Source organism: Trinickia sp. (assembly GCF_057351765.1).
The window spans coordinates 57,672-115,342 of record NZ_JBMRBK010000075.1 but is presented as its reverse complement, the minus strand read 5'-3'; the positions used below and the strand labels follow the sequence as shown (position 1 = coordinate 115,342).

Annotated in this window: 48 protein-coding genes (2 of these 48 cut by a window edge); 19 read left to right on the top strand and 29 right to left on the bottom strand. The window is 63.9% G+C overall.

Annotated elements, in window-relative coordinates; all coding sequences use genetic code 11:
• On the bottom strand, nt 1-1,353 hold the 5' portion of the coding sequence (locus ACO1XS_RS20980; protein WP_331569986.1) for an SMP-30/gluconolaconase/LRE-like region family protein. The gene continues 540 nt to the left of window position 1, outside the view; 1,353 of the gene's 1,893 nt are visible here — the first part of the coding sequence; the start codon lies at nt 1,351-1,353; its stop codon lies off the left edge, out of view.
• 551 nt (nt 1,354-1,904) lie between these two features.
• Between ACO1XS_RS20980 and ACO1XS_RS20975 the strand changes: the two genes are divergently transcribed.
• Nucleotides 1,905-3,380: a trypsin-like peptidase domain-containing protein gene (locus tag ACO1XS_RS20975; RefSeq protein ID WP_331569987.1), complete on the top strand. Its 1,476-nt coding sequence runs from the start codon at nt 1,905-1,907 to the stop codon at nt 3,378-3,380.
• 34 nt (nt 3,381-3,414) lie between these two features.
• Here the strand turns inward: ACO1XS_RS20975 and ACO1XS_RS20970 are convergent, their stop codons facing one another.
• Entirely contained in the window at nt 3,415-3,645 is a 231-nt protein-coding gene (locus ACO1XS_RS20970) for a hypothetical protein (protein WP_331569988.1), read from the bottom strand.
• Nucleotides 3,646-3,899: 254 nt separating this feature from the next.
• Here ACO1XS_RS20970 and ACO1XS_RS20965 point away from each other — a divergent pair, with 254 nt between their 5' ends.
• The 6 genes from ACO1XS_RS20965 to ACO1XS_RS20940 all read left to right on the top strand — a co-directional run bounded on the left by ACO1XS_RS20965 (nt 3,900) and on the right by ACO1XS_RS20940 (nt 11,511).
• Nucleotides 3,900-4,547, top strand: coding sequence for a response regulator transcription factor (locus tag ACO1XS_RS20965; RefSeq protein ID WP_331569990.1), 648 nt, complete (start codon nt 3,900-3,902; stop codon nt 4,545-4,547).
• Between the two features lie 34 nt (nt 4,548-4,581).
• Nucleotides 4,582-6,324 carry a sensor histidine kinase gene (locus tag ACO1XS_RS20960; protein WP_331569991.1) on the top strand — a complete coding sequence of 581 codons (1,743 nt, stop codon included), beginning with the start codon at nt 4,582-4,584 and terminating at the stop codon, nt 6,322-6,324.
• A 159-nt stretch (nt 6,325-6,483) separates the two neighbouring features.
• On the top strand, nt 6,484-8,532 hold the full coding sequence (gene fusA / locus ACO1XS_RS20955) for an elongation factor G (RefSeq protein ID WP_486391617.1): 2,049 nt from the start codon (nt 6,484-6,486) through the stop codon (nt 8,530-8,532).
• An 83-nt stretch (nt 8,533-8,615) separates the two neighbouring features.
• A complete protein-coding gene (locus tag ACO1XS_RS20950) occupies nt 8,616-9,158 on the top strand; it encodes a DUF488 domain-containing protein (protein WP_486391616.1) in 543 nt (180 codons plus the stop codon).
• 335 nt (nt 9,159-9,493) lie between these two features.
• Entirely contained in the window at nt 9,494-10,726 is a 1,233-nt protein-coding gene (locus ACO1XS_RS20945) for a tetratricopeptide repeat protein (RefSeq protein WP_486391615.1), read from the top strand.
• A 143-nt stretch (nt 10,727-10,869) separates the two neighbouring features.
• A complete protein-coding gene (locus ACO1XS_RS20940; RefSeq protein ID WP_331569999.1) occupies nt 10,870-11,511 on the top strand; it encodes a DsbA family oxidoreductase in 642 nt (213 codons plus the stop codon).
• Between the two features lie 169 nt (nt 11,512-11,680).
• Here the strand turns inward: ACO1XS_RS20940 and ACO1XS_RS20935 are convergent, their stop codons facing one another.
• Complete coding sequence (locus tag ACO1XS_RS20935) at nt 11,681-11,953, bottom strand: BufA1 family periplasmic bufferin-type metallophore (protein WP_331567733.1); 273 nt, start codon at nt 11,951-11,953, stop codon at nt 11,681-11,683.
• A gap of 164 nt (nt 11,954-12,117) precedes the next feature.
• Nucleotides 12,118-12,984 (bottom strand): LysR family transcriptional regulator, encoded by an 867-nt coding sequence (locus tag ACO1XS_RS20930; protein WP_331567756.1) that lies wholly within the window; start codon nt 12,982-12,984, stop codon nt 12,118-12,120.
• Nucleotides 12,985-13,116: 132 nt separating this feature from the next.
• Between ACO1XS_RS20930 and ACO1XS_RS20925 the strand changes: the two genes are divergently transcribed.
• Entirely contained in the window at nt 13,117-14,526 is a 1,410-nt protein-coding gene (locus tag ACO1XS_RS20925; protein WP_486391614.1) for an MFS transporter, read from the top strand.
• 93 nt (nt 14,527-14,619) lie between these two features.
• Here ACO1XS_RS20925 and ACO1XS_RS20920 read toward each other — a convergent pair whose 3' ends face one another.
• Nucleotides 14,620-15,162, bottom strand: a complete 543-nt coding sequence (locus tag ACO1XS_RS20920; RefSeq protein ID WP_486391613.1) for a GNAT family N-acetyltransferase — start codon at nt 15,160-15,162, stop codon at nt 14,620-14,622.
• Nucleotides 15,163-15,435: 273 nt separating this feature from the next.
• On the opposite strand from ACO1XS_RS20920, the gene ACO1XS_RS20915 reads away from it, so the two are divergent.
• Both ACO1XS_RS20915 and ACO1XS_RS20910 read left to right on the top strand, forming a co-directional pair.
• Nucleotides 15,436-16,662 carry an MFS transporter gene (locus ACO1XS_RS20915; protein ID WP_486391612.1) on the top strand — a complete coding sequence of 409 codons (1,227 nt, stop codon included), beginning with the start codon at nt 15,436-15,438 and terminating at the stop codon, nt 16,660-16,662.
• A 238-nt stretch (nt 16,663-16,900) separates the two neighbouring features.
• Nucleotides 16,901-17,791 carry a TetR/AcrR family transcriptional regulator gene (locus ACO1XS_RS20910; RefSeq protein ID WP_440563428.1) on the top strand — a complete coding sequence of 297 codons (891 nt, stop codon included), beginning with the start codon at nt 16,901-16,903 and terminating at the stop codon, nt 17,789-17,791.
• Between the two features lie 13 nt (nt 17,792-17,804).
• Here ACO1XS_RS20910 and ACO1XS_RS20905 read toward each other — a convergent pair whose 3' ends face one another.
• Together ACO1XS_RS20905 and ACO1XS_RS20900 are read right to left on the bottom strand one after the other, a co-directional pair.
• On the bottom strand, nt 17,805-18,200 hold the full coding sequence (locus tag ACO1XS_RS20905; RefSeq protein ID WP_486391611.1) for a hypothetical protein: 396 nt from the start codon (nt 18,198-18,200) through the stop codon (nt 17,805-17,807).
• A gap of 14 nt (nt 18,201-18,214) precedes the next feature.
• Nucleotides 18,215-19,792: an FAD-binding oxidoreductase gene (locus ACO1XS_RS20900; protein ID WP_486391634.1), complete on the bottom strand. Its 1,578-nt coding sequence runs from the start codon at nt 19,790-19,792 to the stop codon at nt 18,215-18,217.
• Between the two features lie 416 nt (nt 19,793-20,208).
• On the opposite strand from ACO1XS_RS20900, the gene hfq reads away from it, so the two are divergent.
• A complete protein-coding gene (hfq, locus tag ACO1XS_RS20895; protein WP_486391610.1) occupies nt 20,209-20,703 on the top strand; it encodes an RNA chaperone Hfq in 495 nt (164 codons plus the stop codon).
• Between the two features lie 511 nt (nt 20,704-21,214).
• On the opposite strand, the gene ACO1XS_RS20890 is transcribed toward hfq, so the two are convergent.
• From ACO1XS_RS20890 to ACO1XS_RS20820, 15 genes are all read right to left on the bottom strand, one after another.
• Entirely contained in the window at nt 21,215-21,784 is a 570-nt protein-coding gene (locus ACO1XS_RS20890) for a GNAT family N-acetyltransferase (protein WP_486391609.1), read from the bottom strand.
• A 90-nt stretch (nt 21,785-21,874) separates the two neighbouring features.
• Nucleotides 21,875-22,639 carry a DUF2968 domain-containing protein gene (locus ACO1XS_RS20885; protein ID WP_486391608.1) on the bottom strand — a complete coding sequence of 255 codons (765 nt, stop codon included), beginning with the start codon at nt 22,637-22,639 and terminating at the stop codon, nt 21,875-21,877.
• Nucleotides 22,640-22,704: 65 nt separating this feature from the next.
• A complete protein-coding gene (locus ACO1XS_RS20880) occupies nt 22,705-24,096 on the bottom strand; it encodes a sigma 54-interacting transcriptional regulator (RefSeq protein ID WP_440563410.1) in 1,392 nt (463 codons plus the stop codon).
• 20 nt (nt 24,097-24,116) lie between these two features.
• Nucleotides 24,117-25,868 (bottom strand): TadG family pilus assembly protein, encoded by a 1,752-nt coding sequence (locus tag ACO1XS_RS20875; RefSeq protein WP_331567752.1) that lies wholly within the window; start codon nt 25,866-25,868, stop codon nt 24,117-24,119.
• Nucleotides 25,869-25,871: 3 nt separating this feature from the next.
• Nucleotides 25,872-26,246 carry a DUF3613 domain-containing protein gene (locus ACO1XS_RS20870; RefSeq protein WP_331567754.1) on the bottom strand — a complete coding sequence of 125 codons (375 nt, stop codon included), beginning with the start codon at nt 26,244-26,246 and terminating at the stop codon, nt 25,872-25,874.
• A 24-nt stretch (nt 26,247-26,270) separates the two neighbouring features.
• A complete protein-coding gene (locus ACO1XS_RS20865; RefSeq protein WP_486391633.1) occupies nt 26,271-27,113 on the bottom strand; it encodes a tetratricopeptide repeat protein in 843 nt (280 codons plus the stop codon).
• Between the two features lie 69 nt (nt 27,114-27,182).
• Entirely contained in the window at nt 27,183-28,304 is a 1,122-nt protein-coding gene (locus tag ACO1XS_RS20860) for a type II secretion system F family protein (RefSeq protein ID WP_486391607.1), read from the bottom strand.
• Nucleotides 28,304-29,296 (bottom strand): type II secretion system F family protein, encoded by a 993-nt coding sequence (locus ACO1XS_RS20855; protein ID WP_486391606.1) that lies wholly within the window; start codon nt 29,294-29,296, stop codon nt 28,304-28,306. Before ACO1XS_RS20855 ends, ACO1XS_RS20860 begins: the two co-directional genes overlap by 1 nt.
• A complete protein-coding gene (locus tag ACO1XS_RS20850) occupies nt 29,289-30,623 on the bottom strand; it encodes a TadA family conjugal transfer-associated ATPase (protein WP_331565903.1) in 1,335 nt (444 codons plus the stop codon). Before ACO1XS_RS20850 ends, ACO1XS_RS20855 begins: the two co-directional genes overlap by 8 nt.
• A 3-nt stretch (nt 30,624-30,626) precedes the next feature.
• Complete coding sequence (locus ACO1XS_RS20845) at nt 30,627-31,883, bottom strand: fimbrial protein (RefSeq protein ID WP_486391605.1); 1,257 nt, start codon at nt 31,881-31,883, stop codon at nt 30,627-30,629.
• A gap of 40 nt (nt 31,884-31,923) precedes the next feature.
• Nucleotides 31,924-33,285, bottom strand: coding sequence for a type II and III secretion system protein family protein (locus ACO1XS_RS20840; protein WP_486391632.1), 1,362 nt, complete (start codon nt 33,283-33,285; stop codon nt 31,924-31,926).
• Between the two features lie 166 nt (nt 33,286-33,451).
• Nucleotides 33,452-34,363, bottom strand: a complete 912-nt coding sequence (gene cpaB, locus ACO1XS_RS20835; protein WP_486391604.1) for a Flp pilus assembly protein CpaB — start codon at nt 34,361-34,363, stop codon at nt 33,452-33,454.
• An 82-nt stretch (nt 34,364-34,445) separates the two neighbouring features.
• Nucleotides 34,446-34,898 carry a TadE/TadG family type IV pilus assembly protein gene (locus ACO1XS_RS20830; protein ID WP_331565909.1) on the bottom strand — a complete coding sequence of 151 codons (453 nt, stop codon included), beginning with the start codon at nt 34,896-34,898 and terminating at the stop codon, nt 34,446-34,448.
• Nucleotides 34,899-34,915: 17 nt separating this feature from the next.
• Nucleotides 34,916-35,410 carry a prepilin peptidase gene (locus tag ACO1XS_RS20825; protein ID WP_486391631.1) on the bottom strand — a complete coding sequence of 165 codons (495 nt, stop codon included), beginning with the start codon at nt 35,408-35,410 and terminating at the stop codon, nt 34,916-34,918.
• Nucleotides 35,411-35,529: 119 nt separating this feature from the next.
• Nucleotides 35,530-35,697: a Flp family type IVb pilin gene (locus tag ACO1XS_RS20820; RefSeq protein ID WP_331565895.1), complete on the bottom strand. Its 168-nt coding sequence runs from the start codon at nt 35,695-35,697 to the stop codon at nt 35,530-35,532.
• Between the two features lie 589 nt (nt 35,698-36,286).
• On the opposite strand from ACO1XS_RS20820, the gene ACO1XS_RS20815 reads away from it, so the two are divergent.
• From ACO1XS_RS20815 to ACO1XS_RS20800, 4 genes are all read left to right on the top strand, one after another.
• Nucleotides 36,287-37,612, top strand: a complete 1,326-nt coding sequence (locus ACO1XS_RS20815) for a collagen-like triple helix repeat-containing protein (RefSeq protein ID WP_486391630.1) — start codon at nt 36,287-36,289, stop codon at nt 37,610-37,612.
• Nucleotides 37,613-37,764: 152 nt separating this feature from the next.
• Nucleotides 37,765-38,943 carry a collagen-like triple helix repeat-containing protein gene (locus tag ACO1XS_RS20810; RefSeq protein WP_486391603.1) on the top strand — a complete coding sequence of 393 codons (1,179 nt, stop codon included), beginning with the start codon at nt 37,765-37,767 and terminating at the stop codon, nt 38,941-38,943.
• Between the two features lie 161 nt (nt 38,944-39,104).
• The gene (locus tag ACO1XS_RS20805) at nt 39,105-40,799 is read left to right on the top strand and encodes a ShlB/FhaC/HecB family hemolysin secretion/activation protein (protein WP_486391602.1); all 1,695 of its coding nucleotides are present in this window, start codon (nt 39,105-39,107) and stop codon (nt 40,797-40,799) included.
• Nucleotides 40,800-40,997: 198 nt separating this feature from the next.
• Nucleotides 40,998-41,510, top strand: coding sequence for a DUF2147 domain-containing protein (locus tag ACO1XS_RS20800; RefSeq protein WP_331565884.1), 513 nt, complete (start codon nt 40,998-41,000; stop codon nt 41,508-41,510).
• 73 nt (nt 41,511-41,583) lie between these two features.
• Here ACO1XS_RS20800 and ACO1XS_RS20795 read toward each other — a convergent pair whose 3' ends face one another.
• The 6 genes from ACO1XS_RS20795 to typA all read right to left on the bottom strand — a co-directional run bounded on the left by ACO1XS_RS20795 (nt 41,584) and on the right by typA (nt 51,259).
• Nucleotides 41,584-41,985, bottom strand: a complete 402-nt coding sequence (locus tag ACO1XS_RS20795; protein WP_331565882.1) for a transposase — start codon at nt 41,983-41,985, stop codon at nt 41,584-41,586.
• A 120-nt stretch (nt 41,986-42,105) separates the two neighbouring features.
• Complete coding sequence (zapE, locus tag ACO1XS_RS20790; RefSeq protein ID WP_486391601.1) at nt 42,106-43,203, bottom strand: cell division protein ZapE; 1,098 nt, start codon at nt 43,201-43,203, stop codon at nt 42,106-42,108.
• Between the two features lie 180 nt (nt 43,204-43,383).
• Nucleotides 43,384-44,814: a dihydrolipoyl dehydrogenase gene (lpdA, locus tag ACO1XS_RS20785; protein ID WP_486391600.1), complete on the bottom strand. Its 1,431-nt coding sequence runs from the start codon at nt 44,812-44,814 to the stop codon at nt 43,384-43,386.
• 96 nt (nt 44,815-44,910) lie between these two features.
• Nucleotides 44,911-46,173, bottom strand: a complete 1,263-nt coding sequence (gene odhB, locus ACO1XS_RS20780; protein WP_331565876.1) for a 2-oxoglutarate dehydrogenase complex dihydrolipoyllysine-residue succinyltransferase — start codon at nt 46,171-46,173, stop codon at nt 44,911-44,913.
• Between the two features lie 130 nt (nt 46,174-46,303).
• Nucleotides 46,304-49,159: a 2-oxoglutarate dehydrogenase E1 component gene (locus ACO1XS_RS20775; protein WP_331565874.1), complete on the bottom strand. Its 2,856-nt coding sequence runs from the start codon at nt 49,157-49,159 to the stop codon at nt 46,304-46,306.
• Between the two features lie 273 nt (nt 49,160-49,432).
• The gene (gene typA / locus ACO1XS_RS20770; RefSeq protein ID WP_331565872.1) at nt 49,433-51,259 is read right to left on the bottom strand and encodes a translational GTPase TypA; all 1,827 of its coding nucleotides are present in this window, start codon (nt 51,257-51,259) and stop codon (nt 49,433-49,435) included.
• A 270-nt stretch (nt 51,260-51,529) separates the two neighbouring features.
• On the opposite strand from typA, the gene ACO1XS_RS20765 reads away from it, so the two are divergent.
• From ACO1XS_RS20765 to ACO1XS_RS20750, 4 genes are all read left to right on the top strand, one after another.
• Complete coding sequence (locus tag ACO1XS_RS20765; protein WP_331565870.1) at nt 51,530-52,018, top strand: MarR family winged helix-turn-helix transcriptional regulator; 489 nt, start codon at nt 51,530-51,532, stop codon at nt 52,016-52,018.
• Between the two features lie 146 nt (nt 52,019-52,164).
• Nucleotides 52,165-53,676 carry an efflux transporter outer membrane subunit gene (locus ACO1XS_RS20760; protein ID WP_486391599.1) on the top strand — a complete coding sequence of 504 codons (1,512 nt, stop codon included), beginning with the start codon at nt 52,165-52,167 and terminating at the stop codon, nt 53,674-53,676.
• 90 nt (nt 53,677-53,766) lie between these two features.
• The gene (locus ACO1XS_RS20755; RefSeq protein ID WP_331565866.1) at nt 53,767-55,023 is read left to right on the top strand and encodes an EmrA/EmrK family multidrug efflux transporter periplasmic adaptor subunit; all 1,257 of its coding nucleotides are present in this window, start codon (nt 53,767-53,769) and stop codon (nt 55,021-55,023) included.
• A 40-nt stretch (nt 55,024-55,063) separates the two neighbouring features.
• Nucleotides 55,064-56,629: a DHA2 family efflux MFS transporter permease subunit gene (locus ACO1XS_RS20750; protein ID WP_331565864.1), complete on the top strand. Its 1,566-nt coding sequence runs from the start codon at nt 55,064-55,066 to the stop codon at nt 56,627-56,629.
• Nucleotides 56,630-56,777: 148 nt separating this feature from the next.
• On the opposite strand, the gene truB is transcribed toward ACO1XS_RS20750, so the two are convergent.
• On the bottom strand, nt 56,778-57,671 hold the 3' portion of the coding sequence (gene truB / locus ACO1XS_RS20745; protein WP_486391598.1) for a tRNA pseudouridine(55) synthase TruB. The gene runs 48 nt beyond the window's last position; only the last 894 of its 942 coding nucleotides appear in the window; its start codon lies off the right edge, out of view; it ends in the stop codon at nt 56,778-56,780.

Here is a 57,671-nt window from a genome sequence, read left to right as displayed (position 1 = left end):
TGCCCAGACGTCGCCCTTGCTGTCCAGGCAAAAGCCTCCTGTCACTTCCCGCACCGTATCGAACAAATCGCCGGGCAACGAGCCGTCCGGTATGGCGATATATCCATGCGCGGCATTGAAGTGAAAGAAATGAAACGTTCTGGGGTTTTGGCTTGCCGCGACCAGAATGAGATTCCCTCCCACGCGGGCCAGTTGTCCGAAATGCTCACCGCGCTGGGTGCTGTCGAGGCGCGGGTCCGAGGGAAACTCGAACGGATCGACGGTATTGGCGAAAAAGACGCCGCCCGACTTTCCACGATAGATGTTCGTACCGCTGTAGAAATCGGTGCCATCGTTACCGGGATCGGGTGCGGCAATCGCTTCGAAATTCAGCGAATGCAATTCCCACTGCATTCGGCCGGCCCTGTCATACGCACGGATATCGGTGCCGCCGGTCCGGGCGAGGTCCCATCCCCTACCCCACGGATTGTTGAGGACATAGAGATTGCCGCTGCCGTCGCGTCCGATCCCTACCACGCGATTGAAGCGTTTCTCGCCCGTTTGCCCTTTGATGCCGGTCGAGGTGTCGAGGTAACCGCCGCGCACGCCGAACGTGCCGGCGAGCCTGGGAAGCCCATTCGAAAACGAATATAGCTTGATGTTCAAATCAGGGCCTTCGTCGCCCACCAGCAACTGCTTCGAGGTCGAATCCCAGGAAAGTGCGGATGGCCGCGACCCCTCCGGCATACGAATAGCCGTCAATTGACGCCCGGCCGCGCTGAACTCGACGATTTCGCCCTCGTCTTGTCGGGCAACCCAGACGTTTCCGGCATCGTCCGCCGTCAGCGCGCCGGGTTTCTGAAAGGCGATATCGCGCTGCCAGATGCCATCGACGGTATAAATGCGGACCCGGCTGCCGGGAAGGTCGCTCGCGTAGACCAACGATTTCGATGCCGCAAGACCGGTGATTCGATCGGCATGAACGCCGACACTCGCATTGCTGACCTGGAATACCCGGTCGCGCAAGCCAGTCGTTCGATCGAAACGTCCGACCGCCCCGCTGCCGCCGCGCGCGCTCGACTGCAACTCGGCAAAGATCGAGGTGGCATTTCCGGCGATGGCGCCGCCTTGAACGTCGTTGTGCCGGCCGATGGAGCCGATCGTTTTACCGTTGCGATAGATTCCGATACCGCCCGCGTTCTCGTCCCACATCGATGCCGTGTAGACCGTGCCATCAGGCGCGACCCACATCGAGCGGGCCGCGTTGCCGACATGCTCGGCAAGCGAACCGTAGGAGTTCGCGAGCCAGTCCGTGGTGTATCGCGCGGGACAGGACGGCGCAACCGCCGCGACCATGACGCCGAAAAGCGCCATACGAATTATTTTGTTTGTGAGCACCGATTTTTGTCCAGAGCTTGCAGCAAATTTCGATAATAGCAACCAGAATTTGTTGAAAAATTCCTGCGAGCCGCAACGCATATTTTTTATTCAACGATGACGATCAAGCGTGTCCGCATACTCGTATCCGGGCTTCTCGATCGGAGAAGACGTGATTGCGTTCGCCGCGCCCGCGCTTCGTATCGGTATCGCGCCGGCGTCGGCTAACGTGCTATTTCTCTCGGTTTAATGTTTTGCGCCGCGACATCTCTCGCGGCGCGCAGACGATGCAACGCTTTTTCGTCCAACACACGCTTGCCACCCCACATCGGAAGTCGCGTCTCCCCGGATCAGCAATGTAGCGCAACGCTTGCGCGACCCGCCGCGGAATACGACGCGGCGATCATCTTGAGCGGTTTGGTGCGCTCTCTCACAGGCGGCGAAACGTCGAGCGAGCAACATGAATGGACGGACACGCGAGACCGGTCTTCCGCTTTCGACCGGTAGCGTTCCCATTTGCGCTCAACGCCAACCCAATGGAGCGAGCCGTGAGCATCAGAACCTCGGGAACCCCCCATCCGGCCTTACGCAGCATGGCTGCGGCGTCATTGTTCTGCGTTACCCTCTGCGTCGTGCTACCGCTGTCGACGTACGCGGCGCCACCCGCCTCCTCACCCGCCAGGACTGTCCATACGTCGCCCGACAGCGGCAGCCGCAACGGCAGCATTGAAAGCGCACCCAACTACGCGATATTCGTCGACCGGTACGGGCCCGCCGTCGTCAATATCCGTGCAGCGGGCGACGCGGACCGACCTGCGCAACTCGACGCGATCGCACCCGACGATCCGATCGGCGCCCTTCTTCAGTCCACCGCCTCGCAGCAGGATCAATCCCCGGCCGCTCGCGTCATGTGGGGGCGTGGTTCGGGGTTCATCGTCAGCCCGGATGGGCTCGTCGTGACGACGGCGCACACCGTGAACCGCGCGGACGAGGTCACGGTGACGCTGACCGACCGGCGCCAGTTCAAGGCACGCGTGCTCGGCGTCGACCCGCGAACCGATGTCGCGCTGCTTCAAATGCAAGGCGCGTCGAAACTTCCTGTCGTCCGGCTCGGCGACGCTGCGAGGGTAAACACCGGGGAGACCGTGTTGACGATCGGCGCTCTCGAGGGCGCGCAAAACACGGTCACTGCGGGGATCGTCAGCGTCGCGCCACATGCGTTGCCCGACGGCACCACGTTCCCGTTCTTTCAGACCGAGATTGCCGTGAACCCCGATAACTCGGGCGGCCCCCTGCTGAATCGAGACGGCGCGGTAATCGGCGTGGACGTGCAGCTTTACGTGGACGCACCCCGCTATCAAACGATGACGTTCGCCATCCCGATCGCGGCGGCAATCGAACTGCGTACGCATTTGCTGGGTCAGGCGAAGGCCAGCGGCGGCAGTCTCGGCATTACAACGCAGGATCTCGATCCCGGTCTGGCCACGGCGTTCGGCCTATCGCGACCGCAGGGCGTACTCGTGACGCTCGTCGCCCCGACGGCGCACGGCACCGCTGCCAACGGCCTGAGGGCCGGCGACGTCATCACGCACGTCAACGGAAAGAGCGTCGATCACGCCGCCGACCTGCGCGATGCCGTCGCGGGGCTGACGTCAGGCTCGAAGGTCACGCTCAAAATCGTCCGCAACAACAAGCCGATGACGTTGAGTGCAACGGTAGCGGCGTCCACTGACGCCGCGGCACCCAGCGGCGACGATCTCGACAGGATCGGTCTAGTCGTCCATCCGCTCAGCGAAGCCGAACGGCGCACAAGCGGGGTCGAAGCTGGTTTGCTCGTCGATGCGGCCTCGGATCTCGCGGCGGATGCCGGGATCGAGCCCGGCGATATCGTGGTGTCGGTGAACGGAAAGCCCGTTGCGTCCCGCGAAGCGTTGGCCGCACTCGTCGCCTCGAGCCCGAAGGTAGCTGCGCTGCTGATCGTTCGCGATAACACGCGTACGTTCGTATCGCTGAAATCCAGGTAGCGCGGCCCGCGCCGGGCGCGATGGCTTTGCTCCGTTATCGGCCGGAGCCAGGCCCCCGCGCGGCGGAACATCCGGTCTCCCTCAGGCGCGCCACGGTCCTCGCGCCCAAACGCGTCAACACGGGCCGGCTGCGCCCGCCGCCGGTGTGTTCGATATCGATCAACTCGCGCTCAACGAGCGATGCGACGTTCGAGTCGTCGATATCGATGCGCTCCGGCGCGTCCGTGGCGACAAATAGCAAAGCGACCTCATGCGGCGTCAGCATTGCGCTCTCCATGTCGGATCGATCGTCGAAAGTGCAGGCAGTTTGGCTCAAGCGGGCGGCTTCCGAAACCGGACTCGGGCGGAATCTCGGGTAAGACTTCCTTACTCTCATGTAGGGATATTCTTATTCGTCGGACAAGAGCTCTGGTAGCGGCAAACGCACCTTCCCTAGCTTTTTCCAGCCTTTCATTTGCGCCCTCTCATGAAAAGAACCACACTTTGAACACGCACGAGAATGCGTATGAGAGGCGCCTGATGATCAAGGTCCTACTCGCGGACGACCACACCGTCGTGCGGCAGGGGCTGCGCCATATTCTCGAGACGGCCGGGGATTTCGAGGTCGTCGGTGAGGCGGGCGATGGCGCGGCGGCGCTCGATCTGGCTAATCGCGTCGACGCCGACGTGCTGCTCCTCGATTTGTCGATGCCGGAATGCACGGGGCTGGACTTGATCGGTCATATCCGGGAGGCAGCGCCGCAATTGCGCATCCTCATCGTGACGATGCATGCCGAGCAACAATACGTCGCCCGCGCTTTCAGTGCGGGTGCCGCGGGATACATGACGAAGGAAAGCGCCGGGCTCGAACTCATCTCGGCGCTCAAAAAGATTGCAACCGGCGGCGTCTATATCAGCGTGCCGATCGCCGAACGGCTCGCGGGCAAGTTGCGCGAGCCTGGGCACGCGTCGGCTCATCAGCGGCTTTCCCGGCGTGAACTCGACATACTCCGTCGCCTCGCCCGGGGCAAGTCGGTCACTGAAATCGCCACCGAACTCGAGCGCAGCGTAAAGACGGTCAGCACATACAAGCAGCGTATCCTCGAAAAGCTGGAGCTGCCGCATGAGGCTGCGCTGATTCGCTACGCGGTTCGCCATCATCTGATCGATGCCGAGGAAGAAGAATAGGCAAACATCGGCCATCCGCCGCGCGGTGACGCAAATGAACGAGTTGCCCGACCCATCCCAGATGTTCATGTCGACATCGCCGCCCGGACATCGCGACAGGCGGCTCGCTGCGGGAGTGATGAGCGTCTCCGCTGCAGTCTTCATCGCACTGGTTCCGTTCGCCGATCGCCCGCTACCGCAGATATGGGCATTCATCCCGCTCTATCAATCGGCTTTGATCGTCAATGATTTCGTCACAGCGGCGCTTTTAGTCGGGCAGTTCGCCATTCTGCGTTCAACGGCCCTGCTCGTTCTCGCGTTCGGTTACCTGTTCACGGGTTTCATGGGCGGCGCTCACGCGCTCACCTTTCCGGGTCTCTTTACGGCAACGGGGTTGCTTGGCGCAGGAGAACAAACGACTGCATGGCTTTATATGTTCTGGCACGGCGCCTTTCCCGTGGCAATCGCGGCCTACGCCCTTTGGAAGCCTACGGCCCAGGTGCGCAGCGGCACCCGCGCAGTCTGGATCGGAGCCTGCATCGCCGCAGCGTTGCTGGCGACGAGCGCCCTCGTGGTACTGACTACGACGGGCCACGCTCTACTGCCGCACATCATGGCGGGTCACTTCATGACACCCTCGCTGCTGGTCGTCGTGTGGACGGTATGGGGGCTCAATCTCGCTGCGCTCGTCATCTTGTGGCAACGGCGGCCACACGCCATTCTCGATATCTGGTTGATGGTCGCCCTGGGCGCATGGCTTCTCGACATCGCCCTCTCGTCGATATTCAATCGAGGCCGATTCGATTTGGGCTTCTACGCCGGGCGCATCTATGGGCTGCTCGCCTCGTCGACCGTGCTCTTCGCGCTGCTCTTCGAGCATGCCAAGCTCTATGCGCACGTCGTCAACGCCCTGGCGGCCGAACGGACCGAACACCTGCTCGTACAGGAGAAAACAGCGCAGCTCAACGAGGCGAACGCGCGGCTCGAGCACCGTGTGGCTGCGCGCACGCGCGAACTGACAGCGTCGAACGCGGAATTGCGTCGCGAGATCGAAGAGCGCGAGCGCGCCGAGCGAGCCTTGAAAACGTCGCGCGAGGAAGTACGGGAGCTGTCGGCCACCTGCGCCAGCGCGCGGGAGGCCGAACGGCGCCGCATCGCACGCGAGCTCCACGACGAACTCGGACAAACGCTCGGCATGCTGAAGGTCGACCTCGATTGGCTCATGGACAACGTCCCGCAAGACGACGCTCACGTCGCCCGAAAGATTGCCTCGATGCATATGCTCTTGAGCGGGACGATCAAGTCCGCTCGGCGCATCGCCTCGGACCTCCGTCCGCTGGTGCTCGACGATCTCGGATTCGTGGCCGCCACGCACTGGCTCGTGACGAACGTCGAGCAACGATACGGCATTCATTGCAAACTGACTTTCCACCCCGCCGATCCTGCGCTCGTCGAGCCTTACGCCACTGCGGTTTTTCGAATCGTTCAGGAGGCGCTCACCAACATCGCACGCCACGCGCATGCGTCGCACGCCGACATTACTGTCGCCCTCACCGACAGCCACATCCTATTGCGGATCAGCGACGATGGGACCGGATTCGATCTGACCCGCCCGCGCAAGAGCGGATCGTACGGACTCATTGGACTGCGCGAGCGCGCCTATCTGCTGGGAGGCACCTTCGAGATCGAAGCTTCTCCCGGCAACGGCACGACCGTCGAAGTCCGCATCCCGCTGGAAACGAGCCGCAGCAACGTGCAGCCATGGGCGAGCGGCGCGCGTAGTCCCGGACCGGCTTAGGATCTTTCATATTACAAAACCGAAAGCGACCGGGCTGGCCGGGCGAGGCGTCTTCCCCCGCGCAACGCGGGGCATCGAACGCCGTCGACAGCCGATTGCTGGCGACGTTCGCCGTTTTCGCCAATAATGCGTCGATAACAATCGCAGGACGGAGGCGCCATGGAATATTCCCCCGAAGCCATTCGTACCGTCGCGGTGGTCGGTCACACCGGTTGCGGCAAGACCTCGCTCGTCGAGGCGCTCCTGCACGAGAGCGGCACGATCCACGCGCCGGGCAGCGTCGAGCGCGGTACGACGGTCTGCGATTTCGATCCGCTCGAGCGCAAATATCACCATTCGCTGAGCTCCGCGATCGCGCACGTCGATTACCGCGACACCCGCATTTATCTGGCCGATACACCGGGTTACCCCGACTTCTCGGGCCTGTCGATCAGTGCGCTGCCCGCCGTGGAGACAGCGGCCATCGTCATCAATGCGCGCGCCGGCATCGAAATGACGACGCGGCGCATGATGGCCTGGGCTCAGGCGCGCAAGCTGTGCCGAATCATCGTGGTCAATGGCATCGACGGCGAGAAGGTCGATCTGCCCGGCATCGTCGCTCAGATTCAGGATACGTTCGGCAAAGCGTGCCTGCCGATCAATCTGCCCGCCCAGGGCGCGCAAGCGGTGGTCGACTGCTTCTTCAATCCTTCGGGCGAATCGGACTTTCTGACGGTAGCCGCGGCGCACGATGCGCTCATCGATCAGGTGATCGAGCTCGACGCGAATCTGATGGAGCTCTATCTCGAACAAGGCGAAGCGATCAGCCCCGAACAACTGCATGAGCCGTTCGAGCGCGCGTTGCGTGAAGGGCATCTGGTGCCGATTTGCTTCACCTCCGCGGCCACGGGCGCCGGCATTCGCGAACTCCTCGATATCTTCGTGAAGCTGTTGCCGAGTCCGCTCGAAGGCAACCCGCCTCTTTTTTATCGCGACGTCGATGGCCGTCGCGAGGCCGTTCAAGCGCAACCGCTCGCCGACAAGCACGTGCTCGCGCACGTATTCAAGATCGTGGTGGATCCGTACATCGGCAAAATGGCCGTGTTTCGAATTCATCAAGGCACGGTTCGGCGCGACAGCCAGCTCTATATCGGCGACGCACGCCAACCGTTCAAGGTCGCCCATTTGATGACACTCCAGGGCAAAGAACACGTCGAGATCGCGCGCGCGGGACCGGGCGATATCTGCGCGACGGCCAAGGTGGACGAGATCGGCTTCGATGCCGTTCTGCACGATTCGCCCGACGACGGCAACATTCATCTCGCGCCCCTCGCGTTTCCGACACCGATTTACGGCCTCGCGATCGAGCCCGAGCGCCGCGGCAACGAACAGCGCCTGTGGGAAATCCTCCAGAAGCTGACGGCGGAAGATCCTTGCTTGCGAATCGAGCATTCGGGCAACAACGAAACGGTCGTACGCGGTCTTGGCGAGCTGCATCTGCGGCACATGCTCGAGCGGCTCGCCGATCAATACAAGGTCTCCGTGCTCACCCGGCCTCCCAGGATCGCCTATCGGGAAACGATCGTCGCGCAAGCGGAAGGACATCATCGGCACAAGAAACAGACAGGCGGCGCCGGACAATTCGGCGAAGTCATGTTGCGCGTCGAACCCTTGCCGCGCGGCAGCGGCTACGAATTCGTCGATGCGGTCAAAGGCGGCGCCATTCCGGGTCAATTCATGCCGGCCGTCGAGAAAGGGATATTGCAGGCGATGGAAAGCGGGCCACTGGCCGGCTTCCCGATGCAGGACGTGCGTGTGACGGTTTTCGACGGCAAGAGCCACCCCGTCGATTCGAAGGAAGTGGCGTTCGTCACGGCGGGACGCAAGGCGTTCATCGACGCCGCGCTGAAGGCGCAGCCTCTCGTGCTCGAGCCGATCGTCAATATCGAAGTGATGACGCCCGAGGCGGCCATCGGCGACATCATCGGCGATCTGTCCACGCGCCGCGCCCAGGTACAGGGCACGCGCGCACTCGCGGGACACGCCGTCGTGGTAACAGGAAAGGTGCCGCTATCGGAGCTGACCGATTATCAATCCCGCCTCAACGCCATAGCCGGCGGGCATGGCAGCTATAGCATCGAGTTCAGTCACTACGATGCGGTCCCGCCCAATCAGCAGGAGCGGCTCGCCGCGGAACATCGCAAGCAACATGAAGCTGCGGCGCAGTGAATGCGCCGCCCAGGGCCTGCCTCGATTGACATGGCGCAAGACTTGCGCACCGACTCAGGCCGCCCTCGTCCACACTTTCTGCAATGCGACACCCGTTTTTCACGATCGGTCATTCGACACGCTCTCTCGACGAGTTCATGGGCCTGCTCGAGGCCTCCGATATCGAACTGCTCGTCGACGTGCGCAGCTTTCCGCGCTCGCGAACGAACCCGCAGTTCAACGTGGACACGTTGCCGGATGCGCTGGCGGCGCACGGAATCGAGTACTGTCATCTGCGGGAGCTCGGCGGACGGCGAGGCAAGTCGCAGCGCACGGAGCCTTCGGCGAACGGATACTGGACACATCCCGCGTTTCGCAACTACGCCGACTACGCATGCACCGCGACGTTCGCCGAAGGCCTGGCCGCGCTGCTCGAATTGGGCGCGCGCAAGCGCTGCGCCATCATGTGTTCGGAGGCCGTCTGGTGGCGCTGTCATCGCCGCATCATTACCGACTACCTGCTATCGCGCGGCGAAGCGGTCAGACACATACTGGGGGATCGTCATGTGGACGCCGCCACCATGACGCCGAGCGCTCGACCTCAACCGGATGGCACCATCATCTATCCCGCAGGCACGCAGTCGTGAACAGGCACGGTCCGCGTACCTGAGACGAATGCCCTGCTATAAGCCACCTGGGAAAAACCGACTTCGGTCGGCGCAAGCCTATCGCCGCTTGTTACGTGAAATCGTAAAAACTGCCAAAGAAAGCGGAAATAGGCGAAAAAGATCGACACAGCGCATCGAATCGACGGCTTCGCTTCGAAGATCAACCTTTCGCGATCGATCGAACAAACCATCGTCGAGCGCTTAACGTTGCGCTCGAGGCAACGCGCTTGCAAAACACCGGCGATTCGCGTCGCCGCATTCAACGTTTCCGAGATTGCCGTCAAGTGTCGCCTGACCGGTCAGATAAAACCTCCATGGACAGACAATCATTGCCGCCCGATAGCGACGTCGCCTCGATCGCCATGAACGAGTCGCTTGGCATCGAAGCGGCTGAACTCGAGGCGCGGGCGGATTGGCACTTCACGAAGCGCGAATTCCGCGATGCGCTGGCGTGTCAGTTACAAGCCGTTGCCATCCGTCAGCGCGCCAATGACGTGACAGGCGCGGGAAACGGCGCACAAAACGCGGGCCTTCTCTATTTTCTTCTGGGCCATCACGAAGATGCGATACGCGCTTACGGGGAGGCGTTGGAATCGCGTACGAGCACGGACGACTTTCGCGGGCAAGCCGTGACATTGGCGCGGATGGCCGAGGTGTATCAGCATATCGGCCGGCACGGGCAAGCCGTTCAACTCCTCGAAAAGTCGCTGGACCTCCTCTCACGGGCCGGAACGAGCGAAGACATCGGGACCGCGCTGAACAACATCGCCGTCTCCTACCGGGAACTGGGCGAATGGGACAAGGCGATGCGATGCTATGAGCGATCGCTCGAGAATCGCAGACAGACCGGCGACATCGAGGGACTCGCGGCAACGCTTCATAACCTCGGCGTCCTGTATTCCGATCAGTCGCATGACGATCACGCCCGCAAGCTGCTCGAGGAAGCCCGCGGCCTACGGGAAACGATGGACGACATGCAAGGAGTCGGGCAAACGACGCTTCGGCTCGGCATGCTTCACGAGAAGCATGGAGATTTCCCGGCCGCTATCGCGGCCTACGAGCGTGCCCTGACATTGGCCCGGCGAGCGGACGTGCAAAGCAAGGACGACGAAGCCGCTGCACTGCTCAATCTCGCGGATGTCCATTCGAATCAAGGCAACATCGAGCGCGCGCTCGCGCTACTGGGTGACGCCGAAAGGCTCTTCAACGAAACAGGCATGACGACCGGCGTGGCCATGGCGCAATACGGGCGTGGCAGCACGCTCGCGGCAGCGGGCCGTATGTCCGAAGCGCTGGCCTGGTTCGAGGCGGCACAATCGCATTTCTTGCGGCTGAACGACCGGCCTCGCCTCATCTCCACGTTCATTGCCATGGGCACGCTTTTGTCGCGCACGGAGCGGCACAGGCAGGCTCGCGACGCGTTCTCGTCCGCGCTCGAATTGCAAAGGGAATTGGCACTGCGCGCCGACGAGGCGATCACGCTGCAATTGATCGATCGTGAATCTGCCGCTTTGGGCGACGCCGGAACCGGTCTCAATCGCCATTAGCGGGTTGATCGTTCCGGCCGGCGGTCGTCCCTATAAACGGACCGGAACGAACAGGCCGCTCGCACCCGCCTGCACGCGCCCCCGAATTGCGCTAACCTGTGCAGCGCTCGGCTGAAAGTGGCCAACTTCTTACTGGCGAAGCAATGACGCAGCCCCTTCGAATCGACTTCGTTTCCGATATCGCATGCCCCTGGTGCGCGATCGGCCTATCCTCGCTACAACAGGCACTTTCCCGGCTGGGACAAGCCGTCGACGCACAGATCGTCATCCATCCGTTCGAGCTCAATCCGCAAATGAGGCCCGAGGGCGAGGCGATCGTCGATTATCTCGGCAAGAAATACGGACGCACGCCGGAAGAGATCGCGCAAACCCAGGCCATGATTCGCGAACGCGGCGCGAGCGTCGGCTTTACGTTCGGCGCGCGCAACCGGGTCTACAACACATTCGATGCGCATCGGCTCTTGCACTGGGCCGGCATCGAAGGCAAGCAGTTGCCGCTGAAGCTCGCGCTCATGCAGGCCTATCATTCCGACGGCAAGGATCCGAGCAATCGCGACGTGCTCGTCGAAGCGGCGCAAACGGTCGGACTCGATGCCGACCAAGCGCGCGATGTTCTGGACAGCGGCCGGTATGCCGATGAAGTCCGAGCCGAAGTACGGGATTTCCAGGCACTCGGCATCCAGTCGGTTCCGTCGATCATTTTCAATCGACGTTACCTGGTCACGGGCGGACAGCCGGTAGAAGCATTCGAGCAAGCGATCAAAGAGGTTTTGGCGGAAACGTAGTTTGCTATGTCCGCCATCGCGTGACGCCCCGAGCACAACGCGATGCGTTTGCGCCGATCGGCGCAAACGCGGTTGGATACTCGAGGCAGGAGGCTGCGTCAGCCGAGCGGCAGGACTGTCGCCGCCACGGGTGAGTGCTTCGTCCCTTCGTCCCTTCGTCCCTTCGCCGTTACGACTTGGTGGGCGCGAGCGAGCCCATTCCGTGCGGCGTCTTCATCGTCGTGCAGGTACCCGTCGGCACATTCTTGTAGTGCGCGCCGTCATAGTCCATCTTTTGCGTGCCGGCGCAAGTGGTCCCCGCCCCCGCCTTGCAATCGTTATGGCCGGCAAGCGCCACGCCATAGCACTTTTCCACATTCTGGGCGGCAGCGTTCTGCGCGAATGCGCCGGTCGCCAGCGATGCGAGAACCAGGGCTGCTGCGGAAAGTTTGTTCGTATTCATCAATTCGCTCCTAGATGCCATCAAGTGGTTAGCGATCGCATGCACCGCATCATTGGCCTTGCCCGACTGTCCTGGCACGGCGCGGCTGCACTGCGCGATCTGCCAGGTAATTCGCCGCAGCTGGGCAAGCGGTTACAGCGGTCGAAAAATTTTCGACACCGGCTTCACGAAGCTGCGAATGCTTCGGCGACAACCTCGATGAGTGCTTGCATGCGGGCCGTCTTATACAAGTCCAGATGGGCGACGAGCCAGACCTCGAAGTGCTCGCGGCGATGCGGCATCACACGCACGAGTTCGGGCTCGTCGTCCGCGCGAAAGCATGGCAGCCCGGCAAGACCGAGTCCGGCGATCGTCGCCTCGAACAGCATCATCGTCGATGCAGTCTGAAACGCCACCCGCCCCCGGTTGGTAGGCTCGCCGCATAGGGCGTCCCACATCGACGGTACCACCGGCTGCTGATACATGACGAGATCGTGTCCTTCGAATGCCTCGCCCTCACGCGGTGTTCCACGCGCGGCAACATAGGCGTGCGAAGCGTAAATACCCATTTCCAACTGGGCCAGCCGCCTGACGACGAGCTCCGGCGAATCAGGCCGAACCGTCCGGATCGCGAGATCGGCCTCACGCCGGGTGAGATTGGCGATATCCACCGATGTCACGCAGACGATATCGATACCCGGATGCGCACGACGCAGCTTCGCGATGGCGGGCACGACGAATTTTTTGCCCAGCGAGTCAGTCGTCGCCACGCGAATCGTCCCGGACAACGCTTCGTCCATCCCGGCCACGCGCCGCTCCATCGCCAGCGCTGCCTGCTCCATGGCCTCCGCCGGTGCGACGAGCGCTTCGCCCGCCGAAGTCAACACGTACAGCGAGGGCGTGCGCAGGAAAAGCCGCGCGGACAGCGCCGCTTCGAGCGCCGCGATACGCCGCCCGACAGTGGCCTGATCGACGGAGAGGCGGGCGGCCGCGCCGCGCAGTGTGCCGGCTCGCGCCACCGCCAAAAAGAAACGCGCATTGTCCCAATGAATCATCGTTGCGAGGCCCTCGGGCGTGGATTCGCGCCGGTGATGCAAATCTGCATCAGAGATATGCGATATTACTGCTTTATTGCATCGCCGCGCATTCGTAAACTGAGAGGCATTCAGCCAACGGAGGAACGAATGTCCGATACGCTTCTCGCACACGCGGACGAATGCGGACTGCAGCGCCGCGACGCATGGCGCAGGCGCGTCACGCTGGCTCTGGTCGCCGGTGGCATGTTCATGGCAGTGCTCGATACGACGATCGTCAATGTCGCGCTGCCCGCCCTGCGTGCGTCGCTCGGCGCGACGGTGAGCGGCCTCGCATGGATCGTCGATGCTTACACGCTGACTTTTGCCGCGCTGATTCTCGCCGGCGGCGTCGCCAGCGATCGTTTCGGCGCGAAAACGGTGTACCTCGCCGGGCTCGCGGCATTCGTCGCGGCGTCCGCCGCGTGCGGTCTCGCCCCATCCGTCGGCGCGCTCGTCGCGGCCCGCTTTGCGCAAGGTGCCGGCGCCGCACTGTTCCTGCCCGCCTCGCTTGCCATCGTCCGCGCCACTTTCGACGATGCGCAGGAACGGGCCCGTGCCATCGCCACGTGGGCGCTCGTCGCGTCGGCCGCGGCCGCGATCGGCCCTGTCCTGGGAGGATTGCTCGTCGATAGCTTCGGATGGCGCAGCGCATTTCTCGTCAATCTGCCGACAGGCGCGGTTGCTTTCGCGGGTGCGCTGGTTTCAGTCCGACAGGCGGCGCGCAGCACCTCCGTGCGCCGCTTCGATTGGGGCGGACAGTTCTCGAGTGCGGCAGCGCTGGGTGCACTGTGTTTCGCCGCAATCGAATTGCCGACTCGCGGTCCGCGGTCGCCCGAAGTCGTTGTCGCTTCTGTGTTGTTTGCCGCCTGCGTCGCGGCACTGGTTTTCTTCGAGCGCCGCTCGCGCGAGCCGATGGTGCCGCTCGCGTGGTTTCGAAACAGGATCTTCCTGGCGATGAATGCGGCGGGCACGCTTGTCTACGTGGGCTATTTCGGACTGCTGTTCAATCTGAGCCTTTACCTGCACGGCGCGCTCGGCATGAATGCGAAGGCGACCGGTTTCGCCCTCTTGCCCATGGCGGCAAGCCTGTCGTTCGGCAACCTGCTCTCGGGCAAGCTCCATGCGCGCCTCGGCGCCGCCCGCTTGATGACGATCGGCCTGGCCGCGGCGGCGGTCTCGGCCCCTCTCATGGCCGCACTGTTCTCATGGGCGGCACCGCGCCCATTCATCTATGCCTCGATGGCCGTTTTCGGAGCGGGCACCGCTTTGTCGGTACCGCCGATGATCGCCACCGTGCTCGAGCAGGTGCCCGCGGAGCTCGCCGGCGTGGCCTCGGGGCTGCTGAACGCGTTGCGCCAGGCGGGCAGCCTCGTCGGCGTCGCGTTGGCCGGGGCGGTCACGATGCTTGCCGCGCATCTGAGCGTTTCGCTGTGCGTCGTCAGCGCGGTGGGCGGCGCGGCGTATGCCGCGGCCGCCATGCTGGCGCATGCGTTCGGTGCCGAGCGCGGCACTCAATAACCGAGAATCGGGTCCCGGAGCGCGCAGTCGTACTGGACACCGTCATGGTAAGCAGTCCTGATGTCCATTCATCGGTTCATGGAGTTCGCGCATTCACCGCGCACGCAGATCTTCCCGCTCGAGGCGAAACCGTTGGTAGCTCAGCGCTTCGCTCGCGTTGTATCCGACCCATTGCATGCCAAGCTTTTGCGCGACACGCAGCGACGCGGTGTTCGCGGACGCGATGTCCGCAATGACGCGCGGCAACCGTAGCGTTGCGAAGGCGTGATGCACGAGTGCGTGGGCGGCCTCGGTGGCGATTCCCCTACCCCACGCATCGCGCACGAGACGCCAGCCGATCTCGACCTCGGGCCCCGCTCCATGGTCTGGAATGAGCAACACCCAGCCGATGAACCGCTCGGGCGCGCTGCGCTCGCGTATCGACCAATAGCCGAGCCCGGGCGGATACGCCCTCGTCGTGCGGAATGCCACGAACTGTCGATGCGCGACCGGGTCCTGCCAAGGCCCGGCGATATGACGGGTGACCTCGGGATCGCGATCCATTGCGAGGCACGCCTCGAGGTCGGCGAGCGTACGCTGACGGATCAGCAACCGGGGGGTATCCAGGGCAGGCAGTTCGGGAGTCGAAACGGACATGGCGAAAGAGTAATGGGTTTTCTGTATCGAATTCGGCTGGTTTGCAACGAACCGCATAACCGTTGCCGGAACAAGTCTTTCTAAAAGCCGACATTTAAAACCAGATCGTAATATTTTAGACAGCCACATAGGGATTAATACCGATAAACGGGCAACCCAATCATGCAACCGCTTAGAGTGCGCGTACACTCGTCATGCCAACCCACGGGACGGCCGCGCCAGCGTGATCCGCGGTGCGGCTGACGATCTGGAGACAAAAAGGAGAACGCAAAAATGGCTTGGACGCGTGAGCAGAAAAACGTCACGATCGCAGCCTATCTAGGCTGGACGCTCGACGCCTTCGATTTCTTCCTGATGGTTTTCGTCCTCAAGGATATCGCTGCAGAGTTCAACACGAAAATCCCGGCCGTCGCGGTTGCGATCACCCTGACGCTGGCAATGCGGCCGCTCGGTGCGCTGATCTTCGGCCGGCTCGCCGACAAGTTCGGCCGCCGGCCGACCCTCATGATCAACATCGCCTGCTATTCGGTGCTCGAACTCCTCTCGGGCTTTTCGCCGAATCTCGCGACCTTGCTCGTCATGCGCTCGCTGTTCGGGATCGCCATGGGCGGCGAATGGGGCGTCGGTTCCGCGCTCACGATGGAAACCATTCCCGCCAGCGCCCGCGGCTTCGTCTCCGGGCTGCTGCAAGCCGGCTACCCGACCGGATACCTGCTCGCTTCGGTCGTGTTCTGGCTGCTGTTCGACGTCCTGCATTGGGGCTGGCGCAGCATGTTCTTCGTCGGCATCATCCCCGCGCTGCTGGTGCTCTATATCCGCAAGAACGTTCCGGAATCGCCCGCATGGCGCGCCATGGAGAAGCATCAACGTCCGGGCCTGATCGATACGCTCAAGAGAAACTGGGCGCTCTCGATTTATGCGATCGTGCTGATGACGGCATTCAACTTCTTCTCCCACGGCACGCAGGACCTCTATCCGACGTTTTTGCGCGTGCAGCACAGCTTCGATCCGGCAACCGTCTCTCGCATCCTGATCGTCCTCAATATCGGCGCGATCGTCGGTGGACTGTTCTTCGGCTCGATGTCGGAAAAGATCGGCCGTCGCCGCGCGATCTGCATCGCGGCATTGATCGCTTTGCCCGTGCTGCCGCTGTGGGCGTTCTCGGCTAGCGCCGTCGCGCTCGCGATCGGCGCGTTTCTCATGCAAATCTCGGTACAGGGCGCGTGGGGCGTGGTTCCTGCCTACCTCAACGAGATCTCGCCCGATGAAATTCGCGCCACGTTCCCTGGCTTCGTCTATCAACTTGGCAACCTGATCGCTTCCGTCAACGCCACGATGCAGGCATCGCTCGCCGCCAGCCAGAACAACAACTACTCGCTCGCCCTGGCCGCCGTTGCGGCAATATCGGCAATCGTCATCGCGGTGCTGATTCTGTTCGGGCGCGAGCAACGTGGCGTGGACATGCTGCGCTCGGCTCAACGCGTCGGCGAATCGGCATGACGGGACGCCCGTGATACCCGATGCCTGACCGCCTTCAGAGTTTGACGGACCGGAATAGCGCCGCACCGCGTGCCTTCGGCCCGTCATTTCCGCAAGGGTTGGCGGACTCTAGAGGACTCCACCCACAAACAACGCTTGCCGCCGTATCGATACGTTTTTATCGTTCCCGAAACAACGAGTTTCAATCAAGAACTTGAATCGCTTGTTCGCGGCCGGCAAACCGGCATGGGAGGCGCACATGGCAGTTCGCACATCGAACCGGATAACCGGCGACACGAAGGCACGCATTCTCGATGCGGCCGAAGACATCTTCATCGAATACGGTTTCGAGGCCATGTCGCTGCGGCAAATCACTTCGCGCGCGGACGTCAACCTGGCCGCGGTCAACTATCATTTCGGCAGCAAGGAAGCGTTGATCCACGCGATGCTGTCGCGTCGCCTCGATCGCCTCAACGAAGAACGATTGAAGATGCTCGAGCGTTTCGACGCGGCGCTCGGCGACCGGCTCACCTGCGAACATGTGCTCGGCGCGATGTTCATTCCCGCGCTGCGCCTGTCGCGCGATCCGCAAGCCGGCGGGCGGGCGTTCCTGAAGCTGCTGGGCCGCGCCTATACGGACCCTTCCACATTCATTCACAACTTCCTCAGCGGCCACTACGCATCGGTCGCCGAGCGCTTCTTCGACGCCTTCCAACGCGCGCTGCCGCATTTGCCTCGCGAGGAGCTCGGCTGGCGACTGCATTTTGCGATCGGCGCGCTGTCGGGCGTGCTGGCGGGCGGCGATACCGATAATCTCATCGCCGAGTTCTCCCAAGGGCAGACGATGAGCGATCTGCAATTGATTGCGCGCCTCGCGTCGCTGATGGTTGCCGCGCTGAAGGCACCGTTGCCCGACGCGGCCCAACTCGCAGCGTTCGCCGCCGTGCTGGGCGACGCCGCGGACGGAACCGATGCGGCCGTTGCAATCAGTGCCTGCGGCTCGCTCGATCGGCATCCCGCTACCTTCGAGGACGATCCACGTGCGACGGCCCCGAACGGCGGCGCAAGCGATGCCGAGGCAGCGCCGGCATCCGGTCCGCGGCCCATGCCCCTACCGGAGCAGCGTGGAACCCAGCGTTCGGCGCTCTGAGCCTCGATCGGCATCAACGCAGGTCGATCGCTACCTCCACCGTATGCGCATGCCACGGTCGCTCGATCACCGTGTGTCCAGCATGCCTGGCCAACCGCGTCAGCACGAATGCGTCCGACGGACGCAACAGGCCGACGATGCGGCCCTGAGTGCTGGCGAGGCGCGCGTACCATAGCGCGCCAATGTCGCCGCCGACGGGCGCCACGGATGCCGTCGGTGCGCCGGCCGATACGGCATCCGCCGCAAAGGCGATGCTTCGCCCGAGGGACGCGTCGACGAGCACGGTGGTGGCCGGCGCGACCGTCCGGCTGGCCGCCGCGCGCGGCGCACTCGCGAGCGATTCCGGGCTACCGCCGCACACACCGGCGATCAACGCCGCCGAGTCCACGATGAAGCTTCGCCGATCCATGAAGCCGAGCCTCCTTACGTATAGCCACGCCGATCGCGCCAGGCGCGCGGCCAGATGCCCGATTTGCCCGGCGCCAGAATGCCGTCGGGATCGAGCGTGTCCTTGATCGTTTCCGACAAGCGCAGCAACGCACCGTCGTTGAAATCGTATTGCGCAGCCGCCAGGTCCATGTAGGCCAGATGGGTACGGTACTGGCCATACCCCGCCGCGCGCGCATCGCTGATCAACACGCGCAGCAAGTCGCCCGCGGCATCGGTCTGGGTTGCATCGTCGCGGTCGAAGATCGTTGCGACGATGTGATGCAAATGGCGCGTGCCGGCGGTGAAGCCGCCGTAGTAATCGAACCCGTATTCGGCACAACGGGTCTTCGCGAGCCAATATTGCCGCATCGCGTCGCGCCCCGTGAACGGGCAGATCGGCGAAAAATCGACGTGCGCGCCCGCGCCGCCGCGCCAGTCCAGCATCCGAAATGCGGTCATGGTCGGGATGCCGGCCATGTTGCGGTCGCCGCCGCCCTCGGGTTGCGCGTCGCCGGCATACCGCGCGGCCTCGATGCGCACCCCTCGCAAGCGGGAAAACGCCCGCTTGACGACCGAAAACTGCGCCTCGACGACTTCGGGCTCGCCGTACAGGCCGAAACGCAGATTCCATCGCCCGATCCCGAGCCGCTTGGTCATCGCATCGATGGCGGACTCGGGCATCGGCCCCTGCCCGTCATACCACTCGCCGCGCGACGACACCCCCGCCGCAAAGCGAACAGCGCCTTCGACGACGGCGTGATTGCGAATCGTCTCGTCGAGCTTGAACGGACGCAACGTCTCGACGATGGCCTCCAGGTCCGCTTCGTCGCCGAAGCGCAGATGCGCGAGCAGATAGCTGGCCGGCCGCGGCATCAGTGCGATGCCGAGCTTGGTCACGATGCCGAAATTCGACTGCATGAACATCGCGTCGTACGAGGGGCCGAAGCCCGGCTTGTAGAGCTGCCAGGTACTGCCGATCTCGATGCCGCCCATTCCGGTGCGCACGATGTCGCCCGTCGCGAGGACGACTTCCATGCCGCACTGCATCGCGGCGTGGTCGCCGTAGGGCGTGTAGCCGAAGCCGCGCTCGAGCGTATTGCCGACGACGCTGCCCCAGCCCGCCGCGGGCGGATCGATCCATAGCTTCGCACCGCGCGCGCGCAAGTGCTCGTGCAGATCGAAGTAGGTCACGCCGGGCTCGACCAGGGCATAGCCGAGGGTCTCGTTCACTTCGAGGATGCGGTTCATGCGTCGCAGATCGACTACGATCGATCCGGACAGACGGGGCGCCGCTCCTCCATACGCATAATTGCGGCCGGTCGAGACCGGCCAGAGCGGCAGACGATAGCTGCGCGCGACGCGCAGCACTTCCCTGATCTCGTCGACCGAAGCGGGCAGTATCGCTGCGGATGCCGCGAAGCGCGGCTCCTGAGGGCCCGGAGCGAACGGATCGGCGTATTCGATCAGTTCGTTGTCCGAAACAACGACGTGAGTTTCGCCGACAATCGAACCGAAGAGGCGCAGCGCTTCGTGAAAGCGTTGTGCACTGCAATGGGGCGGCAGCACGCTCATCGAGGCCGCCGCGGCGAAAGACGCACTGACGATTTCATCGAGTCCCCTTGATTGCGGAGCAATGTCCGCTCGTTCGCTCGACGCGAAGCTGCGCTGGAGGACTTTCCGCAAGCTTCGGCATCCGATGCTGCCGCCATTGTCCCACGAGCGCGCGCTTTTCCGGGGGCCCATGCGCGGGCATCGACCATGCTCGGACATGCGCAGCACCCGTGGTATCTGAAACCCGCGCGGGGCGAAAACGAATGATGCCGCGCGCCTTTTGGAACATTTCGTTACGCGCGCGTGGGCCCGATGCGCGTGCGAAAGGACCCTCGCGGCAGCACACACGGGTTAAAATCCCCGCCAGCCACGAATTTCGCGCGTAGCCACCGCGCTTCACTAACCAACCTGGGGCAGCTCCTGCTGTCGTCCGTGCAATGCCGAATCCCGCAGAATCCCATCCGCAGAACGACTTCATGAACGCAGCGCGCAAAGAGCGCAAGCGCGTCGAAATCTATCTCGTGAACGGCATCCGTCTGACTGGATGCATCGAGTCGTTCGATCAATATCTCGTCATGCTGCGCACACCCGTCGGGCTGCAAGGCATTTACAAGCGTGCGATTTCGACGATTCAGCTCGATACCGGCACCCGCCCGGGGCCGCGCGGCCCGCGTACCGGCGGGTATGGCGGCGAGCGCCACGGTCCGCGCGAGGGCTCCGGCGCACCTCGCGAAGGCCGCGAGCCGCGCGAATCGCACGGCATGCATGGGTCATCGGAGCGCTCGGGCGACGCGCCGGTGGTCGTGACGCGCAGACGCCGCCCGTTCAGCACGGGCCCGCATGGCAACGAGCACGGCAACCACCACAGCAGCAGCAACAACAACGGCAACGACGGCAACAACAACGACGACAACAATAACAACAACGAATGAGGTGCCTCGCCGCGAGGCACCTCAGGATGTCAGCGAAGGCCCGCCATCGCGGGTCGAGCATCGCTCTGCCGCTGCGAAAGGCTCTCTAGCAATGCCTCCGCGCGGGCGCGCTGCTCGCGCGTCAGTTCGAATTGCCGGCGGATGCTCAAGATCCGCTGCCGCCAATACTGCGCCGTAAGCATACGATTCTCGGGTTCGCGGATCGCCCGCTCGAGATGATCCAGATCCGCGTCGACCAAATGAAGCGCATACGTCCGGCGCACAGGTTCCGTCTGTTGAATTGCCATTGCAGTCCTATTTCGAAAACACCGTGCCTCTAGTCTGCAAGTTCGATGCCTCCTTGCGACGAATAGCGCGCGACGGAGAGAAATAGGCGCATCGCGGCGAATGTCTTGCGGCTCTGGAGTCGAAGTCCGGCGCGATTGGCTGGCAACGATTACATCCGTTGCGGAAGAATGTGCCTGCATAAAAGCCGGGAACGCGGCCCCGCCGGAATCATCCGACGAAAATGTCACTCGCTGACCCGCGCGTAGACGCAGGTATCGCGCAACGTCCCGTCGGGATCGATTCGCTCGTGCCGCAGCACACCTTCCAGCTGCATACCGGCACGCTCGCAGACGCGCAAACTCCTGACGTTACGCTCATCGACGAACGCGGCGATCCGACGCGCGCCGAGCCGCGATTTGGCGAAATCGAGCAGGCCGCTCACCGCTTCGGTCACGAGCCCCTGACCCAGGCACGAGGCACGGCCCCACCAGCCGATATCGAACGCGGGAATCGACCAGTCGGGCGAACGCAGTCCGCAACAGCCGGCGAGTGTCGACGTGTGCCGCACAAAAATCAGAAACGGGAAGTCGCGTCTCGCGACGAAATCGGCGAAACCTTCCCGGCAGAAAAGTTCGGATCGTTCTACCGAGGGAGCTTCGAGCGCCCACGGCAATGACGCCGGGAACCGACGCAGCGCGTCCAGCGACTCGACGAGCGCTTCATAGACCAGGCGTCCGTCGCCCGGGCGGGGGCAACGGACGATCAAGCGCTCCGTTTCGAACGCATCGGGGATGTCGATGAGCAGCGGATCCATGGGCTCTGGGCTCGATGCAGTACCGCATGATAGCCGGCCTGCTGCCGGGCCCGGCCCCGCACGCTCGATTTGGGACGGCGCGCGCCCCGTTCAGCGTACGCGGTGCGGCAAGCCCGAGTCCGCCTCACGCTGCAACTCGCGCACCTGGCGCTTGAGCGCACGCAATTGATCCTGCGCGGCGCGCTTTTGCGCGTCCAGCGCCGCCGCCTCGCCGCGCGCCCGCTTTTGGCGATCGGCGGCGAGTGCTTGCTGCTGGTGCGCAACGTCGAGATCGGCCTGCAAACGCTCGGCCCGCGCTTGCGAAAGCGCGATCAAATGTTCCGTATAGGTTTTTTGCGCGGCCAGCTTGGCCCCGCGCAACTCGACATCAGCGAGCTGCGCGCTCTTTTTCGCGAACTCGGCATAGATCGCTTCCGCGCGGGCCTCATCCTGCGTCTTGACCACGCGCCAAAAGTTTTTCTGTTGAAAGAGCGCGACGTAGTAGGTCAGTTCTTTCCCATAGAGCAGCAGGCTCGCGCCGTAGCTGCCGTTGTAGCTGGTGCGAAGCTCGGTCAAGTCGCTGCCGTGCATGAGGCGCTGCAATTCGGCAACGTTGCCTTGCGCCGCTTCCTTCGAGTCTTCGGCTTGGGACACCGCCGACGCTGCTGGGGCTTGTTCGTGTACCGGCGATGCGTCGGACGTCGCCACAGCGGGCGTTGCCGCGCCCGCGGTCAACGGGATCGAGGCGCTCGTCGTCGTTGCCGGTGCCGTCGTACTGCCGCTCGATTGCGCGCCGGCGCAGCCGAACATGCCCAATCCCCCGATCATGACAAGCGCCGCAAGCGCTGTCCCCCGTACTTGTGGTAGATGCCTCATCGTCATTCCCGCGCGAATAGTTTTTATATGAGTAAGCATGATTTACTGACTCAAGCGTGTCATTATTACTCAGTTTCGCGCGCTTCGGGCTCTTCATCGAAGATTTGGTATTTGCGCATCTTTTCCCATAAGACTTTGCGGCTGATACCCAGGTGTTGAGCGGTATCCTGCCGGCGCCACGCGTTCGCGCTCAGCGCCGCGAGCACGCGGTTGCGCTCGGCCATGTCCCACTTGCTTCGATCCACGATGAGTTCGTTCGCGCTGTCGGCCGGAGCCGGCTGCGCATTGCGCGCGTGCGCGATCAACCGCTTGAGCCGGATGGCATCCCATGCGCCGATCTGGCGCACGGTCACCCCGATACGCTCGGCGAGATTGCGCAATTCGCGCACATTGCCGGGAAAGTAGGTGTCGGCCACCGCATCGGCGAGCCAGTAAGGCACCGCGGGCAGGCTCGCCATGCGCTCGGCGCCGAGCACCGAAGCAATGAAGGCGTTGAAGATCGCGATCTTGTCGACCGCGCCCCGCTCCTCGAGCGACGGGAGGCGCAACTCGATTACCGCGAGCCGGTAATACAAGTCGGCGCGAAATGCACCGTCCTTGACCAATTGCGTCAGGTTCTTGTTTGTCGCCGCAACGAGCCTGAAGTCGACGCGCGCGGGCGTCGCCGAACCGATGCGCGTGACGGCGCCGTCTTCGAGTACGCGCAGCAGTTTCACTTGCTGATAAAGCGGCAAATCGCCGATTTCGTCCAGAAACAGCGTGCCACCGTCGGCCTGCTCGAAGTAGCCCTTGTGCGCACCCACGGCACCGGTAAACGAGCCCTTCGCGTGGCCGAAAAATAGCGACTCGAAGAGACCGTCCGGAATCGCGCCGCAATTGACGGGGACGAACGGGCCGTCGGCATAGCGGGAGTGCTTTTCGTGCAGCAATTGCGCGATGCGCTCCTTGCCCACGCCAGTCTCGCCGCGGATCAGCACACTCGTGTCGCAATCGGCGAACGTATCCACTTCGCGAAGCAACGCTTGCATGGGCTCGGAATGCGCGACGAGCGCCGTCGGCTCGGACGTTCGCGCGGTATGCGCGCGCAACTGCGCGACAAGCTTGGTGACCATCCCGCGCAGCTCGGCGCACGTGAAATCGAGCGGCAACACATGCGCGTACTCGTGCGGAAACATGGCGGGATCGCGCTCGCGCGGCACGGCGCCCACCCAGATCACCGGCATGCCGTTGGTCGCCTGCCAATCGTGCAGTACACGTGCCGCGCCGTCGATGACGCTCACGCTGACGATCGCAAGCGATGAGCGGACTTCACCGCTCGAAGGCGTCATCGTCATCCCGTCCGCACGGATCACGTCGACGTCGAAGCTCGCCATGCAGCGCATGACGCGTTCGACGATATCGGCCTTGCCCTCCCAGACATAGATGTCCAGTTCCTCGATTGTATTGGCGGCTCTCATTGTTCGCTTCTTCGATGTTTTCAATAGACGAGTTTCGACACGCCGCAGGTCAATGACAAATCATGGATGGTTGCGACGCCGACCTGCACCCCGAGCAGTTGCAGCAACGGGACGAGCGCTGCGTCGACATCTTCGGCGACGAGCGTGAGCGCAGGAGCAAGGAACGCGACGAGTGCACTGACGACAGGTCCCAACGGCACACCGAACGCGCCTCCCAACAGCGTGACCGATAGCGCGCCCGGCTGCGCGAGTGTGGCGGAGAGTCCCGACAGTGCATTCGCCAACACGCTGCCCACAGCGTTCGAATTCGCGCTCTGGTAGTCGTCTGCGTTGCCGGCGATGCCGTCGAATTCGAATGTCGACGAATCCTCTGCCGGGACTACCGCGGGAAGCGCCGCGTTCGCCTTCACGACGATCAGATTCGAGACCTGGATCAACGTTGCAGCTCGCGTGCAGCTGAACGGCTGCGAGGCCGATAGATTGGGGGGGGCGTCGCCTACGCAGACATTCGCGAGGCCCGGCGTCGCACCGATCGTCGAATTGCTCGCAGCGGCACTCGTCGCGCAATGCGCGGCTTCGAGCCAGGCCTGCCCCGGCGCAACCTCGAGCGAGAGCGGCAGATTGGCGCCGACCGTGCCGACGAAAGGAAGGGTGACGGGACCCAATCCGATGTTCAGATAAAGCCGCACCTGTGCAGTTCTTGCCTGCGTACGCCATGTCTGCGTGGCTGGGTTCATCCCCGCCTCGCCGATCGCGAGCACCGGCGGCTGAAGAACTTGCACTTTCAACGTGGTCTGCAGCGTGCCGAGCGCGAGGCCGGCTGCGATATCGGTCGGCGCTTGTCCGGCTTTGGCGATCTCGGCCGCCACGACGAGCGCATCGAACGGGCTGATCGTCGCGCCCACGGCACTCTGCGTATGGGCGAGGTTCACCGAAAGCAGCCCGGGCGCTGTGTCGGTCGCGCCGAGCGGAAACTTCACGGACGTCGAAAGACTGCTTGCCGCGATCGCTTGCAACGTCGCGAGATCGGTCTGCAGGTTCGCATCGGCCACCGATGTACGCGATAACGCACTCAGCATCAGATCGGCGAGCTGAGCGGCATCGACTTGCGTCGCGAGCAATGCGTCGACCGTATCGACTCCAAGCGCCGCCATCAGATCGCCGACCTTGATGCGCGCGCCGGCCAGCGATTGATACGAAGCCAGCGAAAGATCGAGGTTCGCGCCCAGCAATCCGTTGAGCAGACCGTTGATGAGGCCGCCTTGCAATTGCGCGAGCGCCGTGCCGATCGTGAACGCGCCGAGATTCGTCGCCTGCGCCGTCGCGGTGGCACCGATCTGCCGTGACGGCCCGAGAAAGAAGTACGGGACCGTGCGCACCACGCGGACTTGCACGGCGTTCAAAGGCGAGGCGTTCGCGCTGGCGAAGTAGCTCGGCGCGGTATTGGTCGCGGTATCCCAACGGCCGCAGACGACCGTCAGCGACTGTCCCGCCGCTGTCGCCGAAAAGCCGTTGGCCGCGGCGTTCGCCCGCGCCGTGGCCGTCGGTGCCGAGCAATCGTCGTCCATCGTTTGCGCGCCGGCGAGCGCAGCAAGATCCGCGATCCGCTGCAGTGACCGCCGTGCGAAGAAGGCGTTGCCGACGTCGAGCGCGCCGAGGACCGCCACCGCGAGCGAAAGAAAAATCGCGACGACGATGGCCGCCGAACCGCGCTGCCGATCGGTGCGCGGCGGGCGGGGCCGGTCGAATGTGCGGCGGCGCGCAGCCTTCATCGCTCAGTTCGCCCCGCTGGGCGAGGCGCCGACGGCGTTCATGTAGTTCCCACGCGCTGCGTTGCCGCCCGCGCCGAGCGTCGAATCGAACGAACTCGGAATCCTGGTCTTGAAAGAGTCCAGATAGCGTGCGTAGGCCAGCCCCGCCTGTGCACCGAGCACGGGCAATGCCGGCGCGGCCTGCGCGTTGCTGCGCTGAAGCTCGAGCCAGCTTCGCGTCGCTTCGCCGATCGGCACGGACGGTCGCACCCCGGCAGCAGGCTCGCCTGGCGCTTCAGCCATCGCTGGCGCACACAGGCCAGCCACGAGGAGTACGGCCGCACCGAATGCGATCGTGGCGATCGTGCGTAGGGGGTCGATGAAGTAGCGTGTCGTCATATCGTCCTCGTCACGGCGAATGCGTCATTGCGCGAACCGCTGCAAGAGCGGCAACGGCGTACGGGCGCTGGCCGTCGCCGCCGGCGCCTCTTCGGGGCGCACCTGCGGCTGCCTCGGTTTTTCGGTGCCTTGTACCGAGCGGCGCCCCTTCCGTGCGAGCGCGACTTTCGCCGCGTCCTGACGCACCGCTTCGCGCACTTCGCTCGCAAAATGCTGCTCGTCCATCAACGCACGCGCATCGCGAGCATGGCCCTGCGAGAGCAGCAGCAACGCGACATTGGCCAGCACCGTCGGGTTATGGGCATCGAGCTCCGCCGCCTTCATGAGCGGAACACGCGCCCCTGCCACGTCGCCTTCGCGCAATCGTGCATAGCCGAGATCTGACAACGTCGCGGCGTCCGTGGGCGCGAGCGCCGACGCCGCTTCCAGGTCGTGCGCCGCCCTATCGAAGTCGCCCGCGGCGCCTGCGACGAGCCCCAGCCCGCGGTAGCCACGCGAGGCAAGCGGCGTCGCGAGCAGCGAGCGATACGCATCGGCACTGGCCTCGGGCTGTCCCGTCAGGCGCAGTGCGTCCGCGCGCAGCAGCGTCGAGTCGGGCGTCGTGCCGTATTGCTTTTCGTATGCGTCGATGTGCGCGAGGGACGCAAAATAGAGCCCCTGCGACTGCATCCGGTCGATCAGCGCGAGATACATGCCGAGCGTATCGGGCTTCGGTTCGGGCTGAGCGTTTTGCAGCATCGCGGCGCGCTCGGCCTGCGGCCCCACGCCATAGCCGGACGGCTTGAATGCGCAGGCGCTCAGGACGAGCACCAGCGCGGCGGCGAGAAAGCGGCGCGATGACGGCGGAATCAGGCTCGAACGGTTCATCGGATGATCGATCGTCGTTGTCGGGATAGTGTTCTTCAATGCGCGGCTCGCTCTCGGGTGTGCCATTCGTCAACGATGCGTCGTCGAAAGCGCGTGCGTGATCGCAACGATGCCCGGTCCCGCCGTCACGATCAGCAGCGCAGGCAACAGCGTCAGGATCATGACGCCCGTCATCTTGACGGTCAGTCGCCCGATCCGCTCCCGCAAACGGGCTCGGCGGCTCTCGCGCAGCCTTTCGCCGAATTGACGAAGCGGCTCCTGAACCGCGCCGCCGTGCCGGTCGACCTGGATCATCAGACGCGCGACAGCCCGCAAATCCTCGTTGCCGAATGCGCCCGCAAGACGCTGCAGCGATTGCTCGCGCGTGCGCCCCGCCACGAACTGCCGCTGCGCGATCTCGAGCTCGTCGGCGAGCACGGGCAGCATCGTCCGGAAATCGTTGATGATGACCTGCAAGCTCTGGTCGAGCGATAAGCCGACACCTTGCAGCAGCCTGAGCAGGTCGACGAATGCCGGCGTCTCGTCGGCAACGCTCGCCCGCCGGGCGGCCGCGCGGCGGCCAAGCACCGCCTTCGGCAGCATGAATCCCGCGACGACGGCCGCACCCAGATAGGCAGGCTGCGTACTGCCGTCGATATACGGGCTCACGAGCCACGTGTAGAGGGCAAGCCCCAGCGCCGCGCTCGCGAGCCGCGATATCAAAAAGATGCCGCGCGCATTCGCGTCGGCGAAGCCGCATTGCTCGAGCAGCGAGCGGTCCTCGCCCGCGACGATCAGTTTGCCGAGCGGCGTATCGAGCCAACGCATGCCGGCGCTGCCGATCCGGCGCAACCATACCTTGCCGCGCCGCTCGGCCTCCTGTCGCGCCGGCGAGCCCGCCTTCGTGCGCCCGTCTCGCGCGGCGGCGAATGGGGGAGACTGCGAGTTCGGCGAATGCACCGCATGTGCCGCATATGCCGCATTCGTCGCATTCGACTGCTCGGCACGCAAACGCGAAGACACAGGCGCGCCGCACGGCGGCTCTGGATCGCGCCCGGCAACGGCCGGCATCGCACGGCGCGCGAGCGCATCGTCCAGCAAACGCATGCCGCGCCGCGCAGCGAGCCGCCGCACCAGCATATGCAGCGCCAGCATCGTCAAGCCCAATGCGCCAAGCGCCAATGCAATCGAGGCAATTCGATCCGCAAGCATCACGACCTCAACCGGGCGAGACGATAGAGCAGGCAGCCACCGGCGCCCTGAAGCCCGAATGCGACATAGACGAGCGTGCGGCCGCCCGCGTCCTGCCACATCGCATTGAAATACTCCGGATTCGATGCGATCAGGAATCCGCCAATGAGGAGCGGCAGCACGGCGAGTACCCACGCCGACATGCGCGTTTCCGCCGACATCGCCGCGAGTTCGCGCTCGGCCTGCTCGAGATCTCGCATGAAGGCGGACATGCGTTCGAGCATGACGTCCGCCCGGCCGCCGTATTTGACGGACAAGCGCAGCACCGCGCCCACGAGCGCGAACTCGCGCAGGCGATAGACGCTGCCGACCTGCGCCAGCGCGCGATCGATTTCCACGCCGGCGCGCATCGTGCGCGCGACGCGCTCCAGGCACTCGCGCAACGGCTCGTCCGTCGTGGCGAGCGCAGCCTGGAAGGCTGCCGGCACGCTGTTGCCCAACGTGATGAGCCGCACGATACCGTCGAGAAACGTCGGAAGCTGCCGCACGATCGAGAGCTTGCGTCGATGCGCACGCGCGTTGACGGCGAGCGCGAGCGCCGCGACGCAGGCAACGCATGCCGCGACGGCCGCGAGCATGCCCGCGTCGAATGCCACCCAGACCGTGATGGCGCCCGCTAGACCGAACGCAGCCAGTATCGGCATGCGAGCGCCGTCGAGGCCCGCGCGCGCGGCCATGTCGTCGAGGACCCCCCGAAAAGATCCGCGTGGCTCGGACGCGGGTGTGCCGCTGGTTTTCGGGAGAGCGGCACGCCCAAGCGGCCGAGCCGATTTCGGCTCGGCGTTGCCGCCGCGCGATGGATGCGTCACGGGCTGCGCGAGACGGCTTTCGACGAAGCGCTCCGTGCTGACGTGCTCCTGCCTGCGCACCGCGCGTTGCCATAACAGCAAGCCGAGCGCGGCGCACAGGAGGGCGAAGGCGAGCGCGACGATCGAAGCAACGACGCTAGACACGGAAGCCCCCGCCCATATCGAAGCCGCCGCCGAACGTTCCCCCCGTGGCATGCCGCGCACGCGCGAGCTTCGGCGAATGCGGATGGATGCCGAGCGATACCCAGTTGTCGATCTCCTCTCCGTCGGCGCCCAGAATCGGCTCGTAGCGATACAGCTCCTGCGTTGCGATGATCGTATCCGAGAGGCCCGTCACTTCGGTGACGGACAGAATACGGCGCCGGCCGTTCGAGAGCCGGCCGATCTGGACGATGAAGTCGATCGCGTTCGCAATCTGCCGACGCAGGCTCGACTCCGTTCCCTGGAAACCCGCAAACCCGGCCAGCATCTCGAGCCGATAGAGGCACTCGCGCGGCGAGCTTGCGTGCACGGTCCCCATCGAGCCGTCGTGACCGGTGTTCATCGCTTGCAGCATCTCGAGTACTTCGCCGCCGCGCACTTCGCCGACGATGATGCGATCGGGCCTCATGCGCAGCGAGTTGCGCAGCAAATCCCGAATCGTCACCAGGCCCGCGCCGTCGAACCCGCCGGGACGACTCTCCAATCGCACCACGTGCGGGTGATTGAGCGAGAGCTCGGCGGTGTCTTCGATTGTGACGATGCGCTCCGGCTCGGGAATATGAAAGGCGAGCGCATTCAAGAGCGAGGTCTTGCCGGAGCTCGTGCCACCCGAGATCAGCACGTTGCAGCGCGCGGCAACCGCCGCCTCCAGCAGTTGGCCGATCTCGTCGTGGTACGTGCCGTTCTCGAGCAGGTCCGAAGGACGCAGCGGGTCCTTGCGGAATTTTCGGATCGAGACGACCGGACCGTCGATCGACAGCGGCTCGATGACCACGTTCACGCGGCCGCCGTCCGGCAAACGTGCGTCGACCATCGGGTTCGATTCGTCGAGGCGCCGGCCGATCGGCGCAAGAATGCGCCGCACGATGCGCAGCAGATGCGCGTTGTCGGTGAAGCGCACCGGCATTTTCGCCAGCATGCCGTGGCGCGAGACGTAGACGTCGCGGTATCCGTTGACGAGAATGTCCTCGACGGCCGGATCGCCGAGCAAGTCTTCGAGCGGCCCGAACCCGGCAAGCTCCTTGGTCAGTGCCTCGGCAATGAGCCGGACTTCAGTCTCGTTGATGGGGATATGGCGCAGCCGCACGAAGCTGTCCATCTCCAGATCGACGAACTGCTTTATCGCGCCGCGCGACCATCGCCCGAACTCCGCCCCGAGTTCTTCGATGCGCGTGAGCAAATGCTCGTGGGCGGCGTTCTTGACGTCGTGGAACTGCTGTGTATGGGCGAAGGACGTGCCGTCGTCGGCGAATTCGATCGGGTTTGCCATCGTCTATGACCGCTCGTGAAGGAAAGGGATGAAGCGCCGAACGCGTTCGAGGACCGACACCGTCGCGCGTGCATCGTGCACTGGCGATCCGTTCTCGTCCGAGCGCCCGACGACGCGCTGCACGAGCGCACTCACCGCGCGCACATAGGGGTCCCGCTCCGCCGTTTCCGCGAGCAGTTTGCCCTGATTCGCCGCCTGACCGAGCGGCACGCTGCGCGCCGGCAACGTCGCGACGAGCGGCAACTCGAGACGCAGTGCGATCTGCTCGGCCGAGAGTCCGAGATGCGGATCGAACTTGTTGACGACGAGACCTAGCGCGCCGGCCTCGAATTGCGCCGCCGTCAATTCGCGGATCAACGAGCTCGCCGAAACGATGGACGCGATCGACGGATCGCAAACGAGCCACACTTCATCGGCTGCGCTTGCAACATGCGCGATGAATTCGATGTTGCTGAAACCGCCAAGGTCGACGATCTGCTGATCGAAGAACGCCCGCAGCCGGTTCAGCAAGGCCACCGCGGAGGTGAACGAAATCGTGCGCAGCAAGCTCAGGTCGGGCGGCAATGCGGTCAGCGCGAGCCCGCTCGCGTGGCTCGCGAACGCGGTATGGACGAAAGTCTGATCGAACCGCCGCAAGTTACGCACGGCTTCGACGAAATCGAATTCGCCGCGCGCATTCAGGTAGAGCATGGCGTCGCCGGCCGGCAAGCCGAGATCCACCAGCGCCGCCTGATGTCCGGCAGCGGCGCCGCGCCGTTGCAGCGTCACCGCGAGATTCGCGGCGAGCGTCGAGACCCCGACACCGGGCCTCGCACCGATCAGCGCGGTCAGCCGTCCATGGCGTACGACGGGCTCGGCCACGTGCTCCAACACGTTGCGTGCGATACGTGCCGCCTCCTCGGCGCCCGCGCTCAGATCGATGAAATCGCGTACCCCCGCGCGCAACGCGGCCAGCGCGCTTTCGGGCTCGGCGATGGTGCCGACGGCGACGACCTGCAACTGTGGCGCGATCGAGCGCACCGCATGGACGGCCTGTGCCGCCGCGACGGTACGCCCGCCCGAGAAATCGACGAATACCAGTAACGGATCGAGTGTCGCAATGCGCTCGGCGAGCGCGGTGGTCCCGAGTTCCGCTGGCTCGACGGCGCCCACGGCCACGAGCGTATCCGCGAGCCAGCGTATGTTCGTCGCGCTCGCGGACGCGAAGACGAAAGATTCGACGACCGCCCGCTCGGCCAATGGCTCCGCCCTAGCATTCATGCCGCACCTGTTCCCCGGCCCAACACGCCATGTGCCGGGCTCATTTGGAAAAACCCGGGCCCGCGTCGCGCGACAGCGCGCCGCCGAGATAGCTGCGCCACACGGGCCCGTCGTGCTGGTCCGCTTGTTCGCCCGGCGTGGCCGGCAGCCGCGCGCCTTTGGCGAGCGGCGAGACGAGATGCGGCGTGACGACGATGACGAGCTCCTTGTCGCTTTGCTGATAGCTAAGTTCCTTGAAGAACGCGCCGATGATCGGCAAATCGCCGAGCAGCGGCACCTTGCTCACGTTCGAGCGCGTTTCGCGATCGATCAGGCCGCCGATGACGAAGCTCTCTCCGTCGCCGAGCTCGACCGTCGTATCGGCGCGCCGCGTCGTAATGGCCGGCACCGATACGCCGTTGATCGTGATCGCGTTCTGGAAATCGAGCTGGCTCGCCTCGGGCGCGACTTTGAGGGCAATGCGCTTTGCGCTCAGGACCGTCGGCGTCAAGGTCAGACCGACGCCATAGGGCTTGTATTGAATGGACGTCGTCCCGAGCGCCTGCGGTACCGGGACGGGGATTTCGCCGCCGGCCAGAAAACTGGCGCTTTGACCCGACAGCGCGACGAGCGACGGTTCCGCCAACACTCTCGCGAGGTTGTTGCCTTCCATGAGGCTCAAGTCGGCGAAGAGCCCATGGCTGGCCGAGTTCAGCACGAGATTGAAGGCCGACGCGATCGGTGCGTTGGTCTGCGCCTGAAAGCTCGATGTCGCGCCACCCGTGAACGAGCTCAGCGCGGACGGCGCGAACGAGCCGAACGCAAAGCCGTTGCTCTGCTTGAACAGGTTGATGCCCGCTGCTTTGAGCACAGCGCGGCTGAACTCGACGACGCGCACATCGACTTGCACGATGCCGGGTGTCTCGATCGTCGACATGTCGACGATACGGCCATCCTTTCCTTTGGCCGCCGTCGCGGCGGCCACGGCTTTACGGTGCGTCTCCATCGTCGGAGTCGAGCCGGAGATCACGGCATCGCCGCCGAAGGCCCGCACGCGCGGCGTCGAGCCGTCGAGCAACACGGCGCCCGCGCTCGGGCCGACTTCGATCGGATAGACGACAGGCGTTGCCCGCCCCCTCGACCAGACCATCAAGTTGGTGGCACCCGGCGCCTTGCCCACGAGCAACACGCCCCCGGCTCTACGGTTTTCATCGCCTTTCATGACCAGCACATCGGCCACTGCCGGATCCCCGATCGCGACACGGGCGAGCGGCCCCTCAGCGTCGATCTGGCGCTGCTCGCCGACTGCCAGCGAAACGGTCGCCGTGGAAGCCTCCCGCTCGGTCGATGCGCCATTCGTGGTTCTTGCCGCGCCGGCCTGGCCGACGAGACCGAGGAGGCCGATCGCCACGCCGGCCGCCATGACGATGCCGCGAACCACCGCTCCCGCCCATCCGCTCGATGCTGCCACTAGACGCCTGTTTGTCATGTCGTATCGTGTAATCCGTTGCCGCTGGCAGTACGGTTTGCTATTCCCTACAGCGTTGCCCGCCGCGAAGCAGCTTCGTCGCGGGCACCCTCACCTCGGCTCAACCGCCGGTCGAATCGACATGCCCTGCCCGCACCACCTCGACCCGCCCCGCACCGCTCATCGACCGGCGCATCGTTGGCGGCCGAACGGCCGGCGTCGCCTCGACACCGCCGTCGCTGCCCGAAAGTGCACCGAGCGAAACGCCGGCGTCCGCCACCGTCGACGGCCGGACCGCGCCCGCCGCGCTCCCCCCCACTCGCGCCAACGCAGCGCTCGACGAGCGCTGTCCGCCCTCGATGTCATGTGGATTGCGCAGCGCAAGCAGCAAGTGTCCCGCGCTATCGGCGAGGGCGAGGCGATCGACTGCCTCCGTCGGCACGGCAAGAACGACGGTGCGCGCGTGCACGTCGTGCGTGTTCGGCCCGCCGCCCGCGGGCTGCGCATCGCCAAATGCGAGCACGCGCACCCGCGAGAGCAGCAGTTTGGCCTGCGATCGCGCGATCTCGCCATGGCCGCCGATACCCGCGCCATCGCGTTTCAAAGTCAGGAAAACGTCGACGACATTGCCGGGACGCACGCGATCGCCCACCGCGCCCGCTTCGTCGACGCGGACCGCCACCGCGCGCTCGCCCGCCTCGACCCGGTCGGCAAACCCCGACGAAAGTTGGCCTTCGAAAACGGGCGTACCCGGTTCGATGTCCGCGAGCGGTACGCGCTTCGAGACGAGCAGCGGTTCGGCGAACGCGCCGCTCGGAAACGCGCTCACTTTGTCGACACGCAACGCGTCCCTGGCGATGGGCTGCCCTGCCGGCAGCCGCCTTGCCGCGACGACCACCGCAAATCCGGTCTTCGCGACAGACACGGTTTGGGCGGCGTTCGGCGCATGCCTGCCGAGCAGCCAGGCGTAGATTCCGAGCAAGAGCGCCGCGGCGATGAGGACGCCCGCCGACACCTTCGTGAGGTTCAGCATTGCGCCGCCGCGCGAGCGATGTAGCGAGCGCGGCAAAGGCCAGTAGACTCCAACTGTCCGCCCGGCGAAACGTGCGCATCGTTCATAACAGGTTCTCCGGATTGATCTGCGCTGTCGCGGCACTCGTCAGCGTGCCCGGCAATGCCAGGCCCAGCAGCGGCAACGTCGGCACGAGCGGACGGCTCGCGTAGTCGTAGGTCAGCGTCACCTCGACGCAATCGAGCGATGCGTCGTAACTGCATGCCTGAGCCTGAGCCGCGCAATTGGCGGCGCCGCGCAGCCACGCCGCCGAATTCGTTGCCACCGTGCAGGCGCTTTGACTGCGCGCGCTCAGCGCGGCAGCCGCGCTTGACGCGCTCTGATAGTTGAGCGCTGCGCGTGCGCCTTCCTCGGCTGCAAGCGTCAAGCTTTGCTTTGCCACGAAAATCATGCTGTAAGTCACGATGCCGTAGAGCATCACGAACAGCAGAGGGAATACGAGCGCGAATTCGATAGCCGCTGTGCCGTGTTGGCGCTCACGAGCACGGCTATGCATCGCCAACCATAAGGGCTTCAAGGCGCCACTCCCGGCAACGGCGCGCCGAGTAGCGCAATCACCCCCGCTCCGACAAGCAACGCGGCATAGGGCGCCGCACGGCGCGCGCCGACCGCGAAGGTTGGCGCATTCGCGGTACGCCAAGGCTGGCGCGATCGTCTCGCCATGACGATCAGCGCAAGCGCATGGACCGCAGCGGCGAGCGACGCGAGCACCCATAGCCCGATGAGTGCATGAACACCGCACCACGCGCCGAGCGCCGCGAAAACTTTCACGTCCGCCGCGCCCATGACACCCAGCAGGAAAAACGGCAGCAGCACGGCAAAGCCGAGCGCCGCTCCGCCAGCGGCCTGCAGCGGCGCGACGGGGAAAGGCCCCGCCTGCGTCACCGAACAAACCGCAGCCGCAACGAGGCCCGTCGCGACCAGTCCGTTCGAAACCCGCCGGTATCGACAATCTGAAAGCGCGACCGCGGCGGCCCAGCAGATGAACACAGTGCTTCCCGGCTGCATCGTCGAAATGAAACTCAATGTGAATTGGCCGCACCGGCCCGCACGGATTGCAGGACGCAATCCGCGATTTAACTTTCTTTTAGAAAGAGGCTTGCCTTTCGGCGCTATTTGCGCCGCGACTACGGCGTCAGACTGGTGACGATGTTGGTGAACACCGTCACGATACTCGTCTTTACATTGTTCAATGACGCAACGATTGCGAGCGCGATAAGCCCGGCGATCAATGCGTACTCGATTGCGGTGACACCCCGTTCTTGCCTCAGGAAACGCCCGATGAGCTTGCTCATGATGATCCTCGTATTTTTTTTGACGGCGGTCGTGCAGAACAATCGGATTCACGCAGCGGAAGGCCGCGCTCCAGCGCAGCACACTCGCCGAGGCGCGTTTCCCACATGCAAACATCGAATAGTGTTGAAGTTCCCCCCGCATGCTGACGCATGCGGTTCATGCTTTATCGACAAGAGCCAAAAAAGCCGGTGACAGCGCCTTGCTCGGTCCTGTTTCTCGTGTATTTCCGAGTTTTCTCGAAGCTCAGATGTCTTTTACACTGAATTCGTGCACTCGCTAAGTTAGGGGTTACGATAGTTTAGATTAAGTCCACTAGAACTGTAAATCGCAGTCAGCCGCGTTACGGTAGTCATCGTAACGGATCGTGCGTGCCGTTACGTTACACGCGGACTCGGAAGACGCAAAAATCATCGTCCGCGTGTTTACTTCGCGCGTCATCATATCTCTCGCAAAGCACCGCCAATCCTCGATTAGCGGATAAACATCCATTTCGCGCCATCGCTTTGTCTTGTTCGAAAGCCCTCACTGGCATAGCCATTGCAGAGCTACCGCCCGCAGCATTTCTAATCGACAACAAAAGCGGGTGACATCGTGCGAAATCCAAAAAGCGACGGGGCATTCAGGACCCTATTGGCTGCGAGTGTGGCGAGCGCGCTACTTTCTCTTACCGCTTGCGGGGGATCGGGGACCCTGAGTCAGGGACTCGGATCGAAAGGCGGCAGCAGCTCACTCGCCAGTTCGGACAGCGGGGCTTCGGGCGGCGGCAGCGATTCGTCGGCGGGCGGGACGACCGGGACGAGCGGCACGGGCGGGGCGACAGGATCGAGCGGTTCGGGCTCCGACTCGGGAGGCACCGCCAGCGCCAACGCGATCGGCAAAGTTGCCGCCGACGGCGGCGGCATCGTCAGCGCGATCGGCTCGACCGTCTCGTCGATCGGCTCCTCGGCCGGCTCGCAGACCATCCCGGGCGTCAGCTCGCAGACGGTACAAGACGCCGGTGCCGTGGTGCAGAACGTAGGCGGTGCGGTGTCCACCCTGGGCAACGGCATTTCTCAAGGTCTCGGCCAACTCGGCAGCACCGCAAACCCAATCGGCACGACGCTCGCCAGTGCGGGTCCTGCGCTCGGCCAAGTCGGCTCCGCGATCACGAATACGGGAAATCTCGTGACCAGCCTCGGCAGCGGGCCGCTCGCACCGCTGTCGCCGCTCACCTCGGCCGTCGGCGGCGGCGTCGCCACGCTCGGCACCTCGATCGGGAATGCGGGGTCGACGCTTGGCGGCGCGCTGTCGAGCGGCCCTGTCGAGCAGGTGACGCAACAACTCAGCACTGCGATCACACCAATCACGACATCGCTCGCTTCGACGACGCAAAGCGTCGGCACGATCACCGGTGCCGGGCAGCCGCTTGCCACTCTCTTGACGACAGCGGGGGGTGCGCTCGGCAAGGCGGGCGCGATCGTCGCATCTACGGGCGGCAATCCCGTGACCAGCGGTCTCGGCAACGTGCTCTCCCCGACTGGCGCTACGGTTGCGGGCGCCGGCGGCCTCATCACGGGAGGCAGCGGCGCAAGTTCGCTGGGCGGCTCGCCATTGGCTCCTCTCGCTGGGGCGGTCTCGGGCCTGACAGGCGCACTCGGCGGGGCGGGAGCGGCAGGCGCGAACCCGTTGGGCGGAACTCAATTGGGCAGCAGCGCCCTCGCACCGGTTACCGGCGCCGTCTCGGCTATCGCTGGCACGGCCGGCACCGGTACTGGCACGACCGGCGGCCCGCTGGCGCCTCTCACCAGCTTGCTGAGCTCGGCCACCGGCGCCTTGACGAGCGCGGCCGGCTCATCGAGCGCTGGCCAGTCGAGCCCGCTCTCGGGACTGGGCGCACTGACCGGCGCGCTCACGGGCGGGCTCTCACGAAAATGAAATCCACGATAACCCGTTGCCCCAGCCCGGCTTGCGCGTCGCGCGGCGGGGCAGCGCAAGCGGCCATCGGCGAGCGCTGCCGCGCTTGCCATTCACGAGCGTGCGAACTGCAAGACGCAATGCACGCGACAGCAGACCACGAGGAGCAGACCATGTCCGATCGACGTCGAGTTTCGATTCATTTCATTCCCGCGCCTTCGGTGCGACTGTGTGCGCCAATTGTTGCCATCGTTGCGGCCTGCGCGCTTGCCGCCTGCGGCAGCGACGGCGTCTCGGTCCCCACCGGACTCAGCGGCAACAACAGCGGCGGCAATGTCACCCCGACCGATCCGCCCTCGCCGCCCACGGCCAAGACAACCGGCACGATCACCACCGTCGGCAAGGTGGCGACCGATCTCGGCGGTGCGATCTCGTCGCTGCCGGTGCCTGGCGCCAGCTCCGGCGTCACTGGCGGCGTGGGCAGCACCGTCGGCGCACTGGGCCCTGTGATCGATAGCACAGCGGATGCGCTGAGCGACGGACTCGGCCAAATAGGCACCACGGCCAATCCCGTCGGCACGACGGTGGCCAAGCTCGGCACGCCGGTCAGCGCGACGAGCGGCGTCATCGCAGGGGTCGCGAAAACGGTCGATGCGCTCGGCACCGGCCCGCTCTCGCCGCTGGCACCCGTCACGACGCCCGTGGCCGGCGCGCTCTATACGGCAGCGAATGGTGTACAGGCGGGCGGGATGATACTGGGCAATACGCTCGCATCGTCGCCCGTTCAGCAAGTCACACAACCCGTCAGCAACGCGATCACGCCGCTCGTCATCACGCTCGGGCAGACGACGCAAGCCGTTGGCACCACGAGTGGCCTCGGTCAACCGGTATCCGGCGTACTCGCCCAGGTCGGCAACGCACTGCAGGGCGCGGGCACGACTGTCGGCTCGAGTTCGAAGGAACCGCTCGTCGGCGACAGCGGACAACTCGCATCGGTCCTCGGCACCACCATCACGAATGCGGGCGGCCTCGTCAACCCGAACGGACCGAACGGGGCGGCACCGATCCCAGGACTGATCACGAGCCTTGCGGGAAGTACCAACACATCCGTCGCAGCCGGCAGTGCTGGCAGCGGCGGAGCCGGCAGTCCGCTCGCGAGCCTCACCGGACCGTTGAGCGGGGTGACATCCGGTGCCAGCGGCGGCACGAATCCCCTCTCGGCCCTGACGGGGGCGCTGACGAGCGTCACCGGCGCGCTATCGAGCGCCCCGGCCGCCGGCGCCGGTTCGGGTGCCGCGGGCGTAGGTTCGCTGCTCGGCAACGGCCTGCCCGTTCTCGGGAAACTGCAGTAGCGTCATCGTGCGGGATCGAGGCGCGCCCCGCTTGTCGGGTGCCGCCATCGGTCCACGCACGCAAACGGCCCGAAAACGAAAACGGGCGAAGGTACCGAGTCGGCGCCGGCCTCAGAGCCGGCCCGACGGTATCCATAAAAAGGCCAGACGAGGAACAAACGATGAGGACTACTGAATTCCTGGTAGGGGTCGGGCTCGCGCTCGGCGCGGCGGGCGTGGCAACAGTGACGCATGCGCAAACACGCGCGGCCGCGAGCGGGAACCCGCTTCAGGCGCTGCCGCAAACCCATGCCCCGAGCAACGCACCCAGCGTCACGGTCCAGGTCGAACGGCCGACGCCACAGTTGCAGCAATTGCTGGCATCGCATCTCACCCCAACGAAGATCCAGGTGGAAGGCGTCAAGGCCGTCCCTTTTGCCGAGGTTGCAGGGCACTTCACGCCGCTCGTCGGCAAAGACATCACGATCGGGCAGTTGATCGAGACCGCGAACGAGATCACCCGGCTTTATCAGTCGCGCGGATATGCGCTATCGTTCGCGTTCATTCCGGCTCAGACGTTCGAAAACGGCGTAGTGCGCGTAACCGTTGTGGAAGGATACGTCGCGCAGATCGACATCAAGGGCAATCCGGGCTCGACCGAACGCAAGATTCGCCAGCTTGCCGAGCGCATCCGCAACGAACGGCCGCTGCGTCGCGCGACGTTCGAGCGCAGCGTGAATGCGCTCGGATTGCTGCCTGGCCTCACCGTGACGGCCACGGTACCGGCACCGAAAACGACAGACGGCGCGACGACCCTCGAGCTCAACGTCGCGCGCAAGCCATTGAACTTCAGCGCGGGCATCGACCTGCACCACCCGGGCGTGCAAGGCCTTTTCACGGTCACGGAAAACGGACTGGCGTCGCTCGGAGAGCAGCTCAGCGTTTCTGCTCTCGCTCCCAGGGGCCGCGACGACACCACCTATTACTCGGCCAACGGCGCGGTGCCTTTGGGCAACGATGGGCTCGTCGCGCACATCGACGCCTCGCACTACCGCGGCCATCCGACCGACAATCCGGGCTTGCCTTCGTACGTCGAACGAACGGTGGTCAACGACAAGCTCGCGCTTTCGGCCGCCTACCCGTTCCTATTGCGCGATGCGCACAAGTTGATCGGCACCGTGACCGGCTATGCGTCGCATGACGAAAACCATTACCGCAATACGATCAACGGCGCGCAAATCGGATTACGCTCCCAAGAGCGCGTGCTGCAGGCGCAACTCGATTACACGGGCGTCGAGCCGGGCCAAGTCCGCCGCGCGAGCATCAACGTGGCGCATGCTTTCAATATTCTGGGCGCTTCGAAGACAGCCGATTCGAATGTGCCGGGCGCCGTTCCGACGAATCCGGTATCGCTCACGTTCGTGCGAACGGGCGCGAGTTTTTCTCAATCCAACGAATGGCCTTTCAAAATCGGTACGACCGTTGCGGCTACGGGACAGTTCAGTCCCGACAACCTGCCGACTTCCGAGCAAATCGCATTCGGCGCTCAACGATTCGCTTCGGGTTATCAGCCGGGAGAGGCATCGGGCGATTCGGGATGGGCCGTATCGTTCGAAGTCAACCGTGCTTTTGCGGTGGGGATGCACTACTTGCAGACCGTTACCCCGTATGTGTCGTTCGATATGGCGCGGGTGTACCTACACTCGGGGCCGACATCGCCCAATAAGCTGTCTTCGGTCGCGCTTGGCTTGCGGATCACCGACGCGAAGCATTACAGCCTCGATCTCTCGATCGCCAAGGCCGTTGCCGACGCGCCGATCGAAAGCCCATCGCGCAGCCCGCGAATCAACGCCACGTTTTCGTACCAAATGTTTTGACGTCCGAAGGAAATGCCGCGGGGACGAACCAGGACGAACTGCGTGCCCGCTCCAGCCTGATTAGAGGTTCCACTATTAAACCTCAGTCATTTTTTCGTGGGTATGCTGGCCTGATTCCAACAAGCGCGGCGCGACAGGCCTATCCGCCACCGCGCGAAAGAAACGACAGCCGACTCACCCCATCAGGAGGACGACATCATGCACTTCCCGCACGACACCCGCTCGATCGCCTTATATGCCGTTAAGCGCATGGCAGCAGCCGGCTTGTTACTGGCCAGCGCCACGATAGCCTTCGCGCAAGGCACCGATTCCCCCGTCGGCGTATGGCAAACAATCGACGACCACACGCATCAACCGAAAGCGCTTGTACAGATTACGCAAAACGCCGATGGATCACTGAGCGGGAAAGTCATCAAAGGCCTGAACCCCGCGGACTCGCCCGATCGCCGATGCACCGAATGTACCGACGACCGCAAGGATCAAAAAATTCTCGGTATGACGATCATCCGCGATATGAAGCAGGACGGCGATCATTGGGATGGCGGCAACATCCTCGATCCCGAAAACGGCAAAGTCTATCGATGCAAAATGACGCTGGATGAGGGAGGCCGGAAGCTCGTCGTACGCGGCTATATCGGCGTCTCACTGCTAGGCCGGTCGCAAACGTGGAACCGGCAAGCCGATTCGGCTTCGGACCAGGCAAAGAACTGATCGAGCTCACGACAACCTGTTGCGCGAGCGGTCCTGACCATACGGCAGGCTCGCTCGCAGAAGAGCGCGTGGCTCACGCGGCGCGACGCAGTGAAGCCAGATAGGACAACGTGGGCGCATCGATCGTCGAGAAAGCCGGCGCCACCTTTGCCGGATTCAACTTCGCGCGCATACGCGCCCTGACCGACTCGCACAGCCCTTCGGCCGCATCGCCATACAGTTCGCCCAGTACGTGCCTGAACACGCCCGCGTCGTACCACGTCTTGAAGCGACGGTGGCAGGTTTGATAGGAGGGGTACCGGCGCGGCATCGAAGACCACGCTGCGCCGCTATAGATCACCCACAACACGCCATTGAGCACCGCGCGTGTATCGGTGAGGGGACGGCCACGCGCAGGCGCGCGCGCCTGCAATTCAGGAAACAGCGTGACCACACGGTGCCATTGCTCGTCGGTTATTTCGCGGTAAGGGGTCATCTGTGCCTCCTTCGTTTGAATAGAGAGCACAATAGGCCTCGTCCTGGCCGGCGAATATCAGAATAATCCGAATCTGTCCCGCGCCCTGCTCGCGCAGCCAAAGCCTTCAGCCCGCGACCGTCAAGTCAACGAGGTGTCGACGAGCCTGCGCGGCGCTTCCAGATATTCCTTCGACTGCATTTCGACGAGACGCGAGACCGTCCGGCCGAATTCATTGGCCATCGGCCCTTCGGGATAGAGCGCTTCGGGCGCCACCACCGCCGACATCAGCAGCTTCACCTTGTGATCGTAAAAAACGTCGACGAGCCAAGTGAAACGGCGTGCCTCCGATGCCATGCGAGGCGTCATTTGCGGCACGCCGGAAAGCACCACCGTATGAAATCGCGAGGCCAACTCGAGATAGTCGTTTTGCGAGCGCGGCCCGCCGCACAGCGTCGCGAAATCGAACCAGACGACGCCGTCGGCGCGCCGCAACGCTTTCAATTCGCGCTTCTCGATATGAAGCAGCGGGCTTTCATCGGGCACGGCCGCGAGCTGCGCGAATGCCGCTCTCAGCGCACGGTCGGCTTCGGCGCCCAGCGGCGTGTGATAGACGTTGACCTGTGCGAGCGTGCGTCGACGATAGTCGGTACCGCCATCCACATTCATCACATCGAGCCGCTCCTTCACGAGCTCGATGGCGGGCAACACGCGGTCACGGTGCAAGCCGTCGGGGTAGAGCGTATCGGGATCGTAGTTCGAGGTCATCACGAACTGCACGCCGTTATCGAAGAGCCCGGTGAGGAGCCGATGAAGAATCATCGCGTCGGCAATGTCGGAGACATGGAACTCGTCGAAGCAAATGAGCCGATAGCGCTTGGCGACACGGCGCGCCAGCTCGTCGAGCGGATCGGCCTGCCCTTTGAGCTCCTCGAGCTGCCGATGGACTTCGCGCATGAATTCGTGGAAATGCAGCCGCGTCTTGCGCTGCACCGGAACCACCGCGTAAAAGCTATCCATCAGGAAGCTCTTGCCGCGCCCGACGCCGCCCCACATATAGACGCCACGCGGCAGCTCGGGATGCACGAGCAGCTTGCGCAGCGCATTCGAGCGCCGGCTCTTGTAGGTGACCCACTCCGCATAGCATTGCTGCAAGCGATTCACCGCCGCGAGCTGTGCGTCGTCGGCGAGATAGCCACGCGCTTGCAGCTCGTGTTCGTAATATTCGAGAACATTCATCGTGAAGGAACCGCTCGGCCAGCGTCCGGAGCGGGCGCTGTGCGGGGAACCGGGCGCGCCCGCGCACCGGCCCGGACCGGCCGAAGAGGCGCCGGGGATTTCGCCCCGGCCGCTCCTTGGGCCGCTACTGCTTGAGAGGACTGACTACCAGAACTTACTGCCAGGAGTGACTGCCGCGACTTACTTGTTGAGCGAACGCTTGTCGACGGCCAGCGCGGCTTCGCGCATCACTTCGGAGAGCGACGGGTGCGGATGGCAGATGCGTCCGATGTCTTCGGATGCCGCCTTGAACTCCATCGCGACAACCGCTTCGGCGATGAGATCCGATGCGTTCGCTGAAATGATATGGACGCCGAGCAGCTCGTCGGTCTTCGCGTCCGCGATCATCTTGACGAAGCCCTCGGGCTTCGCCACACCCAGCGCACGCCCGTTGATCGAGAACGGAAACTGCCCCGTCTTGATCTCGCGGCCCTCGGCCTTCAACTGCTGTTCGGTCTTGCCGACCCAGGCGATTTCCGGCTCGGTATAGATGACCCACGGAATGCAGTTGTAGTCGATATGCGGCTTCTGACCGTCGATGATCTCCGCCACCAGCACGCCCTCGTCTTCCGCCTTGTGCGCGAGCATCGGCCCGCGGACGACATCGCCGATCGCATAGACGTTCGGCACCGCCGTACGGCAGTGATCGTCGACCTCGATGAACCCGCGCTCGTTCGCCTTCAGGCCGATCGACTCGAGACCGAGGTTATCGGTATTCGGCACGCGGCCCACCGATACGATCAGACGATCGGCCTCGAGCGTTTGCGCGTTGCCGTCCTTGTCGGTGTAGGCGATCGTGACGCCCTTGGCGTTCGCCTTCACCTCGCCGATGCTGATGCCGAGCTGAATATCGAGGCCCTGCTTCTTGAAAAGCTTCGCGGCTTCCTTCGCGAGCGCATCGTCGGCCGCACCGAGAAACTGCGGCAGCGCCTCGAGCACGGTGACCTGCGAACCCAGGCGGCGCCAGACCGAACCGAGCTCGAGCCCGATCACACCGGCGCCGATGACGGCGAGCTTCGCCGGAACCGCATCGAATGCGAGCGCGCCTTCGTTATCGGAAACGATCTTGTTGTCGACCGGCACGTTCGGCAGATGACGCGCCTTCGAACCCGTCGCGATGATGACGTTCTTCGCCGTAACGACCTCGGCCTCGCCTTCGCCGCTCACCTCGATTTGCACGCCTGCGTCGCTTTTGCCGGCGAACTTGCCATGGCCCTTGAGCCACGTGATCTTGTTCTTCTTGAACAGGAACTCGATACCGCTCGTCATTTTTTCGACGATGCCGTCCTTGCGGGTCTGCATCTTTGCGACGTCCATCTTGACCTCGGACACGGCGATGCCGTGCTCGGCCAGATGATGCGATGCATTTTCGAACTCCTCCGACGACGCAAGCAGCGCCTTGGACGGAATGCAGCCGACGTTCAGGCAGGTGCCGCCGAGCTTCAGCGTGCCGGCCGGGTTCTTCCACTTTTCGATACAGGCGACGCTTTTGCCGAGCTGGGCGGCCCGGATCGCGGCGACATACCCGCCGGGACCCGCGCCGATCACGACGACGTCAAATTGTTGGGACATGACGATCCTTTCGATGACGCGACGGCGCGGCGTGAGCCGCGCTTCGTCGCGATTTTCAACCAAGCTTTGCTGCGCCCGGACACCGGGCGCGGGGAATTACAGATCGAGGAGCAAACGCGCCGGGTCTTCGAGAGCGTCTTTCATCGCGACGAGCGAGAGCACGGCTTCGCGTCCGTCGATGATGCGGTGGTCGTACGACAGCGCGAGGTAGTTCATCGGGCGGATGACGATCTGGCCGTTTTCGACGACCGCCCGCTCCTTCGTCGCGTGGACACCGAGAATCGCCGACTGCGGCGGGTTGATGATCGGCGTCGACAGCATCGAGCCGAACACGCCGCCGTTCGAAATCGAGAACGTGCCGCCCGTCATTTCCTCGATCGACAGTTTGCCGTCCTTGGCTTTCTGACCGAACTCGGCGATCTTCTTCTCGATCTCGGCAAGGCTCATTTGATCGGCGTTGCGCAAGATGGGGACGACGAGACCGCGCGGCGAGCCCACGGCGATACCGATATCGAAATAACCGTGATAGACGATGTCCGTGCCGTCGATCGACGCATTCACGAGCGGGAATTTCTTCAGCGCATGCACGGCCGCCTTCACGAAGAACGACATGAAGCCGAGCTTCACGCCATGCTCTTTCTCGAATTTGTCCTTGTACTTGTTGCGCAGATCCATCACCGGCGCCATGTTCACTTCGTTGAACGTCGTGAGGATGGCATTCGTTTGCTGCGACTCCAGCAGACGCTCGGCGATACGCTGGCGCAGGCGCGACATCGGCACGCGCTGTTCGGGGCGGTTGCTGAGCCACGTGTCGGCCGAGGCCGGGGCCTTGACGTCCGGCAGCGCCGGCTTCGACGCACGCGCAGCCGGCGCGGCAGGCGCCGCGGCCGGTGCCTTCGCGCTCGTGCCGAGCACATCGCCCTTCGTGATGCGGCCGTCGCGGCCGGTTCCCGCGACCTGGTCCGCCGACAGGTTCTTCTCCGCCATCAGTTTATTGGCGGCCGGCGATGCAGCGGCGCCGGCCGTGGCCGTTGCGGTGGCTGCGGCGGGAGCGGCAACCGGTGCGGCAGCGGCTGGAGCGGCAGCAGCAGCCGCGGGTGCCGCGGCGCCGGCCTTGCCTTCCGTATCGATCTTCGCGATCAGTTGCTCGGAGCTCACGATCTCACCGTCGCCGACCACGATGTCCGCGAGCACGCCCGATGCCGGCGCCGGCACTTCGAGGACGACCTTGTCGGTCTCGATCTCGATGAGCGTTTCGTCTTGCGTGACGGCCTCGCCGGGCTTTTTCTTCCACGCAATCATGGTGCCTTCCGAAACCGATTCGGAAAACTGCGGAACCTTGACTTCTACAATAGCCATTTGATTTTCCTGAACTCGTATCTGGTGTGGAGCGCGAACGCTCGCCCGTCCTGCCCGCGCGCTTCGATTGGTCTGGGCGGCATACGGCGCGGGAAAGCGCGCGGCGCTTTCCCGGTTCGCTGTCGTTTAGTTATTTCGCAATCGATGCGCTCTTCAAGCGGCCGAAAGCACCTTCGATCAACGCTTTTTGCTGCTCGTAGTGCTTCGCGTAATAGCCGACCGCGGGCGATGCCGATGCCGGGCGGCCGCTATAGGCGAGCTTCTGCCCATCGCGCATGCCTTCCTTCAGGTGATGCTCGATGTAGAACCACGGACCTTGGTTTTGCGGCTCGTCCTGGACCCATACGACCTCGGTGGCATGGTCGTATTTCTTCATCTCCGTTTCGAACTGCTTGTGAGCGAACGGATAGAGCTGCTCCACACGCATGATCGCCACGTCGTTCGCCTTCGCTTCGCGACGATGGGCGATCAGGTCGTAGTAGACCCGGCCCGAGCACATCACCACGCGCTTGACCTTCTTGGCTTCGATAGCGGGGTCGACTTCGCCGATCACCGGCTGGAATACGCCACTTGCGAGTTCCGACAGGTCCGAGATCGCTTCCTTGTGGCGCAGAAGCGACTTCGGCGTGAAGACGATGAGCGGTTTGCGGAACAAACGGATCATCTGACGGCGCAGCAAATGGAAGATCTGCGCGGGGGTGGTCGGTTGCACGACCTGCATGTTGTGCTCGGCGCACAGCTGCAAATAGCGCTCGATGCGCGCCGACGAATGCTCGGGACCCTGCCCTTCGTAGCCGTGCGGCAGCAGCATCGTGAGGCCCGAGACACGACCCCACTTGACTTCACCCGACGAGATGAACTGGTCGATCACGACCTGCGCACCGTTGGCGAAATCGCCGAACTGCGCTTCCCATGCGACGAGCGTATTCGGTTCGGCCGTCGAGTAGCCGTATTCGAAGCCGAGTACGGCTTCCTCGGAGAGCACCGAATCGATGACCGTGAACTTCGCCTGACCGTCCGCCACGTTTTGCAGCGGAATGTAGGTGCCGTCGTTCCAGCGCTCGCGGTTCTGATCGTGCAGCACCGCGTGACGGTGCGTGAACGTGCCGCGGCCCGAGTCCTGGCCCGTGAGGCGCACCGCATAGCCCGATGCGACGAGCGACGCGTAGGCGAGATGCTCGCCCATGCCCCAATCGAGCGGTGCATCGCCGCGCGCCATGGCGCGGCGGTCGTTGATGACACGCTCGACGAGCGGGTGCACTTTGAAGTTCTCGGGAATCGTCGTGATGCGCTCGCCGAGGCGCTTGAGCTCGGCAAGCGGGACGGCCGTATCGGCCGCATCCGTCCACTTGCGGTTCAGGAACGGCACCCAGTCGACCGCGTACTTGCTCTTGTAGTTCGAGAGGACCGGATCGACGGTGTGCTGGCCGGCATCCATCGCCTGGCGATAGGCCTTGACGAAGGCATCGGCGTCTTCGGAGCCGATCACGCCCTGCTGCACGAGCTTTTCCGCGTAGAGCGCGCGCGTACCCGGGTGCTGGGCGATCTTCTTGTACATCAGCGGCTGCGTCACCGCGGGCGTGTCCTGCTCGTTGTGGCCGAGCTTGCGGAAGCAGACGATGTCGATCACGACGTCCTTGTGGAACTGCATCCGGAAGTCGATCGCAAGCTGCGTGGCAAGCACGACCGCTTCGGGATCGTCGCCGTTCACGTGCAGCACGGGCGCCTCGATCATCTTCACCACGTCGGAGCAGTAAAGCGTCGAGCGCGCGTCGCGCGGGTCCGACGTCGTGAAACCGATCTGGTTGTTGATGACGATATGCAGCGTGCCGTGGGTGCCGTAGCCGCGCGTTTGCGCGAGGTTCAGCGTCTCCATGACGACGCCCTGGCCTGCGAAGGCCGCGTCACCGTGAATCTGCACCGGCAGAACCTGCACGCCGCTCTCGTCGCCACGACGATCCATACGCGCCTTCGCCGAACCTTCCACCACGGGGTTCACGATTTCGAGGTGCGACGGGTTGAACGCCAGCGACAAGTGCACCGGACCACCTTCGGTGGAGACGTCCGACGAGAAGCCCTTGTGATACTTCACGTCGCCTGCCGGCAGATCGTCGACGTGCTTGCCTTCGAATTCGGCGAACAGATCCGACGGCATCTTGCCGAGCGTGTTCACGAGCACGTTCAGACGGCCGCGGTGAGCCATACCGATGACGATTTCCTGTACGCCCTGCGCACCGCCGTGGCGCACGACCTCGTCCATCGCCGCGATGAAGCTCTCCCCGCCTTCGAGCGAGAAGCGCTTCTGGCCGACATAGCGCGTATGCAGATAGCGTTCGAGACCTTCGGCGGCCGTGAGCCGGTTCAGGATGTGCTTCTTCTTTTCAGTCGAGAAATTCGGCGTGGCCCGGATCGATTCGAGGCGCTCCTGCCACCAGCGCTTCTGTTCGGGATCGCTGACGTACTGGAATTCGGCGCCGATCGTGCCGCAGTACGTATCGCGCAGCGCTTTGACGATATCGCGCAGCGATGCCTGCTCGAAGCCGAAATACAGATTGCCCGCGCTGAACGTCTGGTCCATGTCGGCTTCGGTGAAGTCGTAGAACGCAGGCTCGAGCTCGGGAATGGAGGGACGTTCGCGGCGCTTCAGCGGGTCGAGGTTGGCCCATTGCGAACCGAGAAAGCGGTAGGCGCTGATCAGAGACTGGACGTGGACTTGCTTGCGCGCCGTGCCCAGATTCTCGCCGGCTTCGCGCGGGATGAAAGCATTGGCTTTCGCGCGCTGCGCAAACGATTCGACGATCGGACCATGCGCGACATCGTTCGCGTTCGAGCCATCCGACGCGGGCACGTTTTGCAGGGCGTCGAAATACTCCCGCCAATTGTCGGGGACCGACGCCGGATTATCGAGGTATTGCTCGTACAGCTCTTCGACGTACGGAGCGTTGCCGCCGAACAGGTACGAGTTCAGCTGGAATTGCTTCATCATGTTTACGCTCACCTTTTCTTCGAGTTTCTCGAGAAATAGCGGGTTACTCAACCTTCCGCGACACGGCCTGACCGTTTAGCGGATTGCGCGAATCAAGTCTTGCTTGGAAGGACCTAAAACTAGCACCGGGAGGATATCACACAACCGACATTCGAGATGGACATAAGCGCCATTCGATATCGGCATGTGTTCCCTGCTCCAATGAAAAAGCCGCTCGTTTTTCTTTGCGAGCGGCTTTTTTCCGAACAGATGCCATCGATAGCTGGCTCTCGATCAATCGACCGAGGTTTCGCGGCTCGCACGGCGGCGCTCGTGCTCCTTCAAATGGCGCTTGCGCAGGCGGATGGACTGCGGCGTCACTTCCACGAGCTCGTCGTCGTCGATGAATTCGACCGCGTACTCGAGCGAAAGCTGAATGGGCGGAACGAGCCGAACCGCTTCGTCCGTACCGGACGCCCGCACGTTCGTAAGCTGCTTGCCCTTGATCGGATTGACCACGAGATCGTTGTCGCGGCTGTGGATGCCGATGATCATGCCCTCGTACAGTGCATCGCCGGGCTTCACGAACATACGGCCCCGGTCCTGCAGCTTCCAGAGTGCGTAGGCCACGGCGGCGCCATCGTCTTGCGAGATCAGCACACCGTTGCGGCGCTCGCCGAGCGAGCCTTCCTTGACGGGTGCATATTCGTCGAACACATGACTCATGAGTCCCGTGCCGCGCGTGAGCGTCATGAACTCGCCCTGAAAGCCGATCAATCCTCGCGCCGGAATCCGGTATTCGAGGCGCGTGCGGCCGCGCCCGTCGGATGCCATATCGAGCAGCTCGCCCTTGCGACGGCCAAGCTCTTCCATGACCCCGCCCTGGTGCGAATCTTCCAGGTCGACCGTCAGCAGCTCGTACGGCTCGTGCTTCACGCCATCCACCTCGTGCAGGACGACGCGCGGACGCGATACGGCGAGCTCGTAGCCCTCGCGGCGCATGTTCTCGACGAGGATCGTCAAATGCAGCTCCCCGCGGCCCGACACTTCAAAGACCGTTTCGTCGCCCGTGTCGCGCACGCGCAACGCTACGTTATGGTTGAGCTCGCGCATCAGTCGATCGCGAATCTGCCGGCTCGTGACGAATTTGCCTTCCTTGCCCGCCAGCGGCGACGAATTCACGAGGAAGTTCATCGTGAGCGTCGGTTCGTCGACGGTGATCATCGGTAGCGCTTCGGGCGCGTCGGGCGAGCAGATCGTCGCGCCGATGCCGATGTCCTCGATGCCGTTGATGAGCACGATGTCGCCGGCCTCGGCCTCTTCCACCTGAACGCGCTCCAGCCCATGGAACGACAGGACCTGGTTGATCTTGCGGTTCAGGATCTCCCCCTCGGGGCCGAAGCGGACGACGACGGGCTGCCCGGGCTTCACACGCCCGCGCGTGATGCGCCCCACGCCGATCCGGCCCACGTAGGTGGAATAATCGAGCGAGGTGATCTGCAGCTGCAGCGGCGCGTCCGGATCGGCCGGGCGCACGGGCACGTGCGCAAGAATCGCCTCGAAAAGCGGCCGCATGTCGCCTTCGCGCGCAGCCGGATCGAGCGAGGCGTATCCGTTCAGACCCGACGCATAGACGATCGGAAAGTCGAGCTGCTCTTCGGTCGCGCCCAGCTTGTCGAACAGATCGAACGTTTGATTGATGACCCAATCGATACGCGCACCGGGCCGGTCGATCTTGTTGACGACGACGATCGGCTTCAATCCGAGCGCCAGCGCCTTTTTCGTCACGAAACGCGTTTGCGGCATCGGGCCTTCCACGGCATCCACGAGCAGCAGCACGGAATCGACCATCGACAACACGCGTTCGACCTCGCCGCCGAAGTCGGCGTGCCCGGGGGTGTCGACGATGTTGACGTGCGTCCCTTCGTATTCGACGGCACAGTTCTTTGCCAGGATCGTGATGCCGCGTTCGCGCTCGATGTCGTTCGAGTCCATGACGCGCTCCGCGATCTGCTGATTTTCACGGAAGGTGCCCGACTGACGAAGCAGTTGATCGACGAGCGTGGTCTTGCCGTGATCGACGTGGGCAATGATGGCGATGTTGCGTAGGGCGCGAGTCATAAGGAATCTGAACGGTTTGGGGCGGCGGCTTCATGCCCGAGGTAATCAAAAATTATAGCACGTCGGTGTGACGCAAGCCCCACTGGCAGGCGGGGCCAGACCATCCGGCGCGTGAATCGGGCGCTTCGCCCCGCCAACTGGCCGGCATGTATTCGCGCTCGATGGCATGATGAGCGCCCGCGCGATGAGCCGCTCGGCATAAGAAGGTTGCATAGGCAGCTTTTGGCGACTAGAATCATGCCTAGTCAACTATTGCATGCTCACCAGATCATGACCCAACCTCCCGACCAGCTTCTTGCAGAACTGCGCGAATTCGAGCTCGACGAGGTGGTCGGGTATTTGCTCGCCCGGGCGAAGTCGAGCATCTCGAACCTGGTCTCGCAGCGCACGATGAAAGAGCTGGGCATCACGAGCACGCAAGGCAGCATTCTTTTCATGATCGGTTCAGGGCGCTGCCAGCTTGCGGCGGAGCTCGCGCGGCACTACGGGATCGATGCAAGCGCCGTGACGCGGCTCGTCGACCGGCTCGAAAAGCGCAAGCTGCTGCGGCGGGTGCGCAGCAGCGAGGACAGGCGGGCCGTTCTGCTCGAGCTGACGGCCGAGGGCTACGAAATGGCCGCGCACATTCCGGGCATGTTCTGCGACGTAGTCGACCGGGCGCTCAGCGGTTTTACACCCGAAGAAGTCGGCTTCCTCAAAAGCATGTTGAGGCGCATTCTGGCGAATACCTGCGAATCGGTGGACGAGACGCCTCGTTAGCCGCGCCGCGCAAAGTTCGGATTTCGCAGGAATCGTTCGCGTCCGCGAGCACTGCTTCATCGGTGTGATGGCAAGTAATCTCCATCCGGAACCCATAACAACAAGTTGCGATGTCCATCATTTCATTCGAGTCGAAAGGCGATGCAATGAACTCTCCAACCGTGCCGTCCCATGTTGTCGCGCCCGCGAGCGCCATTGCCGCGGCGTTGACCGCGCTCGTCCTCGCCGGTTGCGTCAGCTATGCCGGCATCAAGAGCGACAAAACACCTGCCAGCGCCGCCAGCTTCGAGGCCGCGCAAAGTCTGCCGGCTCAAAGCGGCCAGTGGCCCTCGCTCGATTGGGCCAATCAATTCGGCGATGCGCAATTGCCGAAGCTCATCGACGAAGCGCTCGACGGCAATCCGACGATCGCGCAGGCTCAGGCGCGCCTCGCCAAAGCACAGTCCTATATCGAGACCTCGCGCGCGGGCCTGATGCCGAAAGTCGAAGGCAGCTATTCGATCACGCGCGAGCGATTCACCGAAAACGGCCTCTATCCTCCGCCGTTGGCGGGCAACTGGGTGACCGAGCACAATGCGCTCGCGAGCGCCTCATGGGACCTCGATCTCTGGGGCAAGAACCGCGCGCGCCTCGCATCGGCGCTTTCGCAGCAAAAGGCCGCGCAGGCCGACATCCAGCTCGCGCGCATCACGCTCGCCTCTTCGGTCGCACGTACCTACAACCAGCTCGCACAGCTTTACGCGATACGTGACATCACGGCACGCGAAATCGCCAATCGCCAGGAAGTCAGCGCGATCACGAACGGGCGCGTCGTGGCCGGCCTCGATACCAGTGTCGAAAAGCAGACCGCACTCGGCAACATCGCCTCCACCCAGACGACGCTGTCCGATCTCGACGGGCAAATCACCGCTGTGCGCTATCAGCTCGCCGCGCTGCTCGGCAAGGGGCCCGACCGCGGGCTGCAGATCGCTCAGCCGGCGCTGTCGGCCGGCGGCGCGGTGACACTGCCCGATAACCTGCCGGCCGATCTCGTTTCGCGCCGTCCGGATCTCGTCGCGGCGCGCTGGCAGGTCGACGCGGCACTGCACGATGTGAAAGAGGCCAAGGCCGAATTCTTTCCGGACATCAATCTGGCCGCGGCAGCGGGTCTGGACTCTTTCGGCTGGAGCCGGTTCCTGACGGCCGGCAGCCGCCAATTGCAGGCCGGGCCCGCGATTCACCTGCCGATCTTCGATGCCGGCGCCCTGCGCGCCCAATTGAAGGGGCGGTACGCCGATTTCCATCTCGACGTCGCGAATTACAACCAGACGCTGATCAACGCCCTGTCGGACGTGGCCACGCAGGTGTCGTCGATTCGCGCGATCGACCGTCAGATGAATGACGCGCAACGGGCGCTGGACGCATCGAGCGAAGCTTATCGGCTGGCCGTGATCCGCTATAAGGCGGGACTCTCGCCACAATTGCAGGTGCTCACGGCCGACATCAACCGGCTCAACGCCGAGCAAACGGTGACGAATCTCAAGATGCGCCGGAGGGATCTGCAATTTGCGCTCATCAAGGCGCTCGGCGGCGGATTCGACGCAAACACCGTCGGGCTCGGCGAGCCGGCGCCGCAGGTGCCGGGACAGGCGCGAAGTGCGGCGGCGCCGTCGAGCTGATGAAGGCATGATCCAGGCACGGCACCGATCGACGCGCCACGAGCCGACGAACATTCGAAGACAGAAACTCGAGAACCGGAGAGCATTTCCATGAGCGAGACTCAACAATCCGCCGCGAACGTTCAGACGCCGGCGAACGGAAAGCGCAAGCGGCTGATGGCACTGCTTGTCGGCGTGATCCTCATCGCGGCCATCGCGTACGGCGTCTACTATTTCCTCGTCGCGCGTTTTCACGAGGAAACGGACGATGCCTATGTCAACGGCAACGTCGTGCAGATCACCCCGCAGGTGACGGGCACCGTCATCGCGGTGAATGCCGACGATACGCAAACGGTCAAGGCGGGCGACCCGCTGGTCGTGCTCGACGGCGCCGACGCCCGTGTCACGCTCGCGCAGGCCGAGGCGAATCTCGCGCAAACGGTGCGTCAGGTTCGCGGCCTTTTCGCCAACAACGATCAGTACCAGGCGCAAATCGCACAACGCCAGTCCGATCTGTCGCGCGCGCAAGACGATCTGCGGCGACGCATGGCCGTCGCGCAAACAGGTGCGGTCTCGCAGGAGGAAATCTCGCATGCGCGCGATGCAGTGAAAAGCGCGCAAGCGAGCCTCGATGCCGCCGAACAGCAACTCGCGTCGAACCGCGCGCTGACCTCGAATACCACCATCGCAACGCATCCGAATGTGCTCGCCGCAGCCGCGCGAGTGCGCGATGCCTATCTGAACAATGCACGCAACACCCTTCCGGCACCTGTCACCGGCTACGTGGCGAAGCGTTCAGTGCAAGTGGGGCAGCGCGTCTCGCCCGGCACGCCGCTCATGGCGATCGTGCCGCTCGAGGCCGTCTGGGTCGACGCAAACTTCAAGGAAGTGCAAATCAAGCATATGCGCATCGGCCAGCCGGTCGAACTGACCGCGGACGTCTACGGTTCGTCGGTCGTCTACCACGGCAAGGTCGTGGGCTTCTCCGCGGGTACCGGTTCCGCGTTTTCGCTGCTGCCCGCGCAGAATGCCACGGGCAACTGGATCAAAGTCGTACAACGCCTGCCCGTTCGGATCGAACTCGATCCGAAGGAACTGCACGCGCATCCACTGCGCATCGGCCTGTCCATGCAAGCCGACGTCGACATCAAGAACGACAACGGCAGCCAGTTGGGCAACGCCCAAAACACCGTCTATCAGACGAACGTATTCGACAAGTACGGCGCAGACGCGGACGCGGAGATCGCTCGCATCATCGCGCAAAACGCGGGCTCGGATGCAGCGGCGGGCGTCGCCCGGCAAAAGCCGCCGGCATCCCACGGGACGCGCGGTGCGCAAGTCGCGAGTGGCGCGGCAAAGCTGATGTAAACAAGCAGCCCAACGTTTCCCGTTTCGAGGCATTTACGCAATGGCCCAATCCGCAGCCGCTCCGCATCCGCCGCTCACCGGCGCGCAGCTCGTTATCGGCACGGTCGCCGTGTCGCTCGCGGTGTTCATGAACGTGCTCGACAGCTCGATCGCGAACGTGTCGATCCCGACGATCTCGGGCGATCTTGGCGTCTCGTCGGACCAGGGGACCTGGGTCATCACCTCGTTCGCCGTCGCCAATGCCATCTCCGTGCCGCTGACGGGCTGGCTGACCGACCGCATCGGTCAGGTTCGCCTCTTTCTCGCATCGATCGTGCTGTTCGTGCTGTCTTCCTGGATGTGCGGCCTGTCTCCGACGCTGCCGTTGCTGCTCTTCTCGCGGGTCATCCAGGGCGCGGTCGCCGGGCCGATGATTCCGCTCTCGCAAACGCTGCTGCTGGCGAGCTATCCTCGTTCCAAAGCTCCGCTCGCGCTTGCCATGTGGGCGATGACCACGTTGATTGCGCCGGTGGCCGGCCCGATTCTGGGCGGGTGGATCTCGGACAATATCTCGTGGCCGTGGATCTTTTACGTCAACATCCCGGTCGGCATCGTCGCGGCAGTGGCAACGTGGGCGATCTTCCGCACGCGCGACTCGGCGATCAAGAAGGCACCGATCGACACCGTCGGCCTCAGCCTGCTCGTGATCTGGGTCGGCTCGCTGCAAGTCATGCTCGACCAGGGCAAGGATCTGGACTGGTTCTCGTCGACGACGATCGTGATACTCGCGCTCATCGCCGTGATCGGCTTCGCGTTCTTCGTGGTCTGGGAGTTGACCGCCGAGCATCCCGTCGTCGATCTATCGCTGTTCAAGAAGCGCAACTTCACGGGCGGTACCGTCGCGCTGTCGGTCGGCTATGGGCTTTATTTCGGGAACCTGGTCCTTCTGCCGCTCTGGCTGCAAACGGATATCGGCTACACCGCGACCGATGCGGGTCTCGTCATGGCGCCTGTCGGGGTCTTCGCCATTCTGCTCTCGCCGTTGACCGGCAAGTTCTTGCCACGAACCGATCCCCGCAAGATCGCCACGGCCGCGTTTCTCGTATTCGCGCTCTGTTTCTGGATGCGCTCGCGCTATACGACCGGTGTCGACACCTGGTCGCTCATGCTGCCGACGCTCGTGCAGGGCATCGGCATGGCGGGTTTCTTCATTCCGCTCGTGTCGATCACGCTGTCCGGCCTGCCCGGCAATCGCATCGCGGCCGCATCGGGCCTGTCCAATTTCGTGCGGATCATGTGCGGCGGGATCGGCACCTCGATCTTCACGACGGCCTGGGATCATCGCACGACGTTCCACCACGCGCAGCTGACCGAGCGCGCGAGCGCGTTCGATCCGACGTTCACGCAAGCGATGTCACAGATGGGCTCCGCGACCGGCCTCGACGCGACGCAACGATATGGGCTCTTCGATCGCATGGTGACGCAGCAGGCCGCCCAACTCGGCGTCAACGACCTGTTCTACATCTCGGCGGTGATCTTCGTGGTACTGATCGGGCTCATCTGGATTACGCGCCCCGAACGGTCGGGTGGTGGGGATTCGAGCGCAGCCGCATCGGCCGCGCATTGATCGAGCCTTTCTCAGCTTTTCTCATCACAATTGAGAATTCTCAAAGTATTGAGAAAGCATGATGCAAAAGCATGAAGCGCCTTGTAAATGGAGAAGGGATCTCGCAGGCTCCCCCGCTCGACGCTGAAGAAAACCCTCGACGCCCGCCTTACCCGCCGACGACGAGCCGTTCCGGCGCAAGCACGCCATCCCCAGCACGTGCTACGCCAAGCAAAGCGCCATCGCTTTCACGGTATACCCGCACGCGAACGCTGCCCTCGCTGCTTTCCTGCACCGTCGGCGCGCTCAGTTCCGCCAGGCGAATACGCTGTCCTTGCTGAAACCTGCGCGCGAGGTCTTGCCCGAGCTGCACGGGCGCAAACGTGGAGAGCAACGCGTCGACGGGCTGCAGCATCGCATCGCGCGCGGGCATATCCATATCGGAAAGTGCATCCAGCGTGACCGCATGTTCCAGAGTCAACGCGCCCACCCCCGTGCGCCGTAACGCGACGAGGTGCGCGCCGCAGCCAAGCGCCGCACCGATATCCTCGGCCAGCGTGCGAACGTAAGTGCCCTTGCTGCAGGTGACGCGAAAGGTCACGTCCGGCAATACGCAGCCGGTCACCTCGAGACAGCGGATGGTCACCGCGCGGCCCTCGCGCTCCACTGTCTGCCCAGCTCGCGCGTACTCATAAAGCGGTTTGCCGTCGCGCTTCAGTGCCGAGTACATGGGAGGTACTTGAATGATCTCGCCGACAAAGCGCCGGCATGCCGCCTCGACCTCTGAGCGCTCGACCCGCACCGCCGCCGTCTCGAGCACCTCGCCCTCGGCGTCGCCCGTCGAGGTACGAATGCCGAGCCGCATCGTAGCCTCGTAGGTCTTGTCGGCATCGAGCAGATCCTGCGAAAACTTCGTGGCCTCGCCGAAACAAAGCGGCAACAGCCCCGATGCGAGCGGATCGAGCGTCCCCGTATGACCCGCCTTTTTCGCAAGATACAGGCGCTTCGCGCTCATCAGCGCGTCATTACTCGACAGCCCGAGCGGCTTGTCGAGCAGCAACAC

Bases quoted from the DNA above. Each gene is read 5' to 3' on its own strand.
- ACO1XS_RS20970 (WP_331569988.1), bottom strand. From the start codon at position 3,645: ATGCTGACGCCGCATGAGGTCGCTTTGCTATTTGTCGCCACGGACGCG.
- ACO1XS_RS20965 (WP_331569990.1), top strand. From the start codon at position 3,900: ATGATCAAGGTCCTACTCGCGGACGACCACACCGTCGTGCGGCAGGGG.
- ACO1XS_RS20960 (WP_331569991.1), top strand. From the start codon at position 4,582: ATGAACGAGTTGCCCGACCCATCCCAGATGTTCATGTCGACATCGCCG.
- fusA (WP_486391617.1), top strand. From the start codon at position 6,484: ATGGAATATTCCCCCGAAGCCATTCGTACCGTCGCGGTGGTCGGTCAC.
- ACO1XS_RS20950 (WP_486391616.1), top strand. From the start codon at position 8,616: ATGCGACACCCGTTTTTCACGATCGGTCATTCGACACGCTCTCTCGAC.
- ACO1XS_RS20945 (WP_486391615.1), top strand. From the start codon at position 9,494: ATGGACAGACAATCATTGCCGCCCGATAGCGACGTCGCCTCGATCGCC.
- ACO1XS_RS20940 (WP_331569999.1), top strand. From the start codon at position 10,870: ATGACGCAGCCCCTTCGAATCGACTTCGTTTCCGATATCGCATGCCCC.
- ACO1XS_RS20935 (WP_331567733.1), bottom strand. From the start codon at position 11,953: ATGAATACGAACAAACTTTCCGCAGCAGCCCTGGTTCTCGCATCGCTG.
- ACO1XS_RS20925 (WP_486391614.1), top strand. From the start codon at position 13,117: ATGTCCGATACGCTTCTCGCACACGCGGACGAATGCGGACTGCAGCGC.
- ACO1XS_RS20920 (WP_486391613.1), bottom strand. From the start codon at position 15,162: ATGTCCGTTTCGACTCCCGAACTGCCTGCCCTGGATACCCCCCGGTTG.
- ACO1XS_RS20915 (WP_486391612.1), top strand. From the start codon at position 15,436: ATGGCTTGGACGCGTGAGCAGAAAAACGTCACGATCGCAGCCTATCTA.
- ACO1XS_RS20910 (WP_440563428.1), top strand. From the start codon at position 16,901: ATGGCAGTTCGCACATCGAACCGGATAACCGGCGACACGAAGGCACGC.
- ACO1XS_RS20905 (WP_486391611.1), bottom strand. From the start codon at position 18,200: ATGGATCGGCGAAGCTTCATCGTGGACTCGGCGGCGTTGATCGCCGGT.
- ACO1XS_RS20900 (WP_486391634.1), bottom strand. From the start codon at position 19,792: ATGAGCGTGCTGCCGCCCCATTGCAGTGCACAACGCTTTCACGAAGCG.
- hfq (WP_486391610.1), top strand. From the start codon at position 20,209: ATGCCGAATCCCGCAGAATCCCATCCGCAGAACGACTTCATGAACGCA.
- ACO1XS_RS20890 (WP_486391609.1), bottom strand. From the start codon at position 21,784: ATGGATCCGCTGCTCATCGACATCCCCGATGCGTTCGAAACGGAGCGC.
- ACO1XS_RS20885 (WP_486391608.1), bottom strand. From the start codon at position 22,639: ATGAGGCATCTACCACAAGTACGGGGGACAGCGCTTGCGGCGCTTGTC.
- ACO1XS_RS20880 (WP_440563410.1), bottom strand. From the start codon at position 24,096: ATGAGAGCCGCCAATACAATCGAGGAACTGGACATCTATGTCTGGGAG.
- ACO1XS_RS20875 (WP_331567752.1), bottom strand. From the start codon at position 25,868: ATGAAGGCTGCGCGCCGCCGCACATTCGACCGGCCCCGCCCGCCGCGC.
- ACO1XS_RS20870 (WP_331567754.1), bottom strand. From the start codon at position 26,246: ATGACGACACGCTACTTCATCGACCCCCTACGCACGATCGCCACGATC.
- ACO1XS_RS20865 (WP_486391633.1), bottom strand. From the start codon at position 27,113: ATGAACCGTTCGAGCCTGATTCCGCCGTCATCGCGCCGCTTTCTCGCC.
- ACO1XS_RS20860 (WP_486391607.1), bottom strand. From the start codon at position 28,304: ATGCTTGCGGATCGAATTGCCTCGATTGCATTGGCGCTTGGCGCATTG.
- ACO1XS_RS20850 (WP_331565903.1), bottom strand. From the start codon at position 30,623: ATGGCAAACCCGATCGAATTCGCCGACGACGGCACGTCCTTCGCCCAT.
- ACO1XS_RS20845 (WP_486391605.1), bottom strand. From the start codon at position 31,883: ATGAATGCTAGGGCGGAGCCATTGGCCGAGCGGGCGGTCGTCGAATCT.
- ACO1XS_RS20840 (WP_486391632.1), bottom strand. From the start codon at position 33,285: ATGGCGGCCGGCGTGGCGATCGGCCTCCTCGGTCTCGTCGGCCAGGCC.
- cpaB (WP_486391604.1), bottom strand. From the start codon at position 34,363: ATGCTGAACCTCACGAAGGTGTCGGCGGGCGTCCTCATCGCCGCGGCG.
- ACO1XS_RS20830 (WP_331565909.1), bottom strand. From the start codon at position 34,898: ATGCATAGCCGTGCTCGTGAGCGCCAACACGGCACAGCGGCTATCGAA.
- ACO1XS_RS20825 (WP_486391631.1), bottom strand. From the start codon at position 35,410: ATGCAGCCGGGAAGCACTGTGTTCATCTGCTGGGCCGCCGCGGTCGCG.
- ACO1XS_RS20820 (WP_331565895.1), bottom strand. From the start codon at position 35,697: ATGAGCAAGCTCATCGGGCGTTTCCTGAGGCAAGAACGGGGTGTCACC.
- ACO1XS_RS20810 (WP_486391603.1), top strand. From the start codon at position 37,765: ATGTCCGATCGACGTCGAGTTTCGATTCATTTCATTCCCGCGCCTTCG.
- ACO1XS_RS20805 (WP_486391602.1), top strand. From the start codon at position 39,105: ATGAGGACTACTGAATTCCTGGTAGGGGTCGGGCTCGCGCTCGGCGCG.
- ACO1XS_RS20800 (WP_331565884.1), top strand. From the start codon at position 40,998: ATGCACTTCCCGCACGACACCCGCTCGATCGCCTTATATGCCGTTAAG.
- ACO1XS_RS20795 (WP_331565882.1), bottom strand. From the start codon at position 41,985: ATGACCCCTTACCGCGAAATAACCGACGAGCAATGGCACCGTGTGGTC.
- zapE (WP_486391601.1), bottom strand. From the start codon at position 43,203: ATGAATGTTCTCGAATATTACGAACACGAGCTGCAAGCGCGTGGCTAT.
- lpdA (WP_486391600.1), bottom strand. From the start codon at position 44,814: ATGTCCCAACAATTTGACGTCGTCGTGATCGGCGCGGGTCCCGGCGGG.
- odhB (WP_331565876.1), bottom strand. From the start codon at position 46,173: ATGGCTATTGTAGAAGTCAAGGTTCCGCAGTTTTCCGAATCGGTTTCG.
- ACO1XS_RS20775 (WP_331565874.1), bottom strand. From the start codon at position 49,159: ATGATGAAGCAATTCCAGCTGAACTCGTACCTGTTCGGCGGCAACGCT.
- typA (WP_331565872.1), bottom strand. From the start codon at position 51,259: ATGACTCGCGCCCTACGCAACATCGCCATCATTGCCCACGTCGATCAC.
- ACO1XS_RS20765 (WP_331565870.1), top strand. From the start codon at position 51,530: ATGACCCAACCTCCCGACCAGCTTCTTGCAGAACTGCGCGAATTCGAG.
- ACO1XS_RS20760 (WP_486391599.1), top strand. From the start codon at position 52,165: ATGAACTCTCCAACCGTGCCGTCCCATGTTGTCGCGCCCGCGAGCGCC.
- ACO1XS_RS20755 (WP_331565866.1), top strand. From the start codon at position 53,767: ATGAGCGAGACTCAACAATCCGCCGCGAACGTTCAGACGCCGGCGAAC.
- ACO1XS_RS20750 (WP_331565864.1), top strand. From the start codon at position 55,064: ATGGCCCAATCCGCAGCCGCTCCGCATCCGCCGCTCACCGGCGCGCAG.